The organism is Acinetobacter boissieri (assembly GCF_900096955.1).
GTDB classification, from domain to species: Bacteria; Pseudomonadota; Gammaproteobacteria; order Pseudomonadales; family Moraxellaceae; genus Acinetobacter; species Acinetobacter boissieri.
Genome location: NZ_FMYL01000008.1, coordinates 115,343 through 173,013 on the forward strand (window position 1 = coordinate 115,343; position 57,671 = coordinate 173,013).

The 57,671-nt window shown below is 37.5% G+C and carries 44 protein-coding genes, 1 tRNA gene and 1 pseudogene (1 of these 46 cut by a window edge); 17 read left to right on the plus strand and 29 right to left on the minus strand.

From position 1 onward, the window contains the following. Positions 1-21: 21 nt before the first annotated feature. Both BLS38_RS09535 and BLS38_RS09540 read right to left on the minus strand, forming a co-directional pair. A complete protein-coding gene (locus BLS38_RS09535) occupies positions 22-1,539 on the minus strand; it encodes a pyridoxal phosphate-dependent decarboxylase family protein (RefSeq protein WP_092748982.1) in 1,518 nt (505 codons plus the stop codon). Between the two features lie 3 nt (positions 1,540-1,542). Further along, positions 1,543-2,916 (minus strand): diaminobutyrate--2-oxoglutarate transaminase, encoded by a 1,374-nt coding sequence (locus BLS38_RS09540; RefSeq protein ID WP_092748984.1) that lies wholly within the window; start codon positions 2,914-2,916, stop codon positions 1,543-1,545. 456 nt (positions 2,917-3,372) lie between these two features. Between BLS38_RS09540 and BLS38_RS09545 the strand changes: the two genes are divergently transcribed. Next, positions 3,373-4,071, plus strand: coding sequence for an SIMPL domain-containing protein (locus tag BLS38_RS09545; RefSeq protein WP_092748986.1), 699 nt, complete (start codon positions 3,373-3,375; stop codon positions 4,069-4,071). A gap of 114 nt (positions 4,072-4,185) precedes the next feature. Here BLS38_RS09545 and BLS38_RS09550 read toward each other — a convergent pair whose 3' ends face one another. Next, on the minus strand, positions 4,186-6,426 hold the full coding sequence (locus BLS38_RS09550) for a bifunctional prephenate dehydrogenase/3-phosphoshikimate 1-carboxyvinyltransferase (protein ID WP_092749095.1): 2,241 nt from the start codon (positions 6,424-6,426) through the stop codon (positions 4,186-4,188). Between the two features lie 33 nt (positions 6,427-6,459). Beyond that, positions 6,460-7,563, minus strand: coding sequence for a prephenate dehydratase (gene pheA, locus BLS38_RS09555; protein ID WP_092748988.1), 1,104 nt, complete (start codon positions 7,561-7,563; stop codon positions 6,460-6,462). Between the two features lie 335 nt (positions 7,564-7,898). Between pheA and BLS38_RS09560 the strand changes: the two genes are divergently transcribed. Continuing rightward, a complete protein-coding gene (locus BLS38_RS09560; RefSeq protein ID WP_092749097.1) occupies positions 7,899-8,909 on the plus strand; it encodes a glycosyl transferase family protein in 1,011 nt (336 codons plus the stop codon). A gap of 6 nt (positions 8,910-8,915) precedes the next feature. Here the strand turns inward: BLS38_RS09560 and BLS38_RS09565 are convergent, their stop codons facing one another. Both BLS38_RS09565 and BLS38_RS09570 read right to left on the minus strand, forming a co-directional pair. Continuing rightward, complete coding sequence (locus BLS38_RS09565; protein ID WP_092748990.1) at positions 8,916-9,164, minus strand: YeaC family protein; 249 nt, start codon at positions 9,162-9,164, stop codon at positions 8,916-8,918. After that, positions 9,161-10,078 carry an NAD(+) kinase gene (locus BLS38_RS09570; RefSeq protein ID WP_092748992.1) on the minus strand — a complete coding sequence of 306 codons (918 nt, stop codon included), beginning with the start codon at positions 10,076-10,078 and terminating at the stop codon, positions 9,161-9,163. Before BLS38_RS09570 ends, BLS38_RS09565 begins: the two co-directional genes overlap by 4 nt. A 153-nt stretch (positions 10,079-10,231) precedes the next feature. Here BLS38_RS09570 and mrcB point away from each other — a divergent pair, with 153 nt between their 5' ends. The 6 genes from mrcB (at position 10,232) to BLS38_RS09600 (ending at position 18,372) form a co-directional block, all read left to right on the plus strand. Beyond that, positions 10,232-12,556, plus strand: coding sequence for a penicillin-binding protein 1B (gene mrcB, locus BLS38_RS09575; protein ID WP_092749099.1), 2,325 nt, complete (start codon positions 10,232-10,234; stop codon positions 12,554-12,556). Positions 12,557-12,619: 63 nt separating this feature from the next. Beyond that, positions 12,620-13,246, plus strand: coding sequence for a hypothetical protein (locus BLS38_RS09580; protein WP_092748994.1), 627 nt, complete (start codon positions 12,620-12,622; stop codon positions 13,244-13,246). A 334-nt stretch (positions 13,247-13,580) separates the two neighbouring features. Continuing rightward, on the plus strand, positions 13,581-15,065 hold the full coding sequence (locus BLS38_RS09585) for a TolC family protein (protein WP_092749101.1): 1,485 nt from the start codon (positions 13,581-13,583) through the stop codon (positions 15,063-15,065). 18 nt (positions 15,066-15,083) lie between these two features. After that, positions 15,084-16,151, plus strand: coding sequence for an HlyD family secretion protein (locus BLS38_RS09590; RefSeq protein WP_092748996.1), 1,068 nt, complete (start codon positions 15,084-15,086; stop codon positions 16,149-16,151). Then, on the plus strand, positions 16,151-17,281 hold the full coding sequence (locus tag BLS38_RS09595; RefSeq protein ID WP_092748998.1) for an ABC transporter permease: 1,131 nt from the start codon (positions 16,151-16,153) through the stop codon (positions 17,279-17,281). The genes BLS38_RS09590 and BLS38_RS09595 overlap by 1 nt, the downstream gene beginning before the upstream one ends. Further along, positions 17,278-18,372 carry an ABC transporter permease gene (locus BLS38_RS09600; RefSeq protein WP_092749000.1) on the plus strand — a complete coding sequence of 365 codons (1,095 nt, stop codon included), beginning with the start codon at positions 17,278-17,280 and terminating at the stop codon, positions 18,370-18,372. Before BLS38_RS09595 ends, BLS38_RS09600 begins: the two co-directional genes overlap by 4 nt. Positions 18,373-18,470: 98 nt before the next feature. Here BLS38_RS09600 and BLS38_RS09605 read toward each other — a convergent pair whose 3' ends face one another. Genes BLS38_RS09605 through BLS38_RS09620 form a run of 4 tightly spaced genes read right to left on the minus strand, consistent with a single transcriptional unit; the run spans position 18,471 to position 27,341 of the window. Then, complete coding sequence (locus tag BLS38_RS09605) at positions 18,471-19,883, minus strand: efflux transporter outer membrane subunit (RefSeq protein ID WP_092749002.1); 1,413 nt, start codon at positions 19,881-19,883, stop codon at positions 18,471-18,473. A 1-nt stretch (position 19,884) separates the two neighbouring features. Further along, complete coding sequence (locus BLS38_RS09610; protein ID WP_092749004.1) at positions 19,885-23,004, minus strand: efflux RND transporter permease subunit; 3,120 nt, start codon at positions 23,002-23,004, stop codon at positions 19,885-19,887. A 1-nt stretch (position 23,005) separates the two neighbouring features. Next, positions 23,006-26,134 carry an efflux RND transporter permease subunit gene (locus BLS38_RS09615; protein ID WP_092749006.1) on the minus strand — a complete coding sequence of 1,043 codons (3,129 nt, stop codon included), beginning with the start codon at positions 26,132-26,134 and terminating at the stop codon, positions 23,006-23,008. A 13-nt stretch (positions 26,135-26,147) separates the two neighbouring features. Continuing rightward, positions 26,148-27,341, minus strand: a complete 1,194-nt coding sequence (locus tag BLS38_RS09620; protein WP_092749103.1) for an efflux RND transporter periplasmic adaptor subunit — start codon at positions 27,339-27,341, stop codon at positions 26,148-26,150. Positions 27,342-27,650: 309 nt separating this feature from the next. On the opposite strand from BLS38_RS09620, the gene BLS38_RS09625 reads away from it, so the two are divergent. Both BLS38_RS09625 and BLS38_RS09630 read left to right on the plus strand, forming a co-directional pair. Further along, positions 27,651-27,726 (plus strand) — tRNA-Asn (locus tag BLS38_RS09625). A gap of 63 nt (positions 27,727-27,789) precedes the next feature. After that, a complete protein-coding gene (locus tag BLS38_RS09630) occupies positions 27,790-28,224 on the plus strand; it encodes a DUF2726 domain-containing protein (RefSeq protein ID WP_092749008.1) in 435 nt (144 codons plus the stop codon). Between the two features lie 37 nt (positions 28,225-28,261). Here BLS38_RS09630 and BLS38_RS09635 read toward each other — a convergent pair whose 3' ends face one another. The 6 genes from BLS38_RS09635 to glnA all read right to left on the minus strand — a co-directional run bounded on the left by BLS38_RS09635 (position 28,262) and on the right by glnA (position 32,594). Beyond that, complete coding sequence (locus tag BLS38_RS09635; RefSeq protein WP_092749010.1) at positions 28,262-28,495, minus strand: hypothetical protein; 234 nt, start codon at positions 28,493-28,495, stop codon at positions 28,262-28,264. Positions 28,496-28,528: 33 nt separating this feature from the next. After that, a complete protein-coding gene (gene ubiA, locus BLS38_RS09640) occupies positions 28,529-29,404 on the minus strand; it encodes a 4-hydroxybenzoate octaprenyltransferase (protein ID WP_092749012.1) in 876 nt (291 codons plus the stop codon). Between the two features lie 11 nt (positions 29,405-29,415). Continuing rightward, positions 29,416-29,916: a chorismate--pyruvate lyase family protein gene (locus tag BLS38_RS09645; protein WP_092749014.1), complete on the minus strand. Its 501-nt coding sequence runs from the start codon at positions 29,914-29,916 to the stop codon at positions 29,416-29,418. A gap of 171 nt (positions 29,917-30,087) precedes the next feature. Beyond that, positions 30,088-30,519 carry an organic hydroperoxide resistance protein gene (locus BLS38_RS09650; RefSeq protein WP_092749016.1) on the minus strand — a complete coding sequence of 144 codons (432 nt, stop codon included), beginning with the start codon at positions 30,517-30,519 and terminating at the stop codon, positions 30,088-30,090. Between the two features lie 83 nt (positions 30,520-30,602). Then, the gene (locus BLS38_RS09655) at positions 30,603-31,046 is read right to left on the minus strand and encodes a MarR family winged helix-turn-helix transcriptional regulator (protein WP_092749018.1); all 444 of its coding nucleotides are present in this window, start codon (positions 31,044-31,046) and stop codon (positions 30,603-30,605) included. Between the two features lie 138 nt (positions 31,047-31,184). After that, complete coding sequence (glnA, locus tag BLS38_RS09660; protein ID WP_092749020.1) at positions 31,185-32,594, minus strand: type I glutamate--ammonia ligase; 1,410 nt, start codon at positions 32,592-32,594, stop codon at positions 31,185-31,187. 574 nt (positions 32,595-33,168) lie between these two features. On the opposite strand from glnA, the gene BLS38_RS09665 reads away from it, so the two are divergent. The 5 genes from BLS38_RS09665 to folE all read left to right on the plus strand — a co-directional run bounded on the left by BLS38_RS09665 (position 33,169) and on the right by folE (position 37,068). After that, on the plus strand, positions 33,169-33,753 hold the full coding sequence (locus BLS38_RS09665; protein ID WP_092749022.1) for an aminodeoxychorismate/anthranilate synthase component II: 585 nt from the start codon (positions 33,169-33,171) through the stop codon (positions 33,751-33,753). Between the two features lie 7 nt (positions 33,754-33,760). After that, complete coding sequence (gene trpD, locus BLS38_RS09670; RefSeq protein ID WP_092749024.1) at positions 33,761-34,801, plus strand: anthranilate phosphoribosyltransferase; 1,041 nt, start codon at positions 33,761-33,763, stop codon at positions 34,799-34,801. A gap of 18 nt (positions 34,802-34,819) precedes the next feature. Next, positions 34,820-35,626 (plus strand): indole-3-glycerol phosphate synthase TrpC, encoded by an 807-nt coding sequence (gene trpC / locus BLS38_RS09675; protein ID WP_092749026.1) that lies wholly within the window; start codon positions 34,820-34,822, stop codon positions 35,624-35,626. A gap of 109 nt (positions 35,627-35,735) precedes the next feature. Beyond that, entirely contained in the window at positions 35,736-36,428 is a 693-nt protein-coding gene (locus BLS38_RS09680) for a Smr/MutS family protein (RefSeq protein ID WP_092749028.1), read from the plus strand. Between the two features lie 91 nt (positions 36,429-36,519). After that, positions 36,520-37,068 (plus strand): GTP cyclohydrolase I FolE, encoded by a 549-nt coding sequence (gene folE, locus BLS38_RS09685; RefSeq protein ID WP_171258567.1) that lies wholly within the window; start codon positions 36,520-36,522, stop codon positions 37,066-37,068. A 34-nt stretch (positions 37,069-37,102) separates the two neighbouring features. On the opposite strand, the gene BLS38_RS09690 is transcribed toward folE, so the two are convergent. Together BLS38_RS09690 and hemE are read right to left on the minus strand one after the other, a co-directional pair. Continuing rightward, a complete protein-coding gene (locus tag BLS38_RS09690; RefSeq protein ID WP_092749032.1) occupies positions 37,103-37,927 on the minus strand; it encodes a DUF817 family protein in 825 nt (274 codons plus the stop codon). After that, entirely contained in the window at positions 37,928-39,001 is a 1,074-nt protein-coding gene (gene hemE, locus BLS38_RS09695; protein WP_092749034.1) for a uroporphyrinogen decarboxylase, read from the minus strand. It abuts the gene before it with no gap. Positions 39,002-39,181: 180 nt separating this feature from the next. On the opposite strand from hemE, the gene BLS38_RS09700 reads away from it, so the two are divergent. Next, positions 39,182-40,411, plus strand: a complete 1,230-nt coding sequence (locus tag BLS38_RS09700; protein WP_092749036.1) for a L,D-transpeptidase family protein — start codon at positions 39,182-39,184, stop codon at positions 40,409-40,411. 69 nt (positions 40,412-40,480) lie between these two features. Next, positions 40,481-41,242 (plus strand): 5'-nucleotidase, lipoprotein e(P4) family, encoded by a 762-nt coding sequence (locus BLS38_RS09705; RefSeq protein WP_092749038.1) that lies wholly within the window; start codon positions 40,481-40,483, stop codon positions 41,240-41,242. A 43-nt stretch (positions 41,243-41,285) separates the two neighbouring features. On the opposite strand, the gene sohB is transcribed toward BLS38_RS09705, so the two are convergent. The 11 genes and pseudogenes from sohB to tssM form a co-directional block, all read right to left on the minus strand. After that, the gene (gene sohB, locus BLS38_RS09710) at positions 41,286-42,221 is read right to left on the minus strand and encodes a protease SohB (protein ID WP_092749040.1); all 936 of its coding nucleotides are present in this window, start codon (positions 42,219-42,221) and stop codon (positions 41,286-41,288) included. A 178-nt stretch (positions 42,222-42,399) separates the two neighbouring features. Continuing rightward, positions 42,400-44,028 (minus strand): inorganic phosphate transporter, encoded by a 1,629-nt coding sequence (locus BLS38_RS09715; protein ID WP_092749042.1) that lies wholly within the window; start codon positions 44,026-44,028, stop codon positions 42,400-42,402. Positions 44,029-44,629: 601 nt separating this feature from the next. After that, complete coding sequence (locus BLS38_RS09720) at positions 44,630-45,565, minus strand: M15 family metallopeptidase (RefSeq protein WP_092749044.1); 936 nt, start codon at positions 45,563-45,565, stop codon at positions 44,630-44,632. A gap of 1 nt (position 45,566) precedes the next feature. Next, the gene (locus tag BLS38_RS09725; RefSeq protein ID WP_092749046.1) at positions 45,567-46,118 is read right to left on the minus strand and encodes a hypothetical protein; all 552 of its coding nucleotides are present in this window, start codon (positions 46,116-46,118) and stop codon (positions 45,567-45,569) included. 14 nt (positions 46,119-46,132) lie between these two features. Next, positions 46,133-46,936: a type IVB secretion system protein IcmH/DotU gene (icmH, locus tag BLS38_RS09730; protein ID WP_092749048.1), complete on the minus strand. Its 804-nt coding sequence runs from the start codon at positions 46,934-46,936 to the stop codon at positions 46,133-46,135. Between the two features lie 9 nt (positions 46,937-46,945). Next, positions 46,946-48,307 (minus strand): type VI secretion system baseplate subunit TssK, encoded by a 1,362-nt coding sequence (gene tssK / locus BLS38_RS09735; RefSeq protein WP_092749050.1) that lies wholly within the window; start codon positions 48,305-48,307, stop codon positions 46,946-46,948. A gap of 5 nt (positions 48,308-48,312) precedes the next feature. Further along, on the minus strand, positions 48,313-49,410 hold the full coding sequence (tssA, locus tag BLS38_RS09740) for a type VI secretion system protein TssA (protein WP_092749052.1): 1,098 nt from the start codon (positions 49,408-49,410) through the stop codon (positions 48,313-48,315). 5 nt (positions 49,411-49,415) lie between these two features. Next, on the minus strand, positions 49,416-52,088 hold the full coding sequence (gene tssH / locus BLS38_RS09745) for a type VI secretion system ATPase TssH (protein WP_092749054.1): 2,673 nt from the start codon (positions 52,086-52,088) through the stop codon (positions 49,416-49,418). A 169-nt stretch (positions 52,089-52,257) separates the two neighbouring features. Beyond that, a pseudogene (locus BLS38_RS09750) lies at positions 52,258-52,947 on the minus strand (OmpA family protein); the annotation flags it as partial. A 79-nt stretch (positions 52,948-53,026) separates the two neighbouring features. Next, positions 53,027-53,986, minus strand: a complete 960-nt coding sequence (gene tagF, locus BLS38_RS09755; RefSeq protein ID WP_092749056.1) for a type VI secretion system-associated protein TagF — start codon at positions 53,984-53,986, stop codon at positions 53,027-53,029. Positions 53,987-54,023: 37 nt separating this feature from the next. Beyond that, positions 54,024-57,671 carry the 3' portion of a type VI secretion system membrane subunit TssM gene (gene tssM / locus BLS38_RS09760; protein ID WP_092749058.1) on the minus strand. The gene runs 153 nt beyond the window's last position, so 3,648 of the gene's 3,801 nt are visible here — the last part of the coding sequence; the start codon falls outside the window, past its right edge; it ends in the stop codon at positions 54,024-54,026.

Sequence of the window (57,671 nt, forward strand, 5' to 3'; positions counted from 1 at the left end):
CTACCGAAGTAGCCTTTTTCTCTAAGAAATTGGTGGTGTATAAGTACCATCAACAATAGAAGCTTTTATACGCTCAGATTCAGTTAAAATCTGCTCAAACAAAGCTTTCACATTATCTAAAGTGGCTACAGGACTCAATAAAGTCATTTTTAGAGACTGTACATCGCCTACTTTAGTTACACCTACATTCGCCTCACCACGTGCAAACAATTCGTCTGCAATATTTTGGTTTAGACTATCAATGTATTCTACTGGATAACCTTCTGGCACAACTCTAAACAATACAGAAGCAAATTGAGGCTGTAACAACAACTCTAATTCTTCAGTATTTTCAATATACTGAGCAACTTCAATAGATAGCTTAATACCATGATCAATCATTGAACCATAAAGATCTTCACCCAATGCTTCAATGGTCATCCACAATTTTAGCGCATCGAAACGGCGTGTCGTTTGTAATGATTTTGACACTAAGTTTGGCACACCATGCTCTTCATCATATGCTGAGTTTAAATACTCTGCTTCATAATGCATAAAGCGATAGTTTGCTTCATCTTTCAGTAAAAACGCACCACAACTAATGGTTTGGAAATAATGCTTATGGAAATCTAGTGTCACAGAATCTGCTTTTTCTATACCATCTAACCAGTGGCGATAGTCATTTGACAGAATAAGTGCTCCACCCCATGCAGCATCTATATGCATCCATGCACCATACTTTTCAGTAATAGTACGAATCTCTTGAAGCGGGTCAATTGCACCTGCGTCTGTTGTACCGGCAGTCGCAACCACACAAGCAACGATTTTACCTTCTGCCTGCAATGTTGCCATGGTCTGTTCTAGCGCCACAACATCCATTTGCGCACGGTCGTTTACAGGAACAGTGACAACCGACTGGAAACCCATACCCATGAGTGCCATATTCTTTTGCACGGAAAAGTGTGCATTTTCAGAACAAATGACTTTAACTTTCTGCATTGCTTCGCTTGGAATACCATCACGCTGTACAGAGTGACCTTGCCAATGCGTTGCAATACATTTATCACGTGCTAGCAGTACACCCATAAGGTTTGACTGTGTACCACCCGATGTAAACACGCCTGCTTGGCCTACACCATAGCCCACTTTTTGACGTAACCAATCAATCAGCTGAACTTCCATCAATGAACCTGCTGGGCTTTGATCCCATGAATCCATTGATTGGTTGGTTGCATTAATCAGTACTTCAGCAATTTGACTCACAACCATAGTTGGACAATGTAAATGTGCTAAAGAGTGTGGGTGGTGTACTTTTAAACTTTTGTTTAAAAAAAGTTCAACCATACGCTGCAATGCAACAGATACGCCTAAGCCTTCTTTGTTCGCATTAAAAGCAATTTCTGAACGTAGCGATTTAATGCTACCCCCAGTATACATTTTGTCATTTTGCAACCATGCACTTACTGCTTTAACAGCATTTTCCATTGCTGACTCATAGTCAGCAATGGATTGTGCATCATTACATAACAACGCTTGGCGATGTTGTGTAATATTTGTCATGACTTAAGCACCTCGAACCGTAGCTAGAGCATCTACAAGCGATTTTTCAAAACGCTTAATGAGTTCTTCGGTTTCTTCTTGCGTAATAATCAATGGGCAAAGCAAGCGAATGACTGTGCCATGACGTCCACCTTTCTCAAGCAACAATTGGTTATTAAAACATGCAGTTTGAATTGCAGTAGCAAGCTTTGGATCTGCAGGGTATGAACCCATATGATCAGCACTTTGATGCTCATCTACAATTTCAATACCAATCATCAAACCACGGCCACGCACATTGCCAATACATGGGAATTTTTCTGCAAGTTTTTTCATCGCATTTTGAATAAATTCACCACGATCATGCGCGTTTTGTGCAAGGTTTTGTGACTTCATGACTTCTAAAGATGCTAAACCTGTGCCCATTGCAAGTTGGTTACCACGGAATGTCCCCGTATGTGCACCCGGTTGCCACGCATCAAATTTACGCTTAATACCAAGTACAGCAAGCGGTAAACCTGCGCCAACAGCTTTAGACATCACAATCACATCTGGCTCAATACCTGCATGTTCAAATGCAAACATTTTACCTGAACGTGAGAAACCTGCTTGAACTTCGTCTAAAATAAGTACAATGCCATGTTTTTCAGTCACTTCACGAATTTTTTTCAGCCATTTAGTTGGTGCAACAACAACGCCACCTTCACCTTGAATCGCTTCTAAAATCACAGCTGCAGGCTTTGTTACACCACTTTCAACATCTTCAATAAACTGTTCAAAATAGTATGTTAAAGCATCTACACCAGCTTCCCCACCAACACCAATTGGGCAACGGTATTCATGTGGGTACGGCAAAAACTGTACGCCTGGCATAAGGTTATTAACTGCATTTTTTGCACTCAAGTTACCTGTCACAGACAACGAGCCATGCGTCATACCATGATAACCACCAGAAAAACTAATAATTGAACTACGTCCAGTATATGTTTTTGCAAGCTTCATTGCAGCTTCAGTTGCATCTGCACCTGATGGACCACAAAACTGTAAACAATATGCTTCTTTACCACCTGGTAATTCAGCCAATAAAGTTTCAGTAAACTTATCTTTTAACGGCGTTGTTAAATCGAGTGTGTGTAATGGAATACCACTAGTCAAAGTATCTTGAATACTTTGAATCACAGCAGGATGATTATGACCTAGAGCAAGCGTACCTGCCCCAGCTAAACAGTCAAGGTACTCTCTACCTTCAACATCAGTAACCCAACAACCTTGTGCTTTCGCTATCGCTAACGGCAATTTACGTGGATAACTACGCACATTTGATTCCATCTGACTTTGGCGAGTCAGGTAATATTCATTTGTGGAATGGTTGGCAGAATTTACAGAATTAACGCTCATATCGGATTACCATCTCAGATAAGGGTTGAAAGAAATAAGTCTGATGACGTAAGGTCTTTTGACTCGGTGCTTTAGGAGTTTCTAGCTAGCTGTATGATTTACAATAAATAACTAGGAGGGCGATGATACGCTTTTTTATATAAAAATAAAGACCCAAGGTCATTTTATTTCTATTTTTTACCACAGCGTACTCCGACATCACTTTACCTAGTGTAATCTTGATTAAATGAAAAAACAAAAACAAAGCTTACAATGAGGTGACACCAATGTGACACATTCATTAAACCACGATAAAAACAAGTAAAAAGACAAACATAAGATGTTGTTATATATTATTTTATTTAAAAAACTTCATTATAAAAACAATATATTTTTTTACAAAGCCCCTACAAAAAAGCATGCGTATTCACACATCTTTTTTGCATACACTAAATAGTAAATTTAAGGATCAAATGTATGCGTAAAATCTTATTAGCCACACTACCACTCATGTTAGCAACATCTGTGTTTGCCGCAGACAATTCAAGCACCAATTACAATATTGTGAATATCCAAGCAGAAGCGTCTAAAGATGTTCACAATGATCAAATGCTTGCGGTACTCTATATTGAAAAAAGTAATGCCCAAACAGCTATACTCGCAAACCAAATCAATCAAGCCATGAATCAAGCAACTACACTTGGGCAAAAATACCCTACAGTCAAAATGGAAACAGGCCAACAAAGCACTTACCCAATTTATGACAACGACAGCCAAAAACTTAAAGAATGGCGTAGCCGTGCAGAAGTACGTTTAAAAAGTACAGATTTTAAAGCCATGAGCCAACTCATCAGCACATTACAAAACACGTTTCAAACTGAATCTATCCAATTTAATGTATCAGATCAACAAAGACAGCTTGTTGAAAATGAACTTATGGTGAGTGCAAGTCAAAACTTTCAAAAACGTGCGCAACTGATCACTCAAACATGGCAAAAAAATAAATATCAGTTGGTTAACTTAGATTTAAGAAGTAATGAACAGTCATTTATACAACCTCGCATGCTAATGGCTTCGAGTAAAATGATGGCAGCCAGTGCACCACCTGCTCAAGATTTCAATGCAGGTGACAGTAAAGTGTCTGTCACAGCAAGTGGCTCAATACAACTTGACTAAAATATGACAGATTAAAAACATGACATTTACTTGTCATGAAATAGATATGATCTGTCACATAATGGCAATAAAAAACCAGCGACTATGCGCTGGTTTTTTATAATACATGACAGGTTAGTCTATGGTATCAATACTTAAACCTGCTTCATTAGCAAGTTGAGTAAAGGTTGGGAAACTAGTTGCAACAGTTTCTGTACCATGAATGGTCACTTTTTCAGATGCACGAATCCCTGCAATACTAAAGCTCATCGCAATACGATGGTCGTGGTGTGACTGTACGTCTGCACCTGTAAAAATTGGTGACCAATCGCCAGACTTACCCTTCCCTTCAATGATAATACCGTCTGGTGTTGGCGTACAATCAATACCCATCGCTTGCAAACCATCTACCATCACTTGAATACGATCCGACTCTTTAACACGTAACTCTGCTGCACCTGTTAATATTGTACGACCTTCTGCACACGATGCCGCCACAAAAAGGGCTGGGAATTCATCAATCGCTAAAGGTACTTGATCTTCAGGAATGTGAATCCCTTTTAAAGTGCGTGTACCACGAATACGAATATCTGCAATCGGCTCCCCACCCGCAATACGAGGGTTATTTACTGAAATATCAGCACCCATTTGCTTTAATATTTCAATCACGCCCGTACGTGTTGGATTAATACCTACTGCTTCTAAAGTCACATCTGAATCTTCACAAATGGCTGCAGCAACCATAAAAAATGCTGCTGATGAAATATCTGAAGGCACCTGAATATCTGTACCAACAAGCTTACCGCCACCATTTAGAGTAATCGTATTACCTTCAGTTTTTACGTCATAACCAAAAGCACGTAACATACGCTCGGTATGGTCACGTGTTGGCTCAGGTTCTACCACTGAAGTTTCACCCGCCGCCCACAAACCTGCCAATAAAATACCAGATTTCACTTGTGCGGAAGCCATTGGCAACTCGTAATGAATTCCTTGTAATGCTTGCTTACCCGTAATACTGACAGGTGGCGTACCTTTTTCACCTGTCGTTTGAATATTTGCACCCATTGCACGAAGTGGTTTTGCAATACGTTCCATTGGACGTTTAGACAGTGATGCATCACCTGTCATTACTGTATCAAACTGCTGTGCAGCAAGCATGCCTGACAGCAAACGCATACTGGTACCTGAGTTACCCATATACAATGCTTTTGTTGGTGCTTTTAAACCCGACATCCCTACGCCATGAATAGTGACTTTGCCATCGTTAGGCCCTTCAATGTGCACACCCATGTCTTTAAAGGCTTGTAATGTTGCCAGTGCATCTTCACCTTCTAAAAAACCAGTGACATTGGTGATGCCTTCAGCAATTGAACCAAACATAATGGAACGGTGAGAGACTGACTTATCACCAGGAATTGTAAATGTACCTTTAAAATGGTGCTTTTTAGGTAAAATTGAAAATTGTTGAGTCACTTGTTTCTCCAAAACAGTATTCTTTTTCAGCATATGGTTAAAGTGTTGTCGTGCAGATTGTGCTTCTTTCAGCACTTGCATTAACTGATTTGAATCATCTTTTTCGATCAGCGTGCGAATACTGCATAATTGCGATTCAAAACCATCTACTGCCTTTAATATCGCATCTTTATTTGATAAAAAAATATCATGCCACATTTGTGGGTCCGAAGCCGCAATACGAGAAAAATCTCTAAAACCACCTGCAGCGTAACGAAAAATATCCAAATTATCTTGTCTATTGGTAAATTGCGCCACCAAATTAAATGCCATTAAATGTGGCAAATGACTGGTGTGTGCAAGTACTTCATCATGTTTTTCTACAGACATACACACCACTTCTGCACCAGTAGCTTGCCAAAGCTGTGTGAGACGTTGTACAGCCCACGAAGCAGAACATTCAAGTGGCGTTAAAATAATTTTATGCCCTACAAATAAATCTGCCTTACCTGCATGAACACCTGTATGTTCACTGCCTGCAATTGGATGACCAGGCACAAAACCCTGAGGAAGTTGACCAAATACCTTTTCTGCCGCAGCAACCACATTGCCTTTGGTACTACCCACATCAGTCAAAATGGTATTTTCACCAATATATGGCGCAATACGCTGTAAGACAACTTCAGTCGCCTGCACAGGTAAGGCCAAAATAACAAGGTCTGCCCCTTGTACTGCAGTTACAGGATCGGTATACCCTTCAGTAATCAGACCAAGTGCTTTAGCGTCTTGCCATGTTTGCTCTGAACGTGTTGATGCAACGACATGTTCAGCAAGATGTTGTTGCTGTATCACCCTTGCCAAACTTGACCCAATCAGACCAAAGCCAATAAAAGCAACTTTTTTAAACAATGGTTGTGTCATATCCATCGGCTTACCTTTTCCATGTCACTTTATTTATAATACTGCTACAGGGTAAGACCCCAAAACACGTAACTCTTTGGCCAGTGGACGAATTTCATCGAGTGCAGCTCGTACATTGTCTTGGTCAATATGCCCCTCTAAATCGATAAAGAATACATAAGTCCACTTTTCACGAAGTGCCGGGCGAGTTTCAATACTGGTTAAACTAATATTATGTTTTGAAAATGGCTCTAATATATTCATTAAAGCCCCTGCTTGATTTTTTGCAGAGATCAGTAGTGACGTTTTATCATGACCACTTTGTGGAATTTTTTCACGCCCAACCACTAAAAACCGAGTAATATTTTCCGGATTATCTTCAATATTTTGATGCAATATTTCTAAATCATACGTTGTTGCCGCAATATCAGAAGCAATCGCTGCCGAATGCCATTCATTACAAATACGGCGGGCGGCTTCAGCATTAGAACTTAATGCAACACGCTCAACATCTGGGTAATGGGTATCTAGCCACTGACGGCATTGTGCTAATGCCTGCTGATGTGCATAAATTTGTTTGATACTGTCTTTACGGGTATTTTTTGAAACCATAAATTGATGATGTATGCGTAATTCAACCTCACCAATCACGTTTAAATGTGATGATTTAAAACAATCTAAAGTATGATTCACCACACCTTCAGATGAGTTTTCAACAGGAACAACACCATAGTGTGCACTTCCAGCTTCAACTTCTCTAAAGATTTCATCGATGGTAGATACAGCACGCACAACAGCATCTTGCCCAAAATGTTTTAGTGCAGCAACTTGTGTAAAAGTACCTTCAGGACCTAAAAAAGCAATACTTTGAGGCGCTTCAAGTGCCAAACATGCAGACATAATTTCACGAAATAAGCGTGCAACAGTTTCATCAGACAAAGGCCCTTCATTACGTTGCATAATCTTACGCAATACCTGCGCTTCTCTTTCTGGTCGATAAAATAAAGGGTTTTCTTCTTGAGCAAATTTGGCATGTGCCACAGTTTCAGCTAAACGAGCACGGCGGTTAATTAAATCGTGAATCTGTAAATCGACTGCATCAATCTGAGTACGAATTTCACCTAAATTAAGCGCAGGACTTTGGTCATTTTGAGACATATACAGCGTTGCCCTATTTACTAAAATGAATTGTGACTAAGTATAACCACATTCAAAACAGAAGTGCTATTTGGATTTTTACAAAAATGACGTAAAGTAAAGTCAAATTCGCTTAAATAGATCATTCAAAACCAAAAATCCCTCTCACTTTCAAGTTAAAACTGCATATAAGGTCATTTTCTTATTATATTATACTTGATATATTCTGCCTGTTTTTAGCCCTAAGACGTAGCGGAAACATCACAAAAAAGTATTTAATACCACATCAAAATTATACGTATAGGATTTACCAAATATCCGTATTTACCGAAGTTAAGGTCACAGTACACATGACAATGAGCACGAAACGCAATATCTATAAAGACTTAGAACACCCTTTTGCCCAATATATTCGTATTATTGGTAAAGGAAAGACAGGCGCTCGATCTCTAACTTTTGATGAGGCATATCATGCATTTAGCCTAATTTTAAAAAAAGAAGTATTTGATGTACAAATTGGTGCTTTTTTAATGCTATTGCGTGTGAAAGAAGAGTCGATTGATGAACTTGCGGGCTTTGTACAAGCAACCAAAGACCAACTCCATTTTAATCCAATTCAAGTCGACTTAGATTGGCCATCTTATGCAGGTAAACGCAAACACTATCCTTGGTTTTTATTGGCCGCTTTAACCTTGGCCAAACATGGTTTTAATATCGTAATGCATGGTGCGGCAGGCCACACACTCAACCGCGTGTATACTGAACAAGTTTTGGCTTACCTAGATCTGCCTCTGTGTAACAACCAACAAGAAGTTGAAGTACAACTCAAGAAACATCATTTTGCATATATATCACTCGCAAGTATTTCACCTGTATTAGATGAAATGATTAATCTACGTAATCTCATGGGTTTACGATCCCCGATACATACGTTGGCACGTCTGATTAACCCATTTCAAGCCACAGCCACGTTACAGTCTATTTTCCACCCTGCTTATAGAACATCACATCAACACGCCGCGCTCAAATTGGGCTATAAAAACAGTGCTGTCATTAAAGGTGAAGGCGGTGAATTTGAACGTAATCCAGATGCCAAAACTTTAATTTGTGGCATCAAAGATGGCGAGTTGTATGAGCATGAATTACCAAAGCTTACCGTTTCACGTAGTCCAAGCGAAGAATCGCTAGATCTTGAATTATATAAGTCAGTTTGGTTAGGTCATATTAGCCATGAATACGGTGAAACAGCCATTATAGAAACGTTAGCGATTGCACTATATACCATGCAACAAACGTCTGACTTTGAAGAGGCGTTGGTCAAAGCACAACAGCTGTGGCTTACTCGCCATCGCCCCATCACAGACTAAAAAGTATTAAACAAAACGAATCGGTGAATCATCATTTGTATGACTATGGTCTGCCGACTTTGGTTTTTCAATATAACCTGTACGTTGCTGTGCAGGTAAATGGGTATGCTCCCATGCCATCACAGCGTGCATACAGATTTGTTTTTGCTCTGCAGTTAAGGCAATACCATTAGGCCATTTACCAATTTCCACGGCTGTTTTTAATCGCTCAACAATATGTTCGTCAAGCACGTCTAACATGGCACTTAAATTCATGAGTGTCCTTCCTCATTCAAACCTTCAAAATCTTGATTCCAACCCAACTTTGTTCGACAAGACATGTAAAAATCATAGCCTGGCGGATGAAGTAAGTTTAGCTTATGCGGATATTTTCGAATACATAATAAATCATCATCAGACAAAGAGATACTTTCTTGGCCATCTGCACTTACCATAGGTTGCCAGCGATTTTTTTGTGCAGTAATCACAATCTCGCTTTGGCCGCCAACAATAATCGGGCGAGAAGACAATGTATGTGGATGCATCGGTACCAATGCAATCGCATCCATACTCGGGTGAATAATTGGCCCACCACCAGACAAAGCATAGGCTGTAGAGCCTGTAGGCGTGGCTACAATTAAACCATCGCTGTGCTGTCTATAGACAAATTTTTCATCTATTTCTAGCTTAAAATCGACCATATGCACAGATTTACCTGAGTGCAGTACAATATCGTTTAAAGCAAGTGCTTTATAATACACATGCCCATTACATTTTCGGATTTCAAGCTCTAATAAAAAGCGTCGATCAAGTAAAAACTCACCTTGCAACACTTGATCTAATTTTGTAATCACTTCTGCTGGATTAATATCAGTCAAAAAACCCAAACGACCACGGTTAATACCCACCACTGGCGTATTATATTTAACCAATGAACGTGCTGCATGGAGTAACGTCCCATCTCCACCAACCACAATGACAAAGTCAACATGCTCACCCATATGGTCTTTGTGTAGACTAGCGACTGGCTTAAAAGGCATAAGCGCTGCAGTTTCTTGCTCAAAAATAGGTTTGAGGCCCAGTCCCAGTAAATGATCATAAATCAAACATAGTGTTGTGACCACAGAAGACTTATCTGGTCGCCCAATCAAACCAATATGATGAAATGATTTAGAAAATTTTTCCACCATTGTAGGTTCTCCATCGCATGAGGCATCAACAATAACACATAGATTTTAGGAAAAAACGCAGTGTTTTTGTATCGTTATAACAATAATTATTGCAAATTTAAGAAAAGGTTCGCATGATTGTCTAGTTTATTTTCAGATAGCTTATCATCTTTTATGAAGTCGCAACGTGGTTTAGGTGTTTTTCTATTGATCTTTACGATCTGTTTTGTGGTTGGGTTTATTGCCCTAAGTATCTATTTAGTTCGCTTAGACGGTGTTATACGTTCAAAATTTGAAGGACAACGTTGGGATATTCCTGCCAAAGTATATGCACGACCTTTGGAAATTTACAATCAAGCCCCTATCAGTGAAAGTAATTTTTTACAAGAGCTGAATATGCTTGGCTATAAACAAGCAAATAGCAGAAATAATCCAGGTACCTTTGTCGTCAATGGCAACCATGTCGAAGTACATACCCGTGGCTTCAATTTTGGCGATAGTGAAGAAGTTGAGCAAATACTTGACTTAACTTTTGCACAAGACCAAATTTTGAATGTACAAACTACACACCCATCAGACACAGGAATTACCCGCTTAGAACCCTTACTTATTGGTGGGATTTATCCTCAGCATAATGAAGACCGTGTACTCATTAAACTGGCTACCGTACCTAAACCACTGGTTGATGCACTGATCGCCACAGAAGACCGCGATTTTTATAGCCACCATGGTATATCTGTACGTGGTACAGCGCGTGCAATTTTTAGTAATATTACTGGCGGACGCAGACAAGGTGGATCTACCCTTACTCAACAGCTGATTAAAAATTTCTTTTTATCTCCAGAACAGACCTACAAACGTAAAATTAATGAAGCATTCATGGCTGTACTACTGGAAATGCATTACAGTAAAAATGAAATTTTAGAAACTTATTTAAATGAAGTTCATTTAGGTCAAAATGGCAATTACTCAATTAATGGTTATGGCCTCGCCTCACAATTTTACTTTGGCTTACCACTCAATGAGCTAAATATTTCTCAACAAGCATTTTTAGTCGGTTTAGTCCAAGGACCTTCTTTCTATAATCCTTGGCGTAACCCTGAACGTGCCAAAGAGCGCCGTAACTTAGTCCTTAATAATATGTTGGTTATGGGTACACTGACCCAAGCCCAATATGAACAAGAAATCGCACGCCCGCTAGGTGTTATTGACAAACCATCAATGGGGCCAACTCGTTTCCCTGACTTTATGGACATTGTAAGACGTCAGCTTCGTGCAGAATATCAAGACAATGATCTAACCAATCAAGGCCTACGTATTTTCACTACCTTAGACCCCGTTGCGCAAACCAAAGTGGAGAGTCAGTTTAAACAAAGTGTTGATGCCTTAGTCAAACGTAATCCACGAGCTCTTAATAACTTACAAGGTGCTGTTCTAATTCAGCGTCCAGAAAATGGTGAGTTAGTTGCGGTTGTTGGATCATCAGAAGATTTTACAGGCTTTAACCGCGCATTAGATGCAAAAAGACAAGTTGGCTCTTTACTTAAACCTGCGATTTATATCAATGCAATTGAATCTGGAGAATATAACTGGGCAACACTGATTCCAGATAAAATGATTAGCGTTACAAGTGGTGGTAAAACATGGACACCTAAGAATTATAGTGGTGGTGAACACGGCATGGTACCAATGGTGCAAGCACTTGAACACTCATATAACTTAGCTGCCGTTAATATGGGTCAAAATTTTGGTGTACCTGCATTTATTAATAATTTGCGTAAATTTGGTGTGACCAGTGACATTCAACCTTACCCATCTGCCTTTTTAGGTGCGGTAAATATGTCTCCAATGGAAGTGCTCAGTGTTTATAGTAACTTTGCAACAGGTGGCTTTAAATATCCGACCAAAGCAATTCGTGCGGTGATTGATCACAATGGAAAAGTACTTGAGCGATATGGCTTAGAAGTACAACAAACAATCGACCCAGATGTTGCCTATATTTTAAACTATGGCTTACAAGAGGTCATACGCTCAGGTACAGGGCAAGCAGCCTACAGAAGTTTACCAAGCTCGCTGAACCTTGCAGGTAAATCAGGCACAACCAATGACACACGTGACTCATGGTTTGCAGGCTACTCTGGTAACTATGTTACTGTTGTTTGGTTAGGCTTAGACAACAACAAAATTACAGGTCTTACAGGGTCTTCTGGTGCACTGCCCGTGTGGACAAGTGTAATGAAGCAACTGCCTCAACAACCTGTAAATATTAAACAGCCAGATGGCGTACAGTGGCAATGGATTGACAGTACAACTGGGTATTTGTCTGCACAAGGTTGCCCTGGTGCAATGTATATTCCACTGTTGGCTCAAAAAGTACCAAGCCAAGCCATTTCTTGTGCTGTACCAAACTACGAAGTACCCGCAGAGAGTCCAAGCGCATCTGACCCCGAGAGTACTTCAGACCCAATAGAACATTTAATTGACATTACACGAAACTAGAATAGGGTCAAGCACGGGAAAAGTCTCGTGCTTGACTTTAAAGCTATTGGAGAACAATAACACATGAAACGTACGCTTCTGATCAGTCAGCTACTTGTCGTTGCAATTGCAGGTTGTAGCCAGCTTCCAAAACAACAGACAAAACCGGTATTCCAACCCACACCTAGCCCTCAACCTGCCCCCCAATCAAATCAACCAGTCACAGAAAACGGTGTAGTGATTACCCCATACCCTACAGGTGAAATTAAAAAAGAAGTTTTACCCCCACCTATTATACAACCGCCCCAAGGCACAACTGTAGTTGTTCCTACGAAACAACCACCACCTAGACCTGTACAAATTAAAAATTCAACGAATCAAAACAGTAATCAACCACCTGCTGTGCAAAATCTTATGAATCAAGCACAACAAGCTTTTAAACAGCAGCAAATAGATCGTGCAGAACACTTAGCATTGCAAGCACAGCGTATTGCACCACAAAACAGTGATAGTTATGCCCTACTGGCACAAGTGGCTTTACGTAAAAATAATTTGAGTCAGGCACAAGCGCTTGCTCAACGTGCAGCAAGTCTAACTTCAGATATAAATGCAAAAAAACAGCTTTGGACTGTCGTACTTCAAACTGCACAAAAACAACAAAATACTGCGCTAATCAATAAGGCACAAAGTATTTTGAGCACCCTACAATAACAGGTAATCTATATCAACAATTAAAAGCCTGTTAGTCATTGGAACTGCCAAGATGCTTTACATAACCAACTTGGCAAATCCACTATTTTACTCAATATATACTTGTATAATATAAAAATTAAACTATTCTAAATTATGATGATAACCAAATATTAACTAAATAAATAACTTATTCAAATACTTAATATAATAAACAATTTCATTACAGCGTCTAATAAATACAAATATTTTATATATTGACTTCAAGATATCTACATACTATTTTAAATATAATCGCACTGAAATAATAAACAAAATTCAAGATAATATGCAAAATTTTCATTTTTTAAAACCGATGGTAATTAATACATTCAATCTTCGTTTTAATCTTCCTAAATACTTTATATTAGTGGCTGGACTAACCTATTTATCTCATGGTTTTGCCTATGATCTTAGCTACGCACAAGCTGAAAAACAAACACTACAATTAAGCTATACCACACAAGCAAGTCAAAACTTACAACATGCTTCACAATTAAATGCTGACGCTGTAAAACACGCAGGTCTACCAAGTGTGAGCTTAAATGTACGTGCCTATGCTTTTCGTGCTGAACAGAGTGTACCGCTAACCACACTTAAAAATAATATTAACCAAAGTGTTTCACAAAACTTAAATAGCCAAATTTCAACAGTCGGCAACCAACTTGGCATTAATTCAGACGTTATTGGTCAGATCAGCCAAGCAGCAGATCAAAATATTTCTGATGGTATTCAAAATCTGATTCCAGACCAAACCAATATTGTAGTGAAAGATCATGACATTCGTCCTACAGTTTCTGTCATTATGCCCCTTTACACGGGTGGCTTGATTACAAGCACTAAAAACCTTGCTGCTTTACAGGCTTCACGGGGTGAAATCACTGTTCAACAACAAGAAGATAACCAGCGCTTTGAAGTCATTCAAAATTATTTTAATGTTCAATTACAAAAGAAATTAGTTGAAATTGCACAGTTCAATACAAATGCGATGCAAACACACGTCAATAATGCCATAAAATTAGAACAACAAGGATTTATTAGCAAAGGACAGCGTATGCAATTTGAGGTTGCCTACAATAATGCGCTTAGAACACTAGATGGCTTACAAATTCAGCTCAAACAGAGTAAGTATGTACTACAACAATTACTACACATGCCACAAGATTTAAATTTAACAACTGCATTATTTATTAACCGTTCGATGAGTCAACCACTTACAGAGATATACAACCAAATTGATCATAAATCTACATTACTTCGAAAGATGAAAATGGATACTCAACTTGCCGAGCAAAATATTAAAATTCAACGTGCATCGCAAAAACCAAGTATCTATGCATTTGGCGAGTACGTAATAGATCACAAAGAAAACTGGGTTGTTGGAATTGCAGCACGTTACAATCTCTTTTCAGGGATAGATCATAAAAAACAAGTACAAGCTGCCGAATTACAGCGAGATGCAAGCAGTCTTGCAACAGAACGAACAAAGCAAGAATTGCAAAACCTTATTTTTAAAGCATATACCACCATGGAAAGTGCGCAACATACTCAACGTTTAATAGAAGAAAATATGCAGGCAGCTCAAGAAAATCTGCGTATTCAATCGCTTTCTTTTAAAGAAAATATGGGGACTGCAACACAAGTTGTTGATGCTGAAAATATTTATTATGCGATGCAAGCCGAATCTGCAATGAATGCTTACAAGTATATTTTAGCACTGGCCACGCTTTTACAGGCCAATGGTTCAATTCAGCAATTTCCTCAATATCTTAACCAATCGAATACCGTATTTATTCATTAATGTATGTAAGAGAACTTCATGAGCGAACAACACTACGAGAAGAATGATTCGACTGACCATACATCAGAAATGAAGACAAATCATTCCACTAGACCAACTAAAAAAGGTTTAAAAATTTTCATTCTCATTCTTATTATACTTTGTACTTTAGGGCTGATTGGCTTTGGTCTGTGGAAAAGCTATCAACCTGAAACAGTTTCTATTCAAGGACGAGTGCAGGCAGAAGTCATACATATAAGTACAAAACTCATTAGTCGTATTGATGAAATTTACGTCTCGGAAGGACAAGTTGTTCAAAAAGGACAACCTCTCGTTCGCTTACATAGTCCTGAAATTGATGCAAAAAAACAACAATCTCTTGCCTCCTTACAATCTGCTTTAGCGCTTCAATCAACAACAAACCGTGGAGCACGTGAGGAAAATATTGCAAGTTTATATGCAAATTGGCAAAGTTTACGTGCGCAACAACAACTTGCCCAAACAACGTATCAACGCGGTGAAAACTTATATAAAGAAGGTGTAGTCTCTAGACAACGGCGCGATGAAATGTTCGCAGCTCAGCAATCTTCTACACAAATGACAGAAGCTGCTTACCAGCAATACAAACGTGCAAAAGATGGCAGTACCAATGAACAGAAATCTATGGCAGATGCACAAGTTGAAATCGCTCAAGCTGCTGTCAATGAAGTAAAATCTTTGGAATCTGAAACCCAACTCCTTGCTCCAATTTCTGGTACCGTTGCTAACATTTATGGCAACCCATCTGAATTGGTGGCTACAGGTGTGCCTGTCATCGATATTGTAGATACAGACCACCTATGGGTCAGTTTAAATATTCGAGAAGATCAATATTCAACGATATATCAAAAAAGTAATATTGAAAGCTATGTACCCGCTCTAAACCGAAATATGACATTTAAAATTAAAAATATAGATCCTCAAGGTAACTTTGCTACAGTGAAAACAACTCGCCAAACAGGAGGATACGATATTCGTAGTTTCAAACTGCATTTAACACCTGAAGATCGCAGTATTCCTATAAAAGAAGGCATGAGTGTTATTTTTAAAGTACAAGAGGAACACTAATGCTACAAGCAATATGGAGAGAGCTTCACTATTTAAAAACACATAAATGGGATCTTTCTATGCTCACCCTTGCGCCATTACTGATTATTATTATTTTCGGTAGTATGCTTCTGGAAGGTAAACCTGAGCATCTTCCTATTACAGTAATTGACCAAGACCAAAGTCAACTGAGTGCAAAGATTACAGACTATTTGGCATTAAATCATTCACTATATATACAACTCGAAACGAACGACCAAAGTCATGCAGAAAGAAAGTTAAATGAAACCCAAATTTGGGGATACGTTATTATTCCTAGTGGTGCCCAAAAACGCCTTGTACAAGGCCAAGATGCTCAAATTGCGATTGCATATAACCAATCTTTTTTTAGTATAGGAAATACCATTTCATCAGCCATGCTCAAATCTACTGCAGAGGCAACGGCCGACTTTTTAGCCAAGAACCATTTTCAAAACAATATCCCTTATTTAGATATTTCTACACCCCATATTAATGTATCACCGTTATTCAACCCTACACTTAACTATGAGTTGTTTCTCGAACCTTTTCTTATTCCTGCATTGTTACATCTTATTATTTGTTGTTCTATTGCATTTTCTGTCGGTCAAGAAATGAAATTTAATACTGTTCATACATGGCTAGATAACACTTCATTCAGTGAGGCTATTTTTGCAAAGTGTTTGGTACATAGCATTATTTTATTTGGGTGGTCACTTTTATGGCTATTTTGGTTAACTATCATTCGTGGTTGGTTTATTGCAGGAAGTAGCCTACTGCTCTGTGTTGGTCTATTTCTGCTTTACTTCAGTTATGCACTCATTATTACGGCTGTAACGCTTGCTCTCAAAGATTTAACCCGCACTTTTGGTCTTATTGCAATTTATGGTGGCTCATCTTTAAGTTTTGCTGGTATTACACTTCCATTAAACAATGCACCTCTTTTTACGCAATTTTGGTCCAACCTTATTCCGTATACACCTTATGTAAAACTACAAACAGAACAATGGGTGGTTGGGAGTCCTATCTATATTTCTCTACCCTCTTTGTGCTTACTTTTTCTTTTTTGTCTTATAGGCTATGTGATTTCATTCTTCTGCTTAAAAAAATTAAGCAAGCAGGTTGAAACATGAAATCATTCTTTTTTTATTTTTTAAAAACATTTAAAGATATTAAACGCTTTTCTGCTGTTTTTACTACGCTTGTATTGGGTGCAATATTGTATGGTTTTTTCTATCCTACAGCTTATAAAGCACAACAAGCGGAAGACTTACCTATTATTATTGTCGATCAAGATCAGAGTGCATTAAGTCATCAAATTATAAATACCATTCAATCGAATCCGAATATTCGTATCGCTCACGTCACATCTAACTTTCTTGAAGCACAGCAGCAAGTTCAAACACAAAAAGCTGATGCTATTTTGTTACTCCCTGAACATCTTTCATCTGACCTTCTCGCAGACCCTAAAAATACAGGGGTCGGGCTTTACATCAGTTCAGCTTACTTAATTCGTGTCAAACAAATTGCTTCGGGTTTGGCGAGCTCTTTAGAGTATGTTATACAAAATCATCTAGAACGTTTTGGTAAGGTCAGCCACTTTCACCCAAAACTACCAATTCACCAAATTCCGCTCTTTAACCCACTTTCAGGCTATGGTAGTTATATTTTCCCTTCCGTTGCTCCTTTAATTGTTCACCAAACAATCTTACTTGGTGTTGGTATGCTCATTGCCGGCTATCGTGAAAAATTGGTATGGCGACCTAAGTCAAAGGAGTTTTTTGGGTTTTTTGCCTCTATTTTCACCATTGGGTGTTTAGCATGCCTATATCTCTTTGGTTTCATATTTTGGTTATATGACTACCCAAGGGGAGGGAACTTTTGGGGAATGCTTCTTGCAGTGCCTATTTTTATTGGCTGTATTGTCAGTTTAAGCATGTTCGTGGCCACTTTTTTTGATATGCCTGAACGCGTGGGGCATGTACTTGTACCTACGTCTATTGTTCTATTTCTTTTAAGTGGTACTTCATGGCCATTACAATCTATGCCACTCCCATTACAATGGCTAAGCTTATGCCTTCCTTCAACACATGCCATTCAAATGTTTGTACAACTCAATCAAATGGGTGTACCAACACTCATTATTTTACCTAAACTTATTTTCTTAAGTCTTACAGGTATATTATTTTTAATACTCGCTTATATACGATTAAAAAATAAATAATTTTAAATATAAAGCCTCAAGCACTCAATCAATGAAAACAAATAGTTTAAGCACTATTTGTTTTCACTTTAAATACCTTTAACTCATGGTTTTGTTATTTACTGTGCCGTATGCCAACCACCACCTAATGCAACAATTAAAGCCACGCTATTTTGTAATTGAGTAGATTGTGTTTGCAAAATGCTTTGTTGGCTGGTTAAACGTGTCGCTTCAGTCGTTGCTACATTTGCATAGTCAATCAATCCTTCATCATACTGATTACGATAAATTCGAGCTGACTCAGTCGAAGCTTGCAGTGCTTTTTGTTGTGCCTGTAATTGCAGTTTTAAACTACTTGATTTTACAAGACTATCTTCTACGGCTTGCATGGCATCTAATACGGTTTGTTTGTAACTCGCTACAGTTTCGTCATATGCTGCACGAGAAGAAACAACTTTGGCTTTATTTGCGCCAAAATCAAATAGTGTTTGTGAAGCCGATGCACCAAGTGACCAAATAGCAGTACTCGCAGAAAAAAGTTGTGAAAAATGACTTGAACTTGAACCCATACTGCTAGATAAACTTAAACTCGGAAAATACCCCGCAATTGCGATACCAATCGCCTCATTGGCTGCAGCAACACGGCGCTCTGAAGCTGCAATATCTGGACGACGCTCTAATAACTCACTCGGTACAGTATGAGGTACTTCTGGTACATACAGTTTTAAATGTACTTGTTTTGCTAAATCAAATGTTGCTGGAGCTTTACCAATGAGTACAGCGATCGCATGCTCGTACTGCGCACGTTGCCATGACAAATCTTGTTTAGATGCTTGTGCACTATATAAAGACTGTTCTGCTTGTGTAAGATCGGATTTTGCAATAATCCCCTCTTTATATTTTTCAGCCAAAATACGGCAATATTTTTCATAAATACTAATTGTATAATCGTATAAATCAATGCGTTGATCGAGTATACGCAATGCAAAATAGCTTTGTGCCAAAGTAGACTGCGCACTCAGCGTTGCATTGGCAAGATCAGCTTGACTCGCTACCGCACTAGCCTTATTTTCATCAACTTGACGGCGTAATTTCCCCCATAGATCAAGCTCCCAAGAGGCACCTATACTGGCTGTATAACTATTGCTCACTCGGTCACTAGAACTACTGCTCGATGCCTTTTCTGCACGTGTTACACTTGGTGTTGCCGTTACTGTAGGAAATAGGCCACTTCGAGAAGATGACACCAAAGCTGCGGCTTGTTGATATTTTGCAACATATTGCGCAACATTTTGATTTGAAATTTGTACTTGTTGCTCTAATTGGTTCAAGATCGGATCTTGATACACTTCCCACCACGCACCACGTGCTTCAGTATCTTTCGGCTCAGCCACTTTCCAACCAGCCAATGCTTTAAACTGCGTAGGCATGGTCATTTTAGGCGTTTGATAGATTGGCCCAACCATACACCCTGTAAGCGCATATATTGGAAATAATACACATAATGACTGAATAATTTTATTTTTTAACATATTAATGCCTATGAGAATGATCTTTCACCGAAGGCTGATACCATGCCACCCAACGGCTTTTCACCCACGTTGCAAAGCGATCTAAATACACATAAATCACAGGGGTGGTATACAGCGTTAAAATTTGACTGACCACCAAGCCACCACAAATTGCATAACCTAACGGGCGATGTATTTCTGCATTTCCTCCCGTTTCTAAAATCAAAGGTAATGCACCACAAAAAGCGGCTAAAGTTGTCATTAAAATAGGTCTAAACCGTTTAGCACATGCTTCTACAATAGATTGCTCTGGAGATTGATGCTGTTTTCGCTCTGCTTCTAGTGCAAAATCCACCATTAAAATGGCATTTTTTTTCACAATACCAATGAGTAGTAATACCCCAATCATTGCAATGACTGTAAATTGAGTTTTAGTCAGTAGTAGTAAAATAAGTGCGCCAACCCCTGCAGAAGGCAATGTAGACAAAATGGTTAATGGATGTATCCAGCTTTCATACAACACACCAAGTAAAATATAAATCGTCACTAAAGCGCATAAAATTAACCAAGGAATATTTTGTGCCAAAGCCGCATATAATTTCGCTGTCCCTTGTAAACTGCCATGGATATTGCTTGGTAAACCAATACGTGTCACGGTTTCATCAATCGCTTGCTGCGCCTGTTGCAAAGACACGCCATCAGCCAAATTAAAGGCAATGGTCGTTGTCGCCATTTGATCTTGGTGTGCAACAGACAGGGCTGTATTGGCATACTCTAAATGTGCAAATGCAGACACAGGAATGGCTTGATTATTGCTATTTAACACATGTAACTGATTTAAAATTTGTGGGTCTTGAGTGTACTGCTCTGCTAAACCAATAATCGTATAATATTGATTTAACATTTTATATTGTGTTGCAATTTGCCTCTGACTAAATGCATTATTTAAAAAGGTATCAATGTCTTCAATATGCAACCCATAGCGAAGTGCAGCAGCCCGATCAATCACCACACGCACTTCTTGGCCACCTGTTTGCGCATCGCTATCTACACTGGTCAGTTGAGGCAAGCCTTTCAGTGCAGCATACACTGTTGAACTCCACGTTCTAAGCTCGGTTAAATCATCTGACTGTAAACTATATTGATACGTTGCATTTGCACTACGTCCACCTAAACGCAAATCTTGTGCTGGCATTAAAAACAAAGATACACCTGCCATATTTTTAGTGCTCATGGTTAAACGGTTAGCGATTTGCATTGCAGACTCTTTTCGCTCACTCAAATCTTTTAAGCGAATAAAGAAAGTCCCTGTATTACGTGCACCAAAACCACTCCCGCCTGTTGAAGACATCACATATTCAATATTAGGGTCTTTCATTAAATGAGCAGCTATCGTTTTAAGCTTGGGTTCGAAAGCTTGATAGCTAATATTTTGATCGGCACGTACCATGCCCATTAAAATACCTGTATCTTGATCTGGGAAAAAACCTTTTTCTACAGCGGTATATAAATATACATTACCAATAACCGTCAGTAGCAGACTGAGCATGGTCAGCTTTTTATGACGCATGATCACCGCTAAACTGCGCATATAAGCATGATGCAAGCCACCTAAACAACGCTCTATACTGCCATAGAACCAACCGTCGCTTTTATTTTCTGGTGTAGATTTGAGCAACTTAGCACACAACATTGGTGTCAATGTGAGTGATACCAGTAAAGAAAATAATAACGATACCGACAGCGTCACTGCAAACTCTCGGAACAATCGCCCTAAAATCCCGCCCATAAGCAATAAAGGAATAAATACTGCGATTAAAGAAGCCGTCATAGACACGACAGTAAAACCAATTTCTCGACTACCATCTAAAGCCGCTTGTAAAGGCGCTTTGCCCTCTTCTAAATGGCGACTAATATTTTCAAGTACTACAATGGCATCATCAACAACAAACCCCGTTGCAATAATTAAGGCCAACATAGACAGTGAATCTAAAGTGTAGCCCAATACATACATGGCTGAAAATGTACTTATAATCGAAATTGGCAGCGCAATTGCAGGAATAATTAACGCACGAGGGTTACGTAAAAATAAAAATACCACCGCAATCACCAGTAAAATAGCAACCACCAGTGTCTTTTCTGTATCATGTAAAGCACTACGAGTCAGCGGTGAACGGTCTATCGTAAAAGTCAGCGTTGTGTCACTCGGCAACATGCTGTTGAGCACAGGCATTTCTGCTTTTAAAGCTTCTATGGTCTGTAACATATTGGCATTGGCTTGACGTGTGACTGAAATCATCACAGCAGGTTCATTATTTAAATATCCTGCGGCATAAATATCTTGTGTAGAGTCAACCACAGAAGCGACATCTTTTAAATAGACTGCTGTTCCATTACGGTATGCCACCACAACATTTTGATAGTCTGCAGCTTTGGTTAACTGCCCATTGGCATCAATCCATAATGTTTGATGATCATTGCTTAATAACCCTCTTGGGCTGTTGGTCGTAGAATTATTAATGGCGCTACGGACAGTATCTAAAGAAATGCCATAACTTTCTAATTTTTTAGGCTCTAGCCCAACACGTACAGCAGGTAATGCACTCCCTCGAATAGATACCTGACCAACTCCTTGTATTTGTGCTATTTTTTGCTGTAGCTTACTTGAGGCAAAATCATATAACTGCCCTCTACTTAAATGTGTTGATGTCAGTGATAAAATGACAATTGGCGCATCTGACGGATTGGCTTTTTTATACGTTGGTAAAGTTTTCATACTGCTTGGTAATAAGCTACGCGCAGAGTTTATTGCAGCTTGTACCTCTCTTGCTGCATTATTAATATCTTTACTCAGATCAAACTGAATGATCACATTGGTAGAGCCTTGACCGCTACTTGACGTTAACTCAGTCACACCTGCAATTTGCCCCATTGCCCGCTCTAACGGCGTTGCTACAGTGGCAGCCATGGTTTCTGGACTCGCACCTGCCAAACTGGCTTGAACGATAATTGTTGGAATTTCAACTTTAGGCATGGGTGCAACTGGCATCAAATAAAAAGCCAAGGCACCAAGCAGCGTAATCGCAATACTCAGTAGCCATGTTGCTATGGGGCGTAAAATAAAAACCTTGGAAAAGTTCATATTAACGCTCCAAAGACAGATTTTTTTTACGAGGCGTAACTAAGCGTTCAAAAGCCAAATAAATCACAGGTGTGGTAAACAGGGTTAATAGTTGACTAAAAATCAAACCACCAACAATCACTAATCCTAAAGGCTGACGTAACTCAGCGCCAGATCCTGCTGCAAACATGAGAGGAATAGCTCCCAACAATGCTGCACAAGTGGTCATTAAAATGGGTCTAAATCGTAAAATACACGCTTGGTAAATAGCATCATTGGCTGATTTACCTTGGGCTTTTTCTTCAATTGCAAAATCAATCAGCATAATGGCATTCTTTTTCACAATACCAATCAACAAAATAATACCAATCAGCGCAATTAAAGAAAATTCGGTACCACTCAAGCGGAGCGCAAGTAATGCACCTATCGCAGCCGATGGCAAAGTAGACAATACCGTGATTGGGTGAATCCAACTTTCATATAAAATACCTAGTACAATATACATGGTCACGACAGCAGCTAAAATCAGCCATAATGTATTTGAACCAGTAGACGTATATGCAAGCAATGCACCTTGTGCTTTGAAATCTACTGTATGTGGAAGCTGTATATCAGACTGAATCTGCGCTAGCGCTTGATTGGCATCTTCCAACGTATAACCAGAAGACAAATTAAATGAGAATGTCACTGCTGGTGTTTGGTCTATACGCGTATAATTTAAATAGCCAGTACGCTCAGAAATACTCACTAGACTACTTAAAGGCACCATCGCAGGGTTTGCTGTTGTGCTTGTCGTTGAAGTCGTAGTCGTTGTTGAACTATTAGCATTGGCTAGATAAATATTTGAAAATGCAGACATGTCTTTTTTATACTGTTCATTCACCTCTAGCACAACACGGTACTGGTTAGCTTGCGTATAAATGGTTGAAATGAGGCGCTGTCCAAATGCATTGTATAAAGCATTGTCTATATCTGTTGCAGTTAAACCATATCGACTCGCCTCTACCCGATTAATATTAACATAGGCAACTTTGGCTTGATTTTGTAAGTTTTCTGTCACATCACGAAAAATTGGACTCTCTTGCATGGCATGCAACATTTTTGGTGTCCATACTTCTAAATCTTTTTGGTCTGATGCATCTAAACTAAATTGGTATTGGCTTGGTGTGACCTGATCATCAACACTTAAATCTTGATTTTTAATTGCATATAGCGAAATGCCTGCCACTTGCTCTGCATCGTGTTTTAAACGAGCAATAACAATATCTGCACTCTCACGCTCAGAAAAATCCTTCAAACTAATTTGTAAACGACCTGCATTAAGTGTGCTGTTATTACTTGCATCTACACCCACCACAGACGAAATAGCATCTACTGCAGGGTCTTTACGCAAAACATCGACTAAAACTTGTTGCCTGTGTGACATTTCTGCAAATGAAATATCTTGTGGCGCAATTGTTGTAGCTTGAATTAAGCCTGTGTCTTGTGCAGGAAAAAAACCTTTTGGAATAAATACATATAGAGCCACAGTTAAAAACAAAGTCGCAACAGCAACCAATAATGTAAAGCCCTGATGGGCTAATACCCACTGTAAACAACGCTCATAGCCATGTAGTAGTTTCTCAAAACCTCGACCAAAAGCTTGGGCAATACGATTATGCTCATTCTCTGGAATATTTTTGAGTAAATAAGCACTGAGCATCGGTGTAAGTGTCAATGACACAATCATAGATACTAAAATAGATACCGCAAGCGTAATCGAAAACTCTCTAAATAAACGCCCAATAACATCCCCCATAAACAGCAAAGGAATGAGTACAGCAATTAAAGAAATGGTGAGTGAAATAATTGTAAAACCAATTTCTTTTGATCCTTTCAGTGCGGCTTGCATGGGTGAATCACCACGCTCAATATGGCGTTGTATATTTTCAACCACTACAATAGCATCATCAATCACAAAACCTGTTGCAATGGTTAATGCCATAAGTGTTAAATTATTGAGAGAAAAGCCTGCCAAATACATCACACCAAATGTACCAATAATTGACAATGGCACAGTAATACTTGGAATAAATGTCGCAGCAAATGTTCTTAAAAATAAGAAAGACACCATCACCACTAAACACATGGCAAGTACTAACTCAAACTGCACATCATGAATTGATGCTCGAATCGTTTGTGTTCGGTCAGATAATACATTTAATTGAACAGATGCAGGTAAGCTGGCTTGTAACGCAGGCAATTGCTGGCGAATACTATCGACAATCGCAACAACATTTGTACCTGGTTGTCTTTGAACATTTACAATAATTGCAGGCTTACCATTTGCAGAAGCACTTTGATATAAGTCTTGTGGCTCCTGCTCAACCTCGGCAACATCTTTTAAATAAATTGCACTACCATTGTTATATTTTAAAATCAGATTTTTATATTCTTCAGCACTACGTAACTGATCATTGGTTTCAATCGTAATGGATTGGCTAGGGCCGTCAAAGCCCCCTTTAGATCCATTCACATTAGATGCTTCAACTGCCGTTAAAATATTACTCAGTGCCAAACCATGCTGTGCTAATAACATTGGATTGGCTTTAATACGTACCGCTGTTTGTTGCCCACCCGCAAGTGTCACCAATCCTACCCCAGAAATTTGTGACAACTTGAGTGCAACACGGTTATTTAGTAAATCTTGCACTTGCGTTAAAGGCAATGTTTCAGAGGTTGCCGCTAAAGTGACAATTGCTGTATCCGCAGGATTTACTTTCTTATAACTTGGCTTATTGGGTAAACCACTAGGTAGCAGTGAGTCTGCCACATTAATCGCCGCTTGCACTTCTTGTTCAGCCACATCTAAGGATGTATTTAGGCTAAACTTCAAAGTAATGACTGAAGCTCCACCCGAACTGGTGGAATACATCTGACTTAAGCCTGCCATTTGACCCAATTGACGCTCTAGTGGTGCGGTCACTCCACTGGTCATCACTTCAGGCCCTGCCCCAGGAAATAAGGTGGTCACTTGTATTACAGGGTAATCTACTTCAGGCAAAGCAGAAATAGATAAACTTTTATAACCCAAAATACCTGTGAGCACCACTGCAATCATAAGTAATAATGTCGCAACAGGTCGCTCAATAAAAATACGAGATGGATTCATACGGCTTTACTCATCAACGTGGGCGTTTATTATGATCGTGTTGTTTTGCGGCATCTAATACGCTTACATCAACTTTTTCAGGAGTAACGATCTTCACTTTACTACCGTTACCTAATGACCCTCCACCACTGGTCACAACTTTTTGCCCCACTTTTAAACCACTTAATACAACCACTTGATTGTCTGCCGTTTCAGTTGCTGTTGTCACTGTGATTTTGTGTGCTGTAGATTGTTCATCGATCACAAATACATATTTTCCACTCGTACCAACTTGTACTGCGGCACTCGGTACAATCAAAGCATCTTTTAGTGTATTTACTTTTAACTTAATATTGACAAACTGATTTGGAAACAAAGCATTGTTTTGATTATCGAATATCGCTTTTAGCATGACTGTTCCTGTCGTGCTATCAATTTCATTACTAATCACCTTAACTTGGCCTTGTGCAATATGTTGTGCACCCGACTGATCAAATGCATCTACACTTAATGCATGACCTTGTCTTAACGGTTGAATAATATTAGAAATATTAGTTTGTGGAATATTAAACGTCACAGCCATTGGTTGCATTTGAGTAATTACTGCAATACTTGTACTGTCTGCGGTAACTGCATTACCTACATCTATTTTTCTAAGCCCAATATAGCCAGAAATAGGTGCAGTAATTCGCCCGTATTGAATATTTAAAGTGGCTGTTTTAATTTGACCTTGCGCAGACTTTACTGCACCTTGGTATTGTGTTGTTGTTGCAGTTTGTGTATCTAAATCTTGTTTCGCAATGGAATCTTTTTCATATAAACGCTGATAGCGTGCAAGCGTGAGTTGTGCATTTTTAAGCTGTGCTTGACTCTCTGATAAGCTCCCTTGATATTGTTCTAAAGTGGCTTGATAAGGTTTTACATCAATTTGCGCCAACAATTGTCCTTGTTTAACATATTGCCCTTCTTGAAAATAAACCTCTTGTAAATGCCCTGTAATACGGCTGGTCACGGTCACCGTTTTATCTGCCACGACTGTTCCTAAAGCACTTAGTTGTACAGGTACATCTTGAGAAGACACTACACCCACTTGCACAGGCGTGTCTCTATTCATTTTCATATTAGGATTGTTATCTTTAGACGGTTGCATCTTAAAATAAAAATAAGCCCCCACACCAATGACCACAGCCACAATGAGCCATACAATGGCTTTTATTTTTCTAGACATAGCACAACCTTCATTTTTAAATAGCGCATTGCTTTTATCAGTACAAATACAATTATGGATTCCTTTTGAGCGCACAGTATTCACTATATTCATGAATGAATCATGTCTTTCATGTAAAAAAGAATAATATATCTTATGCACATCTTTACTAAACCACAGTAAACGTATGCTAATAAAATTAGGAAAAGCTTAAGTCATATAAAAAAATGCATAAAAGATCATTTTTAAAGCAAACAATAGTATTTATGACATTTTTTTTGCAATCATACTTGACTGCATAGTGCCTAATCTCTACAATCCGTTTCAGATTCTCCAATAGCTCAGTCGGTAGAGCGACGGACTGTTAATCCGCAGGTCCCTGGTTCGAGCCCAGGTTGGAGAGCCAAATTCTAAAACCCACTCAATAACAGAGTGGGTTTTTTTATGACTATTTAGTAATGATCTTCCTATGCCAGAATACACCTACATTCTTTTTATTAGTGTGTCTATTATTGCTATTTATATAATATGGCTCATCTTTTTTAAACAGCGCCAGCACTACTTTTCACGCCCGATCATCACTAAATTTGAAACACGTATGTTTATACGTTTACATCAAGCCTTTCCACATCATCATATACTGACACAAGTGGCTTTTAGCGCACTCATCACAACCGAAGATTATAAATTTCGAAATCAATTTAATAGAAAAGTCACTGATTTTGTAATTACCACCAAAAATATGCATGTGGTGGCAATTATTGAACTTGATGATCCAAGCCATAACAACAAACAAGAAGAAGATCGATTTAGAGATTACATGCTTAATCAAGCAGGCTACCGTGTGTTTCGCTATACCTCTATTCCATCGACTACACAACTCAGAAAAGACCTGTTGTCTTAATAAAAAAACCGCCAATATGGCGGTTTATAGATTATATTTAAGGCTTTTTAGGCGAAGTGCTTGCTTCAGGGTCAGATGCAATCAGTTGCTCACTTTCTGTTTGCTGATATTTTTCAGCATATGCGACTCGCTGCTCCTCGTACTGCTTTTTCATTTTTGCATCTTGAGAAGCAGCAACAAACAACAACAGCACCAAGAGTATAGGTAAAAGTAAGGCCACACCAAAAATAACCCATCGCTTTTTATTGATTTGACGCTGGTCTTGACTCATTTTCTACAGATCTCCACAAGATTGACGCACGAACTATAACAAACTAAAAAATATGCCTATAAAAATAATGACACCAACCCAGCGATTATGCAAAAACATTTTAAAACACTGCTGAGGATTTCTATGCCGTATATTTAGCCACTGATAAAAGAAATCAACCAGCACCACACTTAAAGCAATCGTACCATAAGGATGCAGTATATCATCTCTATACATTGCCCAAGCAACCAATAACACACTCGAACATTGCAAAATAACGATCGCCAAAATATCAAAACGACCGAAAAGAATTGCGGTAGACTTTACACCTATTTTCAAATCGTCTTCTCGGTCTGTGATGGCGTACTGAGTATCATAAGCCACCGTCCATGCGAGGTTACCCATGTATAACAATACGCAAGTGAAATCTATAGGACGACCAACAGCAGTAAATGCCATAGGAATTGCCCATGAAAATGCAGCACCCAAAACTACTTGTGGCAAATGTGTATAACGCTTCATAAATGGATAAATACAAGCGAGAAACAAAGCCCCAAATGCACAATAAAATGTTGCTATTGGAAGAAAAAATAATAAGCTTGCACTCACCCCAATCAGTATAAAAAACACAATTAGAGCTTCTTTTGAGGAAATCTCACCCGCAGTTAAAGGCCGATGCTTCGTTCGCTCAACATGTAAATCAACTTTACGGTCTGCAAAGTCGTTAATTACACACCCTGCGGCACGCATAAAAATTGCACCTAGAATCATCACCAATAATATTTTGGTATCTGGTAAACCATTGGATGCAACCCAAAGTGCCCATAAAGTTGGCCATAACACAAGCTCTGTGCCAATCGGTTTATCAAAACGACATAACCGATAATATGCAGACAGTTTTTGCTTCAAATACTGTTGTGATATTGTCATTACAGACCTTTTTATTGCTTTTGATATAAATATTGTTCAAATGATGCAAGAAAAGTTTCTTGCACGATAAATTGACATCCATGCCATGTATAACAGCTTTGCCGTGTCCAGCCTTCATCAAGTTTTAGTATACGGCGTTTGCATATGGGCTGAGTTCTTTGAAATAGAAACCAACCAATCGGCTTACATCCTAGCGACTTAAAAATACGGGCTTGCTTTTGTATACTTAGAATGGGAAAAATACTGGTGGCCTTAACCCATGGTATTTGCTCTGCCCCATATAACAGCACTTCACGCACCCACGCAGTATGATGCAGTGGTGTATTTAACCATTGATTATATTGTCTTTTGGGTCGCTCAAATTTTTCTTTAGTGGGTACAACGCTAAATTTACCATTCGATAACTGCCTTAATTGTACAGTCAGTGAACCTTCGGCATACAGCCACGCATGTAGAACATCTGGGATTTGATTGGGGTCAGATGCTAAAATGACTTGAGCACTTTTGAACATACATCACCACTATAATTGATAAGAAACCACTTAAACCACCATTTATTTTACCCTATTTTTCTTTTTGCTGATCACACCATTTAAAACAAAGTACTTAGATTCTAATATTTTAAAAACAAATAATAAAAATGCCCACGAAATGTGAGCATTTTTATACATAATTTTTAAAAATTAAGTTGTGACATTCAACGTTACATCAATATTGCCACGTGTTGCATTTGAATATGGACATACAATATGAGCCGCTTGAACCAATTTGGTTGCTTCTTCTTCGTCCATATCTGGCAGTGAGACATTTAATGTCACTTGAATTGCAAAGCCTGTGTCTGTTGGGCCAATACCCACTTCACCAGCAACTGACACATTTTTAGAAATATTTAGCTTATCACGGCCTGCTACAAACTTCATTGCACCCAAGAAACATGCTGAATAACCCGCTGCAAATAATTGTTCTGGGTTAGTCACATCATTACCACCTGCACCACCCATTTCTTTAGGTACGCCAAGTTTTACATCTAAAGCGCCGTTATCTGAGGTTGCTCGTCCATCACGACCACCAGTAGCTACAGCTTTTGCAGTATAAACAACTTTTTCTAATGACATATTATGTGCTCCAAAATTTAATTATCTTACAACTTTATCGTACACGATATATATTTCATGTCAATAAGTCATGTGCAATAAATCTAAACTTGCTTATTTAACCTATCACGTAAATCATTGAGTTGATGTTTAATATCTAATATCGTTTGTAACGTATATTCACTTTCACACTGAATTTTTTCAGGAATACTTTCTGCAAGCGCCTTCAAATCTTGACCTTGTGGCGTGAGAGTAATAATCACTTGTCGCTCATCATGTAAAGAGCGTTTGCGTGCAATAAAACCAAGCACCTCTAAACGTTTTAACATCGGTGTTAATGTAGAAGACTCTAAAAACAATCTTTTACCAATATCTGAAACCGTTGCATGTGGCTTTTCCCACAACACCAACATAACCAAATACTGTGAATATGTCAGACCCAAGGGCTGCAAAAGCTTACGATACGTCTGATTAAACGATAAATTGGCAGAATACACAGCAAAACAAAGTTGGTTCTCTAATTTCAGAAGTTCATCTTTTTCTAGCATGTATCACTCACAATTTTATCAATCCGTTCTATTTCAAGAGTATAGCATTTTTATTAAAAATATTAAGATATTGAACACATACTCAATATACACGCATAAAAAAAAGCCCACCGAAGTGAGCTTTCTTTATAACAAAAATTAAACGCTGTAATACATATCAAATTCAACAGGATGTGTTGTTGTATTTAAACGACGTACATCTTCTGTTTTAAGTTCAATGTAAGCATCTAACATGTCTTTAGTGAACACGCCACCTTTTAGCAAGAAGTCATGATCTGCTTTGAGAGCTTCAAGAGCCATATCTAGGCTGTGCGCCACTGTTGGGATTTTTGCTTCTTCTTCAGGAGGAAGATCATATAAGTTCTTGTCTGCAGGGTCGCCTGGATGAATTTTATTTTGTACACCATCTAGACCAGCCATAAGCAGTGCAGCAAATGCTAAGTACGGGTTAGCCGCTGGATCTGGGAAACGCGCTTCAATACGCTTGCCTTTCGGGCTAGACACATGAGGAATACGAATAGATGCAGAACGGTTACGTGCAGAATAAGCCAACATAATTGGCGCTTCATAATGTGGTACTAAACGCTTGTACGAGTTAGTTGATGGGTTAGTCAATGCATTTAATGCACGCGCATGTTTAATTACACCACCAATGAAGTACAGCGCCATTTCTGACAAACCTGCATATTCATCACCAGCAAACAAGTTCTTGCCATCTTTAGCAATAGACATGTGTACATGCATACCAGAACCGTTATCACCAACCATTGGTTTAGGCATAAACGTTGCTGTTTTTGCATATTGATGTGCAACGTTGTGTACAACATATTTGAATTGTTGTACTTCATCTGCCTTACTTACCATCGTGTTAAAGCTTACACCAATTTCTAATTGGCAAGATGCAACTTCATGGTGATGTACTTCTACACGACCAGGACCCATGATATCTTCAATTTTTGCACACATTTCTGCACGCATATCATGATGAGAGTCTACTGGCGGTACAGGGAAATAACCACCTTTCACACGTGGACGGTGACCTGAGTTGCCTGCATCATAGTCTTTACCTGTAGACCATGCAGCTTCTTCAGCGATTAAAGTGTGGCGTGCGCCAGACATATCAATGTCCCATTTCACTTCATCAAATACGAAAAATTCTGGTTCTGGGCCAAAAAATGCAGTATCACCAATGCCTGTAGATTTCAAATACTCTTCTGCACGGCGAGCGATAGAACGTGGATCACGCTCGTAACCTTGTCCAGTTACCGGCTCAATCACATCACAAGTCACAACAACCGTTGTTTCAGCAAAGAATGGATCAATAAAAGCACTATTTGCATCTGGGCGTAAAATCATGTCTGATGCTTCAATGCCTTTCCAGCCAGCAATTGAAGAACCATCGAACATTTTACCATCTTCAAAGTTATCTTCATCAATTGAATCAGATGGATACGTAATATGTTGCTCTTTACCTTTTGTATCGGTAAAGCGAAAATCAACCCATTTAGCACTAGTTTCTTTGATTAGTTCAAGAACCTTATTTGACATGCTCTTTGCTCCATTTAACATATTTTATTGCACTTGCGAAGTGCATGTTGGTTGTTACCCCATAGAAAAGCAACTCTCATGCCAACTTAAGCAATTGAGGCTAAGGTATTGATAACAAGAAAATACATTATCACTTTTTTATATTTTTATATACAGAATTAAAAATGATTACCTTTAATGACGCACCAAAAACAAACATCAACTGTTAATTAGAGCGTTTAAAGATAATTTACACCGAAAAACGCACAAATCAAGTGCATAAACAGCAAATTACAATAAATCATATATGACTTTGGTCTTAAATTACGATACTAAACCTTTATTTTTACCTATTAAAGTAAAATAAAACATAGGTTTGATTAAATTAATGTAGTCGCAATTACAGCGATTGCACCAAAAAAATACATTAAAATACAAAAATTACTTAGATTGAATATCTACTTGCTTAAATTGCCACAAAGCTTTGAAATAATGCTAAATTAAACCATTACCTCTCATTTTTATCATGGGTAATATGAGTACCACACGCTACAGATTTAAATAAATCATTATTTTTCAGAAGGTTGGATCTAAAATGCTTTTAATGATCGATAATTACGACAGCTTCACCTATAACATCGTTCAATATTTTGGCGAGTTAAATCAAGAGGTTAAAGTTGTTCGCAATGACCAAGTATCATTAGAGGACATTGAAGCATGGCAACCCAAATACCTCGTCATTGGTCCAGGGCCATGCTCACCTACACAAGCGGGCATTTCTTTAGCGGCCATTCAACACTTTGCAGGAAAAATTCCAATTTTGGGTGTATGTCTAGGACACCAAAGTATTGGTCAAGTATTTGGCGGTGATGTTGTGCGTGCAAAAACAGTAATGCATGGTCGTTTATCTGAAATGTACCACAATGATGTGGGAATTTTCAGTCATCTACCCTCACCTTTTACTGCAACACGGTATCACTCTTTAGTGATTGCCCAAGATACCCTACCCGAGTGTTTAGAAGTGACATGTTGGACTAATCATGCAGATGGCTCAATTGAAGAAATTATGGGTGTTCGACATAAAACCTTACCAATAGAAGGTGTACAATTTCACCCAGAGTCTATATTAAGTCAGCACGGTCACAGCATTTTTAAGAATTTTTTAGAGATTTATAAATAAGTACACCATGAATATTCAACAAGCACTCAACCATATTACCAAGCAAATTCATTTAACAGATACACAAATGACTGCAGTGATGTCTAGCATTATGCAAGGCGAAGCAACTGATGCACAAATTGGCGCTTTACTGATGGGACTACGCTTAAAAGGCGAAACCATCGAAGAAATTACTGCGGCTGCTCGAGTCATGCGCAACCTAGCCATTCCCGTCAATACCACAGGTATAGATCATTTGGTCGATATTGTTGGTACAGGTGGCGATGGCCAAAACTTATTTAACGTGTCTACTGCATCAAGCTTTGTGATTTCGGCCGCAGGAGCTCACGTGGCCAAGCATGGCAACCGTGGTGTTTCAAGTGCATCTGGGTCGTCTGATCTGCTCGAACAAGCAGGCATACAACTAGATTTAAATATTGCACAAACTGAACGCTGTATTCGTGACATGGGCATTGGATTTTTATTTGCACCAAATCACCATCAAGCCATGAAACATGCCATTAAAGCACGTAAAGATTTAGGTATACGTACTATTTTTAATCTGCTTGGCCCACTCACCAACCCTGCAGGCGTTAAACGCTTAGTTGTTGGTGTCTTTTCTAAAGAGTTATGTTTACCATTGGCTGAAGTTTTAAAACAACTTGGGGCTGAACATGTAATGGTTGTTCATTCACAAGATGGATTAGATGAGATTAGCTTAGCAACCCATACGCATGTCGCTGAACTTTATAATGGCAAAATTACCGAATGGTCTATTTGTCCCGAAGATGTCAATATCACTTCACAAACCCTTACAGGTTTAAGTGTTGAAAATGCAGCTCAGAGTTTAAAGCTGATTCAAAATGCACTAGGGCGTAAAAAATCAGCGCTCGGTGACAAAGCAGCACAGATGATTGCACTCAATGCAGGTGCTGGTATTTATGTTTCTGGGCTTGCAAAAAACTATGCTCAAGGTGTTGCCTTTGCACAAGATATTATTGATGGTGGACAAGCTCTAGAAAAAATGAGTGTGTTTGCTGAATTCACACAAAACCTAAAATTGGTTTAAAAAGAGTAGAGTAAATACATGACCAATATAAAAAACACCATTTTGGGTACTATTATTGACCGCAAAATTGAAGAACTTGCTATACGACGTCACCGCCATACATTATATGACTTAGAGCAAATGGCACAACATGCGAGCCCAACACGTGGCTTTAGCAATGCATTAACCCACAAAAAACCAGGTGTTATTGCTGAAATTAAGAAGGCTTCCCCTTCCAAAGGTGTGATTCGTGAACAATTTGACCCAGCAGAAATAGCACAGCAATATGAAAAAGCAGGTGCTGCCTGTTTATCTGTACTCACAGATGTTGATTTCTTTCAAGGTGCAGATGAAAATGTACACATTGCACGTCAAAATTGTAACTTACCTGCACTTAGAAAAGACTTTTTAATTGACCCGTACAATGTTGTAGAATCTAGAGCCATTCATGCAGACTGTATTTTACTGATTGTTGCTTGCCTATCCAATCAACAACTTGAAGAAATGTCTAAAACTGCATTTGAGCATGATTTAGATGTCTTGGTCGAAGTACATAATGAAGACGAGCTTGAACGTGCACTACTTTTAGATGAGCGCTGTTTACTGGGTGTAAATAACCGTGACCTAAAAACATTTAAAGTCGATTTGGCTCACTCGGTTCGGCTCAAAAAAATGCTACCTAAAAATCGCCTTCTGATTACAGAGAGCGGGATTGCAACTCCTCAAGATGTGGCTTTTATGCAACAACATCAGATCAACCACTTTTTAGTGGGCGAAAGCTTTATGAAACAACCTGCACCAGATCAAGCATTTTTTGAGCTATTTGGCACACCTAAGTCACTTTAATACTGAATTAAATGACTTTTACACGTAGAGATGGCTGTTAAAGACGGCCATCTTTTTTGATGTCGTACATCATCAATCATGCTTTTTTATTTTTATGATGGATTGACCCATGAGCAAAAACGACAGCTTTTTATCTAAAGAGCAAGAGAAGCTACTCAAAGCATTTCGTAAGCAAATTTCACCTGTGCAGCAACCAGAAGATCATGCAAATCAGCCTTCTAAGATAATTGCTGAAAAAGTCATTTTACCTAATGACAATGAGCTATTCCAAAATGCCATGCAAGGTGTCGAAAAGTTTGCCAAAAACAATCATGCGATGATATCTGTTAAATCACCTAAAAAAAGACTTGATGCTCAACTACTGGCTAAACGTGCTGCTGCTGAAGGCACACATGACCATGAACTCACAGCATTATCTGATACACAAGCAATACTAAACCCGGTCAGCAGTCAACAAAACTTGAGCTACCGTACCACGACACTCCAACACAAAGTTTTTGATGAGCTAAAAACAGGTAAATTACGTTGGTTTGAAGCAGTAGACCTGCATGGCTGTACAGTCGAGCAAGCACGGACTGCAGTTTTAGAGATTATTCAGATTGCAAAAGCTGAAAACCAAACTGTGATCAAAATTGTGCATGGCAAAGGCCCTGAAGCTATTTTAAAAACCTATGTAAATGGCTGGCTTAGACAACACCAAGATGTCTTGGCCTTTGTAAGTGCACCAGAAAAACAAGGTGGTACAGGTGCTGTGCTGGTTTTAATCAAACGTAGTGTGCAGATAAAAAAAGACAAAGCATAGCGCTTTTTTGAGATTGAAGCATGCGCTTATAGAATTTTCTGTTACAATGTCGCCCTTGCTTAATCTGTGTAAGTGAACACCTGTTATGTCTATGCAGCAATCCTACCAACATATACTTCAAACCATTGGCGAAGACTTAGAGCGCCCTGGGCTAAAAGACACGCCTATACGTGCGGCAAGAGCATTCTCTTATCTCACTTCTGGCTATGAAAAAAGTCTTGAAGAAGTCACCAATAATGCGGTTTTCCCTTCAGATAATCGTGAAATGGTATTGGTTAAAAATATTGAATTTTACTCATTATGTGAGCACCATTTATTGCCATTTTATGGACGTGTACATATTGCATATCTACCTGAAGGCAACGTATTGGGTTTATCTAAGTTTGCACGCATTACAGAAATGTTTGCTAGACGATTACAAATTCAAGAAAACCTAACCCAGCAGATTGCTGAAGCCGTTGAAAGTGTTACAGGTGCACGTGGCGTCGCTGTCGTGATTGACTCTGCACATATGTGCATGATGATGCGCGGCGTAGGTAAACAAAGCTCAACAACTCGTACAGTTTCTTTTGTAGGTGATTTTAAAGAAAATACTGAAGCACGCCGCGAGTTTTTAAGTGCTGTACCAGAAAGTTATTAATTCTTAGAGATAAATAAAAAGATAAGCGATTTGCTTATCTTTTTTTATGTCCAATAAAATGCTCTCGCATACGCCAACTACCATTAGACTGTCGTTTCCCTAACAAGACTAAAACGGAAACAAAACTCAGTAGCAGTAACAAATACCAAGAGCCAATTTTACCCAACCACACCAAACGCCAACCGTAGGCTTGGTTTGGATACACCCAAATGTCATAGAACGTACTAATATTTTCAGCAATCCAAATTAAAAATGCAAAAAACACTAAAATCGGGAGTATTGGCAACCGTATATTGTTTTGATTCACTTTAAATAGTACTTTAGTCCGCCAAAAAATGAATATGCTCCAAATAAATAAAACACTGCGAATATCTATAATAAAAAACTTACTCATAAAATTAATAAATGCCAAAATAGCTAAAGCACTCATATGATATAAGCGAGGTAAGCATATAAAACTGACCTCAAAAAGTCGTATCGCTCTTACAAAAAAGCTTCCCACAGCGGAATACATAAAACCTGCAAATAATGGCACAGTGAGTAATTTTAACACAGCAGGTTCGGGGTATTGCCACGAGCCAATGTGTGGTGCAGTTAAAACTAACTCCATACACATCGCCATCACATGAAATAAAGCAATCACTTTGGCTTCATTTAAAGACTCTAATTTTAAATACAACATTAAAACTTGAATCAATACCGCACAGAAAAACAAATAATCGTAACGATAAAAACCAAAATATGCCTGATCACCCATGCCTGATGTCACAGCAAAAGAAAGTAAGAGCAAAATACCAAAAAGCGCAGCCGAAATCAGACGCTGCGCTATGGTATATATAAGAGAAAAAACGTGGTTCATCTAGCCGAGATACTTCGCACTGTACTCATGTACGGTATCTACAAAAATTTTAGGCATATCAGGATTTACCCACTGAGTAATCCCATGTCCTAAATTTGCGACATAGCCTGTTTTTTCACCACCACGGTAAGCATCGTCTAACATCGCTTTGACCGCTTTTTCAATACTTTGACTCGAACCATATAACGTTGCAGGATCAAGATTTCCTTGTAATGCAATACGACCCGCCACCTGTGCTCTTGCTTGATCAAGTTTAGTTGTCCAATCTAGACCTAAAGCATCTGCACCTGACTCAAGCATGACATCTAACCACTGCCCACCGCCCTTGGTAAATAAAATGATTGGAATACGACGGCCATCTTTTTCTCGCTTTAAACCAGACACAATTTTTGTCATATAGTTTAAAGAAAAGTCGATGTACTCACGGTGTGCCAATGCTCCACCCCAGCTATCAAAAATTTGAATTGCTTGTGCGCCTGCATCAATTTGTGCATTTAAATAGTCAATCACTGAATCTGCTAAATGATCGAGTAAAGCATGAAGTAACTCTGGTGTCTTATATAACATTTCTTTGGTATAACGGTAGTCTTTGCTTGATCCACCTTCAATCATATAAGTTGCAAGTGTCCAAGGACTACCTGAAAAACCAATTAAAGGTACATCACCCGACAACGCTGAACGAATGGTAGACACGGCATTCATCACGTAATCTAAATCGCGTTTCGCATCGAGCTTAGGTAAGTTTTTAATGTCTTGCTCTGTACGAATCACCCGACTAAATTTAGGCCCTTCCCCTGGTTCAAAATATAAACCCAAGCCAAGCGCATCTGGAATGGTTAAAATATCTGAAAATAAAATTGCAGCATCTAAATCGTAACGACGTAAGGGTTGCAATGTTACTTCGCATGCAAGTTCTGTATTTTTACACAAGGATAAAAAATCACCTGCTTTTGCTCGAGTCTCACGATATTCAGGCAAATAGCGGCCTGCTTGGCGCATCATCCAAATAGGTGTGGTATCTATAGGCTCACGTAATAATGCACGTAAAAAACGATCATTTTTTAATTCAGTCATGCCCTTTCCAACGGCTTATTCATTTATAACCTATCATAGCAAAAACTGCTTTAATTAGATAACAGGGCCTTACGATACTTAGCATTGATATTATATATGCACAAAATAGTTGATGCATGATATTTTAAACTCTGTAATACTAACTATGATTCATAACACTATAATTCTAAGGTTTAATTCATGCTCGTTCGTTCAATACTCGCTGTGAGCCTAAGCTATATTATGTGCCAAGCAGCATTTGCCGTATCTCAAGATACTCAAGCAATGACAGATGCTTCAGCAGTTGCATCTACACCTGTCGCCGACCCTATAGACCCTTTAACGCTAGACAATAAAGGTGCTTCACAGATCATGGCAGATCAACAACTTTCTAATACAAGTGCTTCTGAAGTTCAAATTAGTACTGAAGAACAAAAACATTTAGATAACGTCTCACATACTGCACAAACGATTGATGCTGGTCCAGAAAAACAAAATAATACAAAATCAGTTGGAAAAGCTGAAAAAGGTAATTGGACATTAGATGGCCTAAACAACAGTGAGTGGACCCCAAGCCTTGGACGTGGTCAATTTCCTGCGTATGCGCGCGCGCAAGTCATGCTAAACAATGCACATGCTTCTCCGGGTGCAATTGATGGCTCTAGTGGTAAAAACATGCTCAAAGCCATTGCCTCTTTTCAACAAATGCAAGGTTTACAAACCACAGGTGCTTTAGATCAAGATACTTGGAATGCTTTGATTGCTTTACAAGACAAACCTGCTTTTCAAGAATACACCATTACTGAAAATGACCTCAAAGGTCCTTATGCCAAAGAAATTCCACACGACTATGCACTACAAGCAAAAATGAAAGGCTTGTACTACACCCGCGTTACCGAAATGCTGGGTGAAAAGTTCCATATGGATGAAGCATTTCTTAAACAGCTGAATCCCAAAGCTGACTTCAATAAATTAGGCCAAAAAGTTATTGTGACTAATGTACGTAACAATTTATCTGAAGATATTCACTTAATTGTTGCGCATAAAGGTGCAAAGCAACTGTACTTATTTAACTCAAAAAATCAAATGGTTGGTTCATTTCCTGCAACGATTGGTAGCTCAGATACACCATCACCTACAGGCGTGTATAAAGTAACAGGTGTGACACCAAACCCTTGGTATAGTTACTCACCAAGTAATTTCGTACAAGGAAAAAATTTACAACCACTTTCATTACCACCTGGCCCAAATGCTCCAGTCGGTAATATTTGGATTGGTCTTAGCAAGCGCTCATTTGGTATTCATGGTACACCAAACCCATCGACCATTTCTAAAACTGCATCTCATGGATGTATTCGTTTAACGAATTGGGATGCCAATGATTTAGGCCGCAAGGTTAAAGCAGGTGCTGTCGTTAAATTTTTAGAGTAATTTCTAATTAAAGCGCTCAATACTAGAGCGCTTTTTTCTATCCATAACAAATATTAGTTTAGACATCTTATGAAAAAAAATAACTTTCCCAAAATACTCAGTACATTATTTTTTAGCTTATATATCTCTGCAACTACATATGCTAAAGCAGCACCCGACTGTAACGTTCAGCAATATCAAATGGCATTAAAATATCAACAAGGTTCACCTGAAATTCAAGCATTGCAACGACAAAGCTATCTATTAGCCACACTACGTATTCAACAATATTTAGAGCAGAACCCTCAAACCACTAAACCACTTGCTGTAGTCACCGACTTAGACGAAACAGTACTTGATAATAGTGCTTTATTGGCAAGAGATACTTTAGCGTGTCATGACTGGTCTACTTGGGATACATGGTCTGCATGGGAAAAAAATGGTACGCCTACACTCATTGCTGGGAGTTTAGATTTTTTTAATTTTCTAAATGACAAAGGCATAAAAATATTCTATGTCTCTGATCGAAGTGATGAAAACAAAACTACAACGCTTGCCACATTAAAACAGCTTCAATTACCACAAGTAAATGCAGATCAGGTATTACTGCTTGGGCCAGAAAAACAAAAACGACGTGATGCCATTACAGCTCAGGGTTACCAAATTATTATGCTACTTGGTGACACTTTACACGATTTCTCAAATGACTTTAGTAGTAAGCAGAATAAGTCTGAAGGCTTAGCCGCTGTAGAAAAGAATAAAGCACATTTTGGTACAGATTGGATTGTCTTACCGAATGCAAGTTACGGAAATTGGCACAAAAACACATTAAATATATGGCAAGGCCATTAAAAAAAGCAGTTCTTTAAGAACTGCTTTTTTTGAGAAAAAATAGTTAAATTTTAGTTTGGCTAGCTTTAAATACACTATCTACGAGTTTGTTAAGTACTACAGGTACAACTTCATCAGCCATTTGTGCAGCCTGTAAACCTAATTTTTCACCTAAAGTTGGTTTAGTACGTGTACTTAACAAATACACATCATGTTCACTCATTAGATTTAATAAAACAGTATCTGATGTCTGTAGTTGATCAACCAATTTTAGACCTAAAGCCTGCTCTCCATACCAATGCTCACCCGTTGCTACTTGCTCAACATTAAGCTGAGGACGGTATTTCTCTACAAATAATTTAAATAACTCATGAGTTTCTTGTAGCTCTTGCTTAAATTTTGCTTTGCCTTCTTCTGTATTTTCACCAAATACAGTGACAGTACGTTTATATTCACCTGCAGTATATTGCTCAAAATCTACATTTTTTTCTTTTAATAAGCGATTAAAATTTGGAATTTGTGCCACAACACCAATTGAACCTAATATAGCAAATGGAGATGCTATAATTTCATTAGCGACACAAGCCATCATATAACCACCGCTAGCTGCTACTTTGTCTACACATATGGTGACATGAAAGCCCGCATCTCTTAAACGAGCAACCTGAGCAGCAGCAAGACCATAACCATGCACTACACCACCGGGGCTTTCTAAACGTAGAAGAATACGGTCTTTCCCTGCCGTTGCCGTTGCAATAATTAAAGTAATTTCTTCTCTAAAGCTAGTCACAGCAGAGGCTTGTACATCACCTTTAAAATCTAAAACAAAAACCCGTTCTTTACTTTTTTTGCCTGCCGATTTTTTAGATTTTATCAGCTTAAACAGTGAAAATTTTTGCTCAGGTTTAATGACTTTAATTTTCTTTTTTTGGGTGTCTAAACGCTCATTTAAATGCGTAACAGAAATCTCTGCAGGCAGTTTTGGCAACTGAAATAACATATATCCGCCTAATTTTAAAATACTGTTGATTGTATATTTAATATGGACTCTTTTATTGAAAAATCAAGCACTCATCTCATTACACATACTGAAATAATACATTTTATACTTTCACTCAAGCGCTTATTCAATAAAAAACCCCACATCTTGTGTGGGGTATATAAACAATAAACTATGATTAGAAAATATGTAAAAACAACCAGTATAACCCGCCAGACAAACAAATTGTCACAGGTAAGGTCAGCACCCAAGCAGATAAAATATTTCGAATCGTTGCCCACTGTAAGCCAGATTTATTGGCAACCATTGTACCTGCTACCGCACTATTTAGAACATGCGTGGTTGATACTGGCATACCTAAACCATCTGCTGCTGCAATGGTTGTCATAGCAACAAGTTCGGCAGACATACCTTGGCCATAAGTCATATGGTTTTTACCAATACGCTCACCGACAGTCACAACAATACGTTTCCAACCCACCATCGTACCTAGGCCAAGTGCTAAAGCAACAGCAACTTTTACCCATGTTGGAATATACTGTAAGAAACTGTCTAATCCTTTTTGGTATGCTTTGACTGTTTTTTGCTGTTCAGCAGTCCATTCTGGTAATGCTTTTTGCTTACTCAATGCCTTTAACGTGGCAGTATTTAAATACATTTCATTACGTAAGTCTGCAACTGTATGCTCTGGTACATCTTTTAATGACTGGTAAGGCGCAAGTGTTTGTCCAACATATGCTGTCATTGTCGCTAGAGCGGGCACAACTTCAGGCGTGATATGTTTATCTTGAATATAATGTGTGAGTACATTTCGAGCCGTATTTACATCAGATATTGGCTGTTGTTTCACCGACATCACCAATGCTGTTTCACTTGAAAGTGTTTTAAACTGCTGAAACTGATCGCTGTCTAAATTTTTATTTAAAGAATATGCCAATGGTACTAAACCAATCAAAATCAGCATAATCAAACCCATGCCTTTTTGACCATCGTTAGAGCCATGCGCAAAACTTACCCCAGTACAGGTAAAAATAAGTAAAGCACGAATGACAGGTGGTGGTGGTTCTGTGCCTTTTGGTGGTTGAAAAAGTGCTAATTGTTTCTTTAAGAAAAATTTAACCAATAAAAATACAATCGCAGCAAATACAAAACCAACTAAAGGTGAAATAAGTAATGCTTTACCTACTTTCAGCACTTGCTCCATATCAATACCACTACTTTGTACATTTGCAGCGGTATTCAGCAAGTAATTCATAATCCCCACGCCCAAAATAGAGCCAATCAGGGTATGTGAACTTGATGCAGGAATTCCAAAGTACCACGTACCTAAATTCCAAACAATTGCAGCAATTAACAATGCAAATACCATCGCAAATCCAGCGCCAGTACCTACATTCATAATCATTTCAACAGGCAGTAATGCAATAATGCCGTAAGCTACTGCACCGCTTGCCAACAAAACACCCAAAAAATTACAAAAACCTGCCCACATCACTGCAACAGGTGCAGGTAATGCATTGGTATAAATGACGGTTGCAACTGCATTGGCTGTATCGTGGAAGCCATTTACAAACTCAAAACCAAGCGCAATAAATAAAGCTGTAGACAGCAAAATGACTGAATACAAACTCAGTGGCGGTACGCTTGAAAGATCGCTGTGCAATTGGAACCCAATGTAAATGAGCGTTGCTATCACGATCGTTAAGAATACTGGCTTAAAAAACTTTGGCGTTGGGACATTTACATTTTTTGGCAGCTCTGATGCGAGTAGCGTAGAATTGTCTTGATGTGTTTTTTGCTGATTCATACGGCCAAAATAATAGACTCTATAAGATGCGCATATTGTTCACCCTAATTATGACAGTTATATGACAAAAACTTTACAGACGTGAGCGCTCTTGCCTATTTGCTTTTAAAAAAAGCAATAAACACAAGATATGAAATAAGACGAAATTATTAGTGCTCAGTTTTTAATACATTTTTTGGCTGTAAAGTGTCCTAATCAGCAAATTTACGTTTTCTTAACCTATACAAAAGATGTTGCAATATCATTAACTACACTTTAATTAATCTACTGCATTTTATTACACAGAAATTTTATAAAACATAGTTTTGCAATCGCTATAAACTTAAGTTTCAGTTTCATAAATATATGAGAATATTGAAACTACACTGCTTATATACCTACCTCACTGACGTGTAGAACAATTTGCTAACACTGTCTCAATAAAACTGTTAGAAGTCATTTACAAAAACAAGCCATATACATGGTAGTCAAAATTAAATAACGCTCCTCTAACTTAAGAAATATTAGAAAATATACATATTTATAATCTGTATATTTTATAGATTTTGATAATTTTTTAATTTTTTTTGAATATAAGGCAATCTAAAACATGAGAATATTTTCACATTTTAGCCGCACCTTCAAGAATAAGACTTTCTGCAGTTTCTTTCGTTTTTTTGAGTCCAGGCATACGATATTCAGTATGGCCATAGTCTTTTATTGATGTCCAACGCCCACCCCAAGTTAAACCAACAGACTCTGCAACTTCACCATAAAGTTGGTATCCACGCCATGCCCAAGGATCACGCTCAGAAATAATCACTTTCCCATTTCGCTTAAATGCAATGTCAGCAGCAAGACCAAATTGATGATAACTTTGATATGCTTTAGCTCTAGTTGTATTTGTATCTCCTGATAAAAGATTTTGACGATCAGGACTACGGTATCCCTCTAGTAAAACTAACTCATAATCATAACGATCTCTCATTATCTTGAATACCATCAACAAACGTTGCTTGTAACGTGGATTCATGTTCTCCCATTTACGATCAACCATTTTAGTATCAAAGCCACCATGTACGTCATCAACAATTAATGAATTTTTTGGGTTTTGATGATTCACTCGATATTCTTGCTCCAATCGCATCGCTTGTACAATCGCTTCATCAACCAGTTTTTCGTCAACCTCTGAAGGTGGGTTCAGCATTTCACCATTTAAAAGAGTATAAATTTGAGGGTCAACTTCTTTTAAATAATTTGCTTCAATACGTGTTGGATCAATTGTACGAGTTAAAGAAAACACCACGATACTACCTAAAAGAAAAAAACCAGTAATCAAAATCCCCCATTGTTGTAAATACCAATGTTTTTGTGTTTGTTGTGATGACATTGCATAATTCATTTTCTTTGAAAAATTACAAATACTCATCCGTCTTTTTTTTATTCTTGGCATGATTGAATAAAAAAAACTTTGTGTTTTAACACGTAACTCATGCGAGCTAAATAGGCTCAAAACAACGGCTAAAATTAAAAAGCTACAAATAACAAATACAATCATATTATTTGTCTTTAGCTCTTAATGAAATTATTTTTTTAGAATCTGATTCTGGGATTTCTAACTCATTGTCTATGTTTAGTGTATTTAATAATGATGGTTTTACAAAAATTTCAACATTTTCTTTTTGAGCCATATTAGGCTGTTGTCTCTTTTTTTCTAATTTTTCAATAATGCTATTACCACTATGCTCATTTACTTTAGGTTTATTATTGATATAAAGTGCATCAAACGGCGTATTAGACTGAACTTTATTTTCTTTATTTTGAACAGGTTGATGTTTGAAGTAATCTTTTAAATCATCATCATTCACAGGTGTTGTCGCATTCAAACTATGCACTTCTTTTAAAGGGTGCTCAAAAGAGCTATCCTTGCTTTCTTCAATAACTTGGTTTGCTTCAATACGATTTGTCATTTTATAAAAGATAAAAAAACAGATAAAGACACAACTTATTGAAAGTACACCACCCAAAAGAAAAAATTTCAGTGAACGACCCGTCTTCCTTTTAATTTGTGTCTGTAATATTTTTACGGACGTTTGTTTATCTTGAGCCATCTCTCATCCATAAATTAAGGTAAATAAACAGTAATATTTGCTTGCTCTGCAGGGATGCTAATAACATCTTGATACTGAGATAACGCTTGAATATTCTGTTTATTCAGCATGAGATTTAAGCCAGTAAAAGATACAACTGTAAAAAGAAGTAATATCAATAGAATCCATGTGAATGGGAGCTCTTTATGAATAATATTTTTAATCTGATCTGGTAGTGCAGCAAAAGGAGAAAAGTCATTTTTCTTACCTTTTAAATAATCAATTTCATCACCTAGTCGTGTAATAAGATGATTAAGGCTTTCTGCAGATTGAATACGATACTTACCTTGTAAACCCAGTAATAAACAATAATGAAAGACTTCAAGAGCAGCCAAACGTACTTTTCCTTTCGTACGTAATTGTTCTAAAATTTCGAAAAAGTTATATCCTGCAAGTTGTGATCCAAATAAACTTAATTGTAATGGGTTAATGAGCCATGTGTTTTGTAAGCCAAAAAAACATTCATCTTGTTGCGTAACAATAGTTTCATCTAACAATGCACAAAAAGCATATTTTGCATCTGAAATATCTTCACTAGAAAACTGTAATTTTTTTGCTTGTTGCTCAAACCTAGATAAAAACTCTAAGATTTTTTTTCTAAAATCCTCCGGGTTACTAGGCAAGTGCTGCCTCTTTAATAAAAAAATAATATAGAAACCATCGTAAAGTAAATCAACCAAACTTGATGTAGCTAATGTCGTTGATGTATTTGGTATATTTGATCCTGTACCAATTTGACCATCGTCAAATAATGAAGGAGTACTCGTTGGGAAATTCATTTCTGCCTCTTAACCATTTGTCACAGCAATTAATTCAATACTTATATCTTGAAAACCAGCAGGAACATAAATACAGATTGACTCGGAGTCCAACATTCGTTGATACAGCTCATCATGTGGCTCTATCTCAAAATAACTTACACCTGAACGAACAGGAATTGCCGTGGGAACTTGAGTTAAATGGCGTAAAGGAATGGCTAGAGCTGCTATCACTCGCTCTTCAACATCTACAGTATTTCCCACTTTAAATCTTAAAGGAACAATTTTAATTAAATCATTTGTTTGCATCATACTGGTTGAAACAGAAACATAAAGTCGCGTATCTCGGGTAATTTTATCTGTCTCTAAACTACCTACCCAATAAGACGTACGAATTTCTTTTAATTTAATATTGATATAACGATTTGAAATAATTGTGTCTAATAAATCTCTTAAAATAAGATCAATCTGAGCAAAACTTTCTTGTAAATGATGGTGCTTATATTGTGGTAAATCTTCTACTGTATACGCTGTTGAAAAAGTCAGTAGTGAGCCTGTCAATCGTAACAACTCATAAAATAAACGCTCTGGATGAATGTGTGGATTAAGTAAAATATGGTTAAGTGTTGAATAAGCCGTGTTTAAAGCATTAATCAACCAAAAAGATACTGTATCCCCTGAGCGAAACTCTATTATTTTTTGATCATTTTCTCGATTATTACCCTGAATCGTTGTCACTTTTGCTTTAATAATATTGAGCGTACGCTTTAAATTATTCATAAGCATCGTATTTGACTGAATATGTAAAATCGGTGGAATAAATTTATGATCTAATTCAAAGTTACCTGTGTTTTGGCGTTTTATTCTGGCAACAGGCATATAAATAAAACCATCAAGCACATGATTTAAATCAACATTATGATCCAATAATTTTAATTCTGCTTGCCGACGTAGTAAAGTGATATCCGAGGGCACGGCATCTGTAAAAAGATCATGTGTTTCTGATAAATATGAATGATACCGTGTAGGTTGATTTGCCTGATCATGCGTTACATTTTGCTTATTTGGCTGTACTATGGGTAATGCCAAATAAACATACATTTCATCGCCCAAACCTAAGTCATCAATAAAAATAGGCGCAGGCAATAAGTCTGGCGCAGGAGCCATGTAAATCTCTCCATCTTGCCAAATGACCTTTGCTTTCTCTAAAGATAAAACATTTAGACTAAGTTGACTTTCATCTAACTCAATACTTTGAACACCATAAGAAAATGGAATTGTTGAACGAATCGTATAATTTAAACGTTGTTCGTGGTAGTTATCTTGAACTTGAAAGTGTTGTGGGCGTAAAAATAGACCTTCACCCCAAAGAACTTTTTCTGATTTGGACATTTTAATTACTCATCATTAAATTCATTGCTATTTTTCTGTACGCCCAACAACTCATGAATGGACATCAATGGATTATCATCTTTGATCACTTGAGCAAGCCATTCATGTAGTGGCATATTGCTCCACTTGATCGTTTTTTGGAGCATATAACTTATAGGGCTATGTGGCTCATTGGTTTTAAAATAATCAGCAATATCAGCTAAAACTAGCATGGCTTGTTCGCGATTTTGTACATGGCTTTGTTGAGTAGGCTGGAAGGATGAACCACTTACAGCAGTATTTACAAAAGTAGTCTGTTCTTCTATATGAATTGGTTGAGATATTACTTCTTTTACAGCAATATCTGCCTTATAAATTTTGCGTAAAGACGTACTAATATCTTCAATTTGGGAGTCAACACTCGCAAAACTAGGTGCATCGAGTTGCATGAGATCATTAATAACCTGCTTGAGCCTTTCCCACTGCGTCACCATATGACTAAAGTTTTGATAATTTTGTAATTGGATCGTCTGAGACATACTCTTTAGACTCTGATTAAATAACTCAAAATCTGATGACACAGCTACATCTGCATCTGGATTTTTTAACCGATTATTCTGTTGATATAAAAAATTTTCATAATCAATGAGTGAGTAAAAAGGTTGACTATTAATCACAGGAACTTTTTTAATTAAACTGGGGAGTTGGTTCACAAAACCTTGCAATATACCTAATCGCTGATCTAAATCATGATCATCAATATGTGGATGTATCTCATTCCAATATTGATTAAGCATACCATGCGTTAGCTCTAAACTATGTGCAACGCCAACATAACCATATAAATTTCCCCAAGCCTCTGAAAGCCAAACAAGTAGCCGTATATCTTTTGTTTTTTCAATTAAAAGTTCTTTAATTGCATTTGATACAAACCCCCAATCTGCTTGTTTTGGCTCAACAATCCAATCCCCTAAATCAAGTAAAGGGTCATCTTGTGTTTTTGCTTTTTTGATCACATGAAATTCATTGGAAAATGATAAATCTTCTCCACATAAATTATTTTCAGCAATCGGACTTAGAAATTGAGAAATATCTAAATCACTAATATCTTGATATTTGGCCATATAAATTAAATTACTTCTAAATTAATCTGTTTTGAGTTCATACTTTTTAATACCTGATTTTTAGGATCAAGCTTGTAGGTGATCTGACCATCTTTTGCATCGATTACAATGAGCTTAGGCAATTTATTCGAGCTAAGTGCAATTAATATTTTTGTTGCAAGTGATGGTAAAACAGATGAGTTCAAAATATTATCTATATTACGAGCGCCGCTATCTACTTCAGTACAACGACTTAAAATAAGTTCGGTTAAAGACTCGCTGTATTCAACGCTTGTTCCATATTGTTCTTTTAAACGCTGAATAATTTTTCCTAATTTATGCTCAATGATACGAATGAGTAAATCATCATGTAACGGGAAATAAGGAACAATTCGCATACGACCTAAAAATGCCGGTTTAAACTGTTTGTATAAACTTGGTTTCAATTGATCTATAAGCTCTTGTGCTGTTGGCCATGTTTCTACAGCTTGATTTAAGCAAGCTTGCATAATTGTGCTAGAACCAGTATTTGAGGTCAGCAATATTGTGGTATTTTTAAAATCAATAACCCGCCCCTCACCATCTTCAAGCGTACCTTTATCAAAAACTTGATAAAATAGTTCTTGAACATCACTATGTGCTTTTTCAATTTCGTCTAAAAGTACGACACTATAAGGATTACGTCGAACAGCTTCTGTGAGAACACCACCTTGGCCATAGCCAACATAGCCTGGAGGTGCACCTTTTAATGATGAAACTGTATGGGCTTCTTGATATTCAGACATATTTATAGTGATTAAATGTGATTCACCACCATAAAGCTCACTCGCCAAAGCCAGCGCTGTTTCTGTTTTACCTACACCACTTGGTCCAACCAGCATAAATATCCCTTGAGGCTTATTTGGATCTTCTAATTTTGCTTTAGATGTTTTAATCCCTTGCACAAGCTGACTTAAAGCATACGTTTGCCCCATCACACGTTGTTCAAGTTTATCTTCTAACTTTAAAATTTGTTTAATTTCATCACTGACCATATTTCCAACAGGAATTCCAGTCCAATCTGAAATAATTTGATTAATAATATTTGAATTCACTCGATCAAAAACTAAAGGATTCTGATTTTGTATTCGCGTTAATTCTTGGCGTAATTTTTCAATTTCATCATTCGCTATATGGTTCTGATCTTCTTGTAAAAGATTCATTCTTTTTACAAGTGTTAATTCTTTTTCCCACTGTTGAGTGGTTAACTCAATATCATGCTCTAACTTTGAAATATCACTTTTAAGGTTTTCTAGTCGTATACAATGTACTGGATTATGACGATGCTCATTTTCTAAAATATTAAGTTCAAGATTTAAATTATGTAACTGTGCTTGTTGTTGATCTAATCTTACTGGTTGAGCATTTTGAGTAAGTGCAACGCGGGCAGCAGCTGTATCTAATACACTAATTGCTTTGTCTGGTAGTTGACGGCCACTAATATAACGGTGTGATGAATGTACAGCTGTTACAATTGCTTCATCATCAATATATAAATTAAAATGCTGTGTCATAACTGGAATCATGGCACGCAACATATCTACCGCAACACTTTCTGTTGGTTCTTCAACTTTGACAACTTGAAAACGTCGACTCAGCGCAGCATCTTTTTCAAAATATTGTTTATATTCAGCCCATGTTGTTGCTGCAATTGTACGAAGCTCACCACGCGCTAATGCAGGTTTCAGTAAATTTGCAGCGTCATTTTGTCCAGCCTGGCCACCAGCGCCAATAAGTGTGTGCGCTTCATCAATAAATAAAATAATTGGTGATGTTGCGGCTTGTACTTCTTTAATGACTTGCTTTAATCGATTTTCAAATTCACCTTTTATACTTGCACTCGCTTGAAGTAACCCCATGTCAAGCATATGTAACTGTACATTTTTAAGCGCATCTGGCACTTGATTATTTACGATTTTTAAAGCCAAACCTTCAACTACAGCTGTTTTCCCAACACCAGGTTCACCTGTTAAAATTGGATTATTCTGACGGCGACGCATTAAAATATCTAACATTAAGCGAATTTCAAATTCGCGCCCAATCACCGGATCTATTGCACCCTTCTGTGCTTTTTCGGTTAAGTTAATTGTATACTGACTTAAAGCAGGCGCATTAACAGTTGTAGATCTTGTTTGCTGCTGTTCATTAATCTTATCTTTTTCTATAGATTCACTTTTTAACTCTGTATCTTCGCTACTTCCTTCACAAATCTGCAAAAATTTATGCTTCATTGTATCTATTGGAAATAAATCAAAAATATTTGATGCACGTAATGCAATTTGGTATAAATCAGGTGCAGTGAGTAAAGCAATTATTAAATGACCACTTCGGATTGTTGGTTTTTTATCAGCAGAAGCTAATAACCAAGCCTGTTCCAATAACCGAACAATCGATGTTGTAAAAATAGGTGTACGTGTATTGCCTTTAGGTAACTGTGTGATTGTTTGATGTAAATTTGCTTGTAGTTCTTTTTTATTTATTTTATATTTTATAAATAGGCAGTCTAGGTCAATTTCAGACTGAGTATTTAGTAATTGATAAAAAAAGTGTTCTACTTCTATTTCATAATTCTGTTGCACAACACAGTAATTTGCTGCTTCTTCTAGTGAAGTGCGAGCAGGCTTAGATAGTTTTTCAATAAGTACTTTTAGACTATTCATCGCATATCCAATATTTTGTGACAAGTATCACAATTATAAAACAAAGAGCATAATAACTCATATTTATATTAATTACTCGAAATAATATAAATATATGAATGCTTAACTGTTAAGTAATCGTCTGTATTTCTATAGAACTAAAATATTTTAAGTCTAGAATGAACATAACTTACAAAACCTCAAATTCAATACGACGGTTTTTCTTACGTCCTTCAGCTGTCGTGTTATCTGCTACAGGCTTTTCTGAACCTAACCCAGAGGTAGTTAATTTTTCAGCGAGAATATGTTTCGCAACAAGGTATTGTTTTACAGCCTCAGCACGGCCTTGACTTAAAATAAGATTTTTTTTTGAATCACCAGAGCTATCTGTATGCCCTATAATCTTAATACTTTTGCCTTCTAACTTACTTAAAGCGACAGACATTTCATCTAAAATACGCATTCCCGCAGGCGTTAAAATGACACTGCCTGACTCAAACTCTACAATACGATTTTTTAAAGTATCATCTACAATTTTTTGTTCATTTTGGCTCATTGAAAGATTCGTATTAACAGAAAAAGGCGAGTTAATTTGTGACTGTAATAATTTAGATACAGATTCGACATCATTGTGATTCGAGACTTTTCCAGTCAAATTAATTTGGGTACCTTGTACAGCCAATTTACCTTGACTTACCTTTTTTAAATCTGGAGTAATTATATTCGCAATCGCATCACTCCAACCATTTGGTGCAGATACTGCCCTAACTTGTATCTTATCTAAGATTTGGTCTGAACTATAAACTGTGTGCATTTTAGTTAAAATAGCCTGTTTACTCTCATCATTCGGCACAACCCCTTCAACAACAATTGTTTGAGCATAACTGGCATAACTAAATAGCCCCAAATATAAAATTATGCTTTTTATCATTGGTTTAAATATAATTTTCATGATGTGATTAACCATCTATAAATGTTTGTTTAAATAACTTTATGCCTTGATTTAAGCTAAGTTGTCGCTCACATAGATTTTGCTCTAATGCAGCTAGGCCTGCATTTTTCTCTAAATAATGATTCACCCAATGCGCATCCATTAAGGATACCCACCTTTTACTACATAAATTTTGAGTAAAAATATCACTCAATGCTTGAATATCTGCACCTTGAAAGCCAAACAAAAGTATTGGTGATTTTGAATGAAGCAATCCAATTAAAACCTCAGTATTTTGCTTAGACATAAATCGCCCAATAAGGCTGACCCAAAACCCAGCAATTTCATAACAGTAACTTGAGTTGTTAATTGGTAAGACTAAAACTTTATTAAGTTTACTCGTACCATGCGTTAAAACAGGTTGTAATAGTAGACCAAGCCCAATCATGCTTTGCGCTAATTCATAAGTTGTCATATTGAGTAGCTGAGCAAAAGAATGCATTGTTTGATTTTCAAAAAAATGTGTACTTTCGGCTGTCGTTAAAACTTGTATTTGACTTTCTAACTGTGAAAGTTTGTCAAAAAGTAGTTCTGAACTTTCTACAGTACGGATACTTCTATTTTTTTGAAATAAATCGATAAGGACTGACTTATACGTGTATGGTGCATATAGCAAATTTTCAGTAGGTTTTTGAACTGCTAATAAATAGCCCAGCATCATTGGAAACAGTCGACCAGAACTATCTTCACTTGTAACTAAATTTGCGACAAGAAAGATTTCCTCTTTTGGATTTGCAATAAAAAAATCTAGTGGAGGTAGTGTTCGATATGATTCAGCAAAACCATCTACATGCATTGCAATATCTAATGCCTCAGTAATCCACTGATCTATTACTGTTATTAAGGCATGTTGGCCTTTTGTTTTAAGGAAATCGCCACGTGTAGGATTTTTACCATAGTAAAATGGTATTGATTTTAATAGTTGCATAACTATAAGCCTTCTACAGTTTGTCGTTGCTGTCTAATCATGGAGATACAACTCTAGATTGTGGCTTAGAATCATTTAATACTGTGTTCTGTGCTGAAGTAACGTGTAGCTCCTTATTGATCAAAACTTTATCGACTAGCTGTAATCCAGAATACCCTCGTCCAGAACCAACATTTCCACCACTATTTCCACTAATTAATCGAAAATTTACTTTTACAAAAATGGATGGATCTTTTGAACTCGTCCATGTCATTTCAAAATTCCCGTTTTGTGATTTACGTTGTGCTGAATCAATTAGACGATTAATACCGTATTCACCAGGCGCATCAAAAATAGTATATGTTTGACCATTTAAATCTACTGCTGTAATGCGCACACCAGGAATTGAACCAGGGTTTGGCCAAATAAAACTTACCCACTGCGATGTGCCATTTTCGTAAACCATACGTTGCCCATCAATATCCATGGTATATGAGAGTAATTTAGGGTTTTGAATAGGATAAAACTGAAAGTTTGATTGATTTGCAGCTGCAGGGGTTGTTGCTGGTTGATTAATTTCACCTGTTGCAATGCCATTTGCCGGTGCAACATAATTTTGAAAATTCATTGTAAAATTAGGATTTAGACTAATACCCAAATCTTTCCAAGTTTTAGCAGAAAGTGTATAGCCTCTACGAATAACCAGTGGATCCAAAGTCTCTTTGACAAAACGGGCAATACTACCATTTTCACCAAAAATTTGATTAATTTCACTGCTTGTAGCTTGAATCGTTGCAGATGAATTAAATGGATATTTTTTCGAGAGATTTGTTCCAAAGGGTTGGTATGCTTGCATTGTCCACAGCTGATTAATTTCGTCTTGCGCATGGACCAGTAAACTTTCAAATGATTGCGTTAATGGAGAAACCAAAAGTTTTTGAAGAATTTTTTGATATTCATCATTCACTCCCACAGAGATTTTTTCGTTGACCACTTTTTGTGTCATATTAAATACTGAGTTTTGATCATTGATTGTTTGTTTAACTAATCCCAAAGCATTTGGTTTAATATCACCCATATTTTTCAAGTCATTAAACTTGCTACGGACTTGTGACAACTGAATTAAGTATTCATCAAGCAACGATTTATTTTGTTGTTCATCTCGCTTACGAACAATTTGATAAAATATAGAGAACTCTTGTGAAAGTGGCCCTTGAGTTTGAGCAACAGCATGATTGACTGGTACAGCTGTATCTTGCATTAAAACTTTATGCTTAAACCAAGCTACGAAACCTGTTTTAGGTGCTGCTAATTCAGCTCCTATGATTGGATTATCCCAATTTGTTTCTTTAGCTATACGCTCAATAAAAGTACGAATCGGGCTATTTTGTTGCTCACCCAAAACATCCATAAATCGAGTATCTTCAGAAAAGTTAACCCCTTTTGCATAGTGAAATCCATTTAAAAACTTCTTCCATTGTTCAATATATTCTTGCTTGTATAGCTGAATCAATTGTTTACGAATTTGATCTGGACTTCCACTAAAGCTTAAATCGTCTGCTTGAGTACTATTAAGTACCCAATCTTTACTGTCTGTTGGCTTATTGGCCACGTCATCAATTGCCTTGGAGATAAACTCATCCCAAGCTTTCTGAGTAAACATTCCCGGAAGGGCATACCCACCTAAAAGAATTGATTTATTACTATCCCCTACAATTTGTGAAACTGTAAGTGCTGGGTAGCGTACAGTTGCGCGCATTTTAATTTCATTATAAACACGATCTCTAGCAAGCATGCCACGTACAACAGAAAGTAAAACTTGACGAGTTTGATCAACCAACTGGGAGTCTGATTCTAGTATTGGAAAACTTTTATCTTGAGTCAGCGTTAAAGAATAGGTTAAAATTTGTTCTGCTTTTTGAATCATATCACCGCGTGGCATTTGGCCACGATTACTATCTAACCATGAACGCCAAAACCTCGTCACCTGATCGCTTAAATGACTCGTATCCATATACTGATGATTACTTAACATCAAATACATTTTTAATGCATTATACGCATCTTGAGAGTTCGTATCTGACGGCTCTAAGTATTGCTGAGATTTAGCGACACCTACCTGTTGAGGCTGTGCATTGGCATGATTTGCTTTGAGTGTATCTTCATTGTTTTTTACACGTTGTAAATACAATGCAATGTTCTTTTGTGTTGGTTGTAAAACGATTTGTTTAATGCCTTTTAAATACTCTACTTTAAGATTTTCACGTAATATATTGCCTTGATATAAACCCAATGAAAATTTTAATGGGCGATGCTGATCAAAATCATCTAACTGCTGTAATCTATTTTGTAAAATTAATAATGCATCTAATTGCGTAGATAACTCACTACCCGATGCTTGTTCCATCTTCATGACTTTATTTAAATCGGCTTGCACATCCATCACTAACTGCTGGTTATTACGGTATGACCAGCCCCATCCACCAAGAACAAGTGCAACTAAAAATAGCGTTGAAATAAAAGCAACATAATATTGACGTTTCTTTGATGGATTAATATGCTGCTTGACTAAATTTTTATCTTTTAAAATAACCTCTGAAAATAACCCCTTTAAAAAATAACCGTGATTTTGAGAAACTAACTTTTGAGTTTGACTCAGATCATGCTCTTCTTTTTTTTGTAAATGATACTCAGCAGCGATCTGCTCAGTCATTGGGCTTTCAATCACGCCTTCTTGCAATGCACTTGTAAAATAAAACCCTCGAAACACAGGTTTAAACTGGTAAGGATTATCTTCAAATAGAGTACCAATGAAAGCTTTTAGAGCAGGTTTAATGGTTTTAAACTCTAGAGGGAACGTCATTACACTCGGTGAAATATTGTGTGCATGGCTACGGCTCAAATGTGTTGTACTTACACTTTTTAAACCGTCATATAAAATATTATAATGCTTTTCAAATAAATCTGTTGCATTGTGAGAAGACTCAGGATCATATGGTAATGTTGCTCCCCACACTTGATCGATTTCTTTTCCTTCATAGTATTCAAAAAACTCTGTAAATCCTGCAATTAAATCTATTTTAGTAAATACAATATAAACAGGTGCAAAAACTTCCAATCGTTCTGTAATATCTTGAATACGTCCACGCAGTTTTTTTGCTAAATTAAGTGATTTTTCTGGGCTTTGACTCACCAGTTCAGAAATACTCACCACAACCATCAAACCATTGATTGGTGCATTAGAACGACTTTTTTTCAAAAGATTTAGTAAACCTAGCCATTCTTGATGATCTTCTGCATAAACCGAGTAACGCCCTGCTGTATCTAGTAAAATCCCTTCTGTAGAAAAGAACCAATCACAATTTCTAGTCCCACTTAAACCAGATGACATCACTTTTTGATGATGCTCTTCGAATGGAAATTTCAGCCCTGAATTATAAATAGCAGAGCTTTTTCCTGCTGCTGGATTACCAATCACCATGTACCACGGAAGCTCATAAATCGCAGCGTTGCCTTTTTTATCACCGAGCTTAGACTTACGAATCAGCTGAATAGACTCTTTCATCTGCTGACTAATCAGATTTAATTCATCTTTATCTTTAGTTTTTGAATATTCTGAAACGGTTTGCTTCTCTATAGCATCAACCAGATCCTCTCCTTGAGTAGCATGTTTATGCCGTTGAATCAGCAAATAGATGCCATAACA

Bases quoted from the DNA above. Each gene is read 5' to 3' on its own strand.
- BLS38_RS09535 (WP_092748982.1), bottom strand. From the start codon at position 1,539: ATGACAAATATTACACAACATCGCCAAGCGTTGTTATGTAATGATGCA.
- BLS38_RS09540 (WP_092748984.1), bottom strand. From the start codon at position 2,916: ATGAGCGTTAATTCTGTAAATTCTGCCAACCATTCCACAAATGAATAT.
- BLS38_RS09545 (WP_092748986.1), top strand. From the start codon at position 3,373: ATGCGTAAAATCTTATTAGCCACACTACCACTCATGTTAGCAACATCT.
- BLS38_RS09550 (WP_092749095.1), bottom strand. From the start codon at position 6,426: ATGACACAACCATTGTTTAAAAAAGTTGCTTTTATTGGCTTTGGTCTG.
- pheA (WP_092748988.1), bottom strand. From the start codon at position 7,563: ATGTCTCAAAATGACCAAAGTCCTGCGCTTAATTTAGGTGAAATTCGT.
- BLS38_RS09560 (WP_092749097.1), top strand. From the start codon at position 7,899: ATGAGCACGAAACGCAATATCTATAAAGACTTAGAACACCCTTTTGCC.
- BLS38_RS09565 (WP_092748990.1), bottom strand. From the start codon at position 9,164: ATGAATTTAAGTGCCATGTTAGACGTGCTTGACGAACATATTGTTGAG.
- BLS38_RS09570 (WP_092748992.1), bottom strand. From the start codon at position 10,078: ATGGTGGAAAAATTTTCTAAATCATTTCATCATATTGGTTTGATTGGG.
- mrcB (WP_092749099.1), top strand. From the start codon at position 10,232: ATGAAGTCGCAACGTGGTTTAGGTGTTTTTCTATTGATCTTTACGATC.
- BLS38_RS09580 (WP_092748994.1), top strand. From the start codon at position 12,620: ATGAAACGTACGCTTCTGATCAGTCAGCTACTTGTCGTTGCAATTGCA.
- BLS38_RS09585 (WP_092749101.1), top strand. From the start codon at position 13,581: ATGGTAATTAATACATTCAATCTTCGTTTTAATCTTCCTAAATACTTT.
- BLS38_RS09590 (WP_092748996.1), top strand. From the start codon at position 15,084: ATGAGCGAACAACACTACGAGAAGAATGATTCGACTGACCATACATCA.
- BLS38_RS09595 (WP_092748998.1), top strand. From the start codon at position 16,151: ATGCTACAAGCAATATGGAGAGAGCTTCACTATTTAAAAACACATAAA.
- BLS38_RS09600 (WP_092749000.1), top strand. From the start codon at position 17,278: ATGAAATCATTCTTTTTTTATTTTTTAAAAACATTTAAAGATATTAAA.
- BLS38_RS09605 (WP_092749002.1), bottom strand. From the start codon at position 19,883: ATGTTAAAAAATAAAATTATTCAGTCATTATGTGTATTATTTCCAATA.
- BLS38_RS09610 (WP_092749004.1), bottom strand. From the start codon at position 23,004: ATGAACTTTTCCAAGGTTTTTATTTTACGCCCCATAGCAACATGGCTA.
- BLS38_RS09615 (WP_092749006.1), bottom strand. From the start codon at position 26,134: ATGAATCCATCTCGTATTTTTATTGAGCGACCTGTTGCGACATTATTA.
- BLS38_RS09620 (WP_092749103.1), bottom strand. From the start codon at position 27,341: ATGTCTAGAAAAATAAAAGCCATTGTATGGCTCATTGTGGCTGTGGTC.
- BLS38_RS09630 (WP_092749008.1), top strand. From the start codon at position 27,790: ATGCCAGAATACACCTACATTCTTTTTATTAGTGTGTCTATTATTGCT.
- BLS38_RS09635 (WP_092749010.1), bottom strand. From the start codon at position 28,495: ATGAGTCAAGACCAGCGTCAAATCAATAAAAAGCGATGGGTTATTTTT.
- ubiA (WP_092749012.1), bottom strand. From the start codon at position 29,404: ATGACAATATCACAACAGTATTTGAAGCAAAAACTGTCTGCATATTAT.
- BLS38_RS09645 (WP_092749014.1), bottom strand. From the start codon at position 29,916: ATGTTCAAAAGTGCTCAAGTCATTTTAGCATCTGACCCCAATCAAATC.
- BLS38_RS09650 (WP_092749016.1), bottom strand. From the start codon at position 30,519: ATGTCATTAGAAAAAGTTGTTTATACTGCAAAAGCTGTAGCTACTGGT.
- BLS38_RS09655 (WP_092749018.1), bottom strand. From the start codon at position 31,046: ATGCTAGAAAAAGATGAACTTCTGAAATTAGAGAACCAACTTTGTTTT.
- glnA (WP_092749020.1), bottom strand. From the start codon at position 32,594: ATGTCAAATAAGGTTCTTGAACTAATCAAAGAAACTAGTGCTAAATGG.
- BLS38_RS09665 (WP_092749022.1), top strand. From the start codon at position 33,169: ATGCTTTTAATGATCGATAATTACGACAGCTTCACCTATAACATCGTT.
- trpD (WP_092749024.1), top strand. From the start codon at position 33,761: ATGAATATTCAACAAGCACTCAACCATATTACCAAGCAAATTCATTTA.
- trpC (WP_092749026.1), top strand. From the start codon at position 34,820: ATGACCAATATAAAAAACACCATTTTGGGTACTATTATTGACCGCAAA.
- BLS38_RS09680 (WP_092749028.1), top strand. From the start codon at position 35,736: ATGAGCAAAAACGACAGCTTTTTATCTAAAGAGCAAGAGAAGCTACTC.
- folE (WP_171258567.1), top strand. From the start codon at position 36,520: ATGCAGCAATCCTACCAACATATACTTCAAACCATTGGCGAAGACTTA.
- BLS38_RS09690 (WP_092749032.1), bottom strand. From the start codon at position 37,927: ATGAACCACGTTTTTTCTCTTATATATACCATAGCGCAGCGTCTGATT.
- hemE (WP_092749034.1), bottom strand. From the start codon at position 39,001: ATGACTGAATTAAAAAATGATCGTTTTTTACGTGCATTATTACGTGAG.
- BLS38_RS09700 (WP_092749036.1), top strand. From the start codon at position 39,182: ATGCTCGTTCGTTCAATACTCGCTGTGAGCCTAAGCTATATTATGTGC.
- BLS38_RS09705 (WP_092749038.1), top strand. From the start codon at position 40,481: ATGAAAAAAAATAACTTTCCCAAAATACTCAGTACATTATTTTTTAGC.
- sohB (WP_092749040.1), bottom strand. From the start codon at position 42,221: ATGTTATTTCAGTTGCCAAAACTGCCTGCAGAGATTTCTGTTACGCAT.
- BLS38_RS09715 (WP_092749042.1), bottom strand. From the start codon at position 44,028: ATGAATCAGCAAAAAACACATCAAGACAATTCTACGCTACTCGCATCA.
- BLS38_RS09720 (WP_092749044.1), bottom strand. From the start codon at position 45,565: ATGATTGTATTTGTTATTTGTAGCTTTTTAATTTTAGCCGTTGTTTTG.
- BLS38_RS09725 (WP_092749046.1), bottom strand. From the start codon at position 46,118: ATGGCTCAAGATAAACAAACGTCCGTAAAAATATTACAGACACAAATT.
- icmH (WP_092749048.1), bottom strand. From the start codon at position 46,936: ATGAATTTCCCAACGAGTACTCCTTCATTATTTGACGATGGTCAAATT.
- tssK (WP_092749050.1), bottom strand. From the start codon at position 48,307: ATGTCCAAATCAGAAAAAGTTCTTTGGGGTGAAGGTCTATTTTTACGC.
- tssA (WP_092749052.1), bottom strand. From the start codon at position 49,410: ATGGCCAAATATCAAGATATTAGTGATTTAGATATTTCTCAATTTCTA.
- tssH (WP_092749054.1), bottom strand. From the start codon at position 52,088: ATGAATAGTCTAAAAGTACTTATTGAAAAACTATCTAAGCCTGCTCGC.
- tagF (WP_092749056.1), bottom strand. From the start codon at position 53,986: ATGCAACTATTAAAATCAATACCATTTTACTATGGTAAAAATCCTACA.